Source organism: uncultured Empedobacter sp. (assembly GCF_937930195.1).
Taxonomy (GTDB): Bacteria; Bacteroidota; Bacteroidia; order Flavobacteriales; family Weeksellaceae; genus Empedobacter; species Empedobacter stercoris.
In genome coordinates, this window is the sequence record NZ_CALGVK010000033.1 from 1 (window position 1) to 43,240 (window position 43,240).

41 protein-coding genes are annotated in these 43,240 nt (G+C 31.1%); 15 read left to right on the plus strand and 26 right to left on the minus strand.

Going from position 1 to position 43,240, the window contains the following annotated elements; all coding sequences use genetic code 11:
- Positions 1 to 209: 209 nt before the first annotated feature.
- Positions 210 to 512 (minus strand): hypothetical protein, encoded by a 303-nt coding sequence (locus tag Q0616_RS01870; protein WP_260542645.1) that lies wholly within the window; start codon positions 510 to 512, stop codon positions 210 to 212.
- Positions 513 to 603: 91 nt separating this feature from the next.
- Between Q0616_RS01870 and Q0616_RS01875 the strand changes: the two genes are divergently transcribed.
- Both Q0616_RS01875 and Q0616_RS01880 read left to right on the plus strand, forming a co-directional pair.
- A complete protein-coding gene (locus Q0616_RS01875; protein ID WP_171622335.1) occupies positions 604 to 1,209 on the plus strand; it encodes a YigZ family protein in 606 nt (201 codons plus the stop codon).
- A complete protein-coding gene (locus Q0616_RS01880; protein ID WP_260542644.1) occupies positions 1,209 to 2,258 on the plus strand; it encodes an acyltransferase in 1,050 nt (349 codons plus the stop codon). The genes Q0616_RS01875 and Q0616_RS01880 overlap by 1 nt, the downstream gene beginning before the upstream one ends.
- A 236-nt stretch (positions 2,259 to 2,494) precedes the next feature.
- Here Q0616_RS01880 and Q0616_RS01885 read toward each other — a convergent pair whose 3' ends face one another.
- Together Q0616_RS01885 and Q0616_RS01890 are read right to left on the minus strand one after the other, a co-directional pair.
- Positions 2,495 to 2,992, minus strand: coding sequence for a hypothetical protein (locus Q0616_RS01885; RefSeq protein WP_260542643.1), 498 nt, complete (start codon positions 2,990 to 2,992; stop codon positions 2,495 to 2,497).
- 34 nt (positions 2,993 to 3,026) lie between these two features.
- Complete coding sequence (locus tag Q0616_RS01890) at positions 3,027 to 3,554, minus strand: hypothetical protein (protein ID WP_260542642.1); 528 nt, start codon at positions 3,552 to 3,554, stop codon at positions 3,027 to 3,029.
- Between the two features lie 175 nt (positions 3,555 to 3,729).
- Between Q0616_RS01890 and Q0616_RS01895 the strand changes: the two genes are divergently transcribed.
- The gene (locus tag Q0616_RS01895; RefSeq protein ID WP_225539432.1) at positions 3,730 to 4,935 is read left to right on the plus strand and encodes a helix-turn-helix transcriptional regulator; all 1,206 of its coding nucleotides are present in this window, start codon (positions 3,730 to 3,732) and stop codon (positions 4,933 to 4,935) included.
- Positions 4,936 to 4,995: 60 nt separating this feature from the next.
- Here Q0616_RS01895 and murB read toward each other — a convergent pair whose 3' ends face one another.
- Both murB and Q0616_RS01905 read right to left on the minus strand, forming a co-directional pair.
- Positions 4,996 to 6,015, minus strand: a complete 1,020-nt coding sequence (gene murB, locus Q0616_RS01900; RefSeq protein ID WP_171622331.1) for a UDP-N-acetylmuramate dehydrogenase — start codon at positions 6,013 to 6,015, stop codon at positions 4,996 to 4,998.
- A gap of 13 nt (positions 6,016 to 6,028) precedes the next feature.
- Positions 6,029 to 7,231: a pyridoxal phosphate-dependent aminotransferase gene (locus tag Q0616_RS01905; RefSeq protein ID WP_171622330.1), complete on the minus strand. Its 1,203-nt coding sequence runs from the start codon at positions 7,229 to 7,231 to the stop codon at positions 6,029 to 6,031.
- Between the two features lie 100 nt (positions 7,232 to 7,331).
- Between Q0616_RS01905 and Q0616_RS01910 the strand changes: the two genes are divergently transcribed.
- From Q0616_RS01910 to Q0616_RS01920, 3 genes are all read left to right on the plus strand, one after another.
- Positions 7,332 to 7,691, plus strand: a complete 360-nt coding sequence (locus tag Q0616_RS01910; protein WP_171622329.1) for a YtxH domain-containing protein — start codon at positions 7,332 to 7,334, stop codon at positions 7,689 to 7,691.
- Between the two features lie 62 nt (positions 7,692 to 7,753).
- Positions 7,754 to 8,101 (plus strand): phage holin family protein, encoded by a 348-nt coding sequence (locus tag Q0616_RS01915; protein ID WP_260542640.1) that lies wholly within the window; start codon positions 7,754 to 7,756, stop codon positions 8,099 to 8,101.
- The gene (locus Q0616_RS01920) at positions 8,076 to 8,414 is read left to right on the plus strand and encodes a hypothetical protein (RefSeq protein ID WP_298774592.1); all 339 of its coding nucleotides are present in this window, start codon (positions 8,076 to 8,078) and stop codon (positions 8,412 to 8,414) included. Before Q0616_RS01915 ends, Q0616_RS01920 begins: the two co-directional genes overlap by 26 nt.
- Before the next feature lie 71 nt (positions 8,415 to 8,485).
- Here Q0616_RS01920 and Q0616_RS01925 read toward each other — a convergent pair whose 3' ends face one another.
- The 7 genes from Q0616_RS01925 to Q0616_RS01955 all read right to left on the minus strand — a co-directional run bounded on the left by Q0616_RS01925 (position 8,486) and on the right by Q0616_RS01955 (position 20,585).
- Positions 8,486 to 10,183, minus strand: coding sequence for an AMP-binding protein (locus Q0616_RS01925; RefSeq protein WP_171622326.1), 1,698 nt, complete (start codon positions 10,181 to 10,183; stop codon positions 8,486 to 8,488).
- Between the two features lie 116 nt (positions 10,184 to 10,299).
- Entirely contained in the window at positions 10,300 to 12,189 is a 1,890-nt protein-coding gene (locus Q0616_RS01930) for a DEAD/DEAH box helicase (protein ID WP_171622325.1), read from the minus strand.
- Positions 12,190 to 12,454: 265 nt separating this feature from the next.
- Positions 12,455 to 13,870, minus strand: a complete 1,416-nt coding sequence (locus Q0616_RS01935) for an L-serine ammonia-lyase (protein ID WP_298774598.1) — start codon at positions 13,868 to 13,870, stop codon at positions 12,455 to 12,457.
- A gap of 210 nt (positions 13,871 to 14,080) precedes the next feature.
- The gene (locus Q0616_RS01940) at positions 14,081 to 14,563 is read right to left on the minus strand and encodes a hypothetical protein (protein ID WP_260542634.1); all 483 of its coding nucleotides are present in this window, start codon (positions 14,561 to 14,563) and stop codon (positions 14,081 to 14,083) included.
- Positions 14,564 to 14,572: 9 nt separating this feature from the next.
- On the minus strand, positions 14,573 to 15,274 hold the full coding sequence (locus Q0616_RS01945) for an NUDIX hydrolase (protein WP_171622322.1): 702 nt from the start codon (positions 15,272 to 15,274) through the stop codon (positions 14,573 to 14,575).
- A 32-nt stretch (positions 15,275 to 15,306) separates the two neighbouring features.
- Complete coding sequence (locus tag Q0616_RS01950) at positions 15,307 to 15,777, minus strand: winged helix-turn-helix transcriptional regulator (RefSeq protein ID WP_171622321.1); 471 nt, start codon at positions 15,775 to 15,777, stop codon at positions 15,307 to 15,309.
- A 212-nt stretch (positions 15,778 to 15,989) separates the two neighbouring features.
- A complete protein-coding gene (locus Q0616_RS01955) occupies positions 15,990 to 20,585 on the minus strand; it encodes a translocation/assembly module TamB domain-containing protein (protein WP_298774605.1) in 4,596 nt (1,531 codons plus the stop codon).
- Positions 20,586 to 20,648: 63 nt separating this feature from the next.
- Between Q0616_RS01955 and tsaD the strand changes: the two genes are divergently transcribed.
- The 3 genes from tsaD to Q0616_RS01970 all read left to right on the plus strand — a co-directional run bounded on the left by tsaD (position 20,649) and on the right by Q0616_RS01970 (position 22,825).
- Positions 20,649 to 21,668, plus strand: coding sequence for a tRNA (adenosine(37)-N6)-threonylcarbamoyltransferase complex transferase subunit TsaD (gene tsaD / locus Q0616_RS01960; RefSeq protein WP_171622319.1), 1,020 nt, complete (start codon positions 20,649 to 20,651; stop codon positions 21,666 to 21,668).
- On the plus strand, positions 21,668 to 22,378 hold the full coding sequence (locus Q0616_RS01965; protein ID WP_260542627.1) for a 16S rRNA (uracil(1498)-N(3))-methyltransferase: 711 nt from the start codon (positions 21,668 to 21,670) through the stop codon (positions 22,376 to 22,378). The genes tsaD and Q0616_RS01965 overlap by 1 nt, the downstream gene beginning before the upstream one ends.
- 93 nt (positions 22,379 to 22,471) lie before the next feature.
- Positions 22,472 to 22,825 (plus strand): hypothetical protein, encoded by a 354-nt coding sequence (locus Q0616_RS01970; RefSeq protein WP_188319882.1) that lies wholly within the window; start codon positions 22,472 to 22,474, stop codon positions 22,823 to 22,825.
- An 88-nt stretch (positions 22,826 to 22,913) separates the two neighbouring features.
- Here Q0616_RS01970 and Q0616_RS01975 read toward each other — a convergent pair whose 3' ends face one another.
- From Q0616_RS01975 to queA, 4 genes are read right to left on the minus strand one after another with little or no spacing between them, the layout of a single operon-like run.
- On the minus strand, positions 22,914 to 23,891 hold the full coding sequence (locus Q0616_RS01975; RefSeq protein WP_225541792.1) for a polyprenyl synthetase family protein: 978 nt from the start codon (positions 23,889 to 23,891) through the stop codon (positions 22,914 to 22,916).
- Between the two features lie 11 nt (positions 23,892 to 23,902).
- The gene (locus Q0616_RS01980) at positions 23,903 to 24,856 is read right to left on the minus strand and encodes a hypothetical protein (RefSeq protein WP_171622316.1); all 954 of its coding nucleotides are present in this window, start codon (positions 24,854 to 24,856) and stop codon (positions 23,903 to 23,905) included.
- Positions 24,857 to 24,867: 11 nt separating this feature from the next.
- A complete protein-coding gene (rlmN, locus tag Q0616_RS01985; RefSeq protein ID WP_298774611.1) occupies positions 24,868 to 25,917 on the minus strand; it encodes a 23S rRNA (adenine(2503)-C(2))-methyltransferase RlmN in 1,050 nt (349 codons plus the stop codon).
- A 7-nt stretch (positions 25,918 to 25,924) separates the two neighbouring features.
- Complete coding sequence (gene queA, locus Q0616_RS01990; RefSeq protein ID WP_171622360.1) at positions 25,925 to 26,974, minus strand: tRNA preQ1(34) S-adenosylmethionine ribosyltransferase-isomerase QueA; 1,050 nt, start codon at positions 26,972 to 26,974, stop codon at positions 25,925 to 25,927.
- Between the two features lie 184 nt (positions 26,975 to 27,158).
- On the opposite strand from queA, the gene Q0616_RS01995 reads away from it, so the two are divergent.
- The gene (locus Q0616_RS01995) at positions 27,159 to 27,716 is read left to right on the plus strand and encodes a TlpA disulfide reductase family protein (protein WP_171622314.1); all 558 of its coding nucleotides are present in this window, start codon (positions 27,159 to 27,161) and stop codon (positions 27,714 to 27,716) included.
- 105 nt (positions 27,717 to 27,821) lie between these two features.
- Here Q0616_RS01995 and Q0616_RS02000 read toward each other — a convergent pair whose 3' ends face one another.
- From Q0616_RS02000 to Q0616_RS02030, 7 genes are all read right to left on the minus strand, one after another.
- Complete coding sequence (locus Q0616_RS02000; protein WP_298774616.1) at positions 27,822 to 29,090, minus strand: ectonucleotide pyrophosphatase/phosphodiesterase; 1,269 nt, start codon at positions 29,088 to 29,090, stop codon at positions 27,822 to 27,824.
- 128 nt (positions 29,091 to 29,218) lie between these two features.
- Positions 29,219 to 30,388: a thioredoxin fold domain-containing protein gene (locus Q0616_RS02005; RefSeq protein WP_298774618.1), complete on the minus strand. Its 1,170-nt coding sequence runs from the start codon at positions 30,386 to 30,388 to the stop codon at positions 29,219 to 29,221.
- A 122-nt stretch (positions 30,389 to 30,510) separates the two neighbouring features.
- Positions 30,511 to 31,065: a biliverdin-producing heme oxygenase gene (locus Q0616_RS02010; RefSeq protein WP_260542618.1), complete on the minus strand. Its 555-nt coding sequence runs from the start codon at positions 31,063 to 31,065 to the stop codon at positions 30,511 to 30,513.
- The gene (locus Q0616_RS02015) at positions 31,055 to 33,244 is read right to left on the minus strand and encodes an ATP-binding protein (protein WP_298774621.1); all 2,190 of its coding nucleotides are present in this window, start codon (positions 33,242 to 33,244) and stop codon (positions 31,055 to 31,057) included. The genes Q0616_RS02010 and Q0616_RS02015 overlap by 11 nt, the downstream gene beginning before the upstream one ends.
- A gap of 5 nt (positions 33,245 to 33,249) precedes the next feature.
- Positions 33,250 to 33,951: a hypothetical protein gene (locus tag Q0616_RS02020; protein WP_188319875.1), complete on the minus strand. Its 702-nt coding sequence runs from the start codon at positions 33,949 to 33,951 to the stop codon at positions 33,250 to 33,252.
- Positions 33,952 to 34,123: 172 nt separating this feature from the next.
- Positions 34,124 to 36,010 (minus strand): S9 family peptidase, encoded by a 1,887-nt coding sequence (locus Q0616_RS02025; protein ID WP_225532427.1) that lies wholly within the window; start codon positions 36,008 to 36,010, stop codon positions 34,124 to 34,126.
- A 183-nt stretch (positions 36,011 to 36,193) separates the two neighbouring features.
- Entirely contained in the window at positions 36,194 to 37,033 is an 840-nt protein-coding gene (locus tag Q0616_RS02030) for a hypothetical protein (protein WP_225532428.1), read from the minus strand.
- A gap of 188 nt (positions 37,034 to 37,221) precedes the next feature.
- Here Q0616_RS02030 and Q0616_RS02035 point away from each other — a divergent pair, with 188 nt between their 5' ends.
- The 3 genes from Q0616_RS02035 to can all read left to right on the plus strand — a co-directional run bounded on the left by Q0616_RS02035 (position 37,222) and on the right by can (position 39,899).
- A complete protein-coding gene (locus Q0616_RS02035) occupies positions 37,222 to 37,578 on the plus strand; it encodes a hypothetical protein (RefSeq protein WP_298774624.1) in 357 nt (118 codons plus the stop codon).
- 105 nt (positions 37,579 to 37,683) lie between these two features.
- On the plus strand, positions 37,684 to 39,228 hold the full coding sequence (locus Q0616_RS02040; protein ID WP_298774627.1) for a SulP family inorganic anion transporter: 1,545 nt from the start codon (positions 37,684 to 37,686) through the stop codon (positions 39,226 to 39,228).
- Positions 39,229 to 39,254: 26 nt separating this feature from the next.
- Positions 39,255 to 39,899, plus strand: coding sequence for a carbonate dehydratase (can, locus tag Q0616_RS02045; protein ID WP_171622307.1), 645 nt, complete (start codon positions 39,255 to 39,257; stop codon positions 39,897 to 39,899).
- A gap of 56 nt (positions 39,900 to 39,955) precedes the next feature.
- Here can and Q0616_RS02050 read toward each other — a convergent pair whose 3' ends face one another.
- On the minus strand, positions 39,956 to 40,489 hold the full coding sequence (locus Q0616_RS02050; RefSeq protein ID WP_260542607.1) for a hypothetical protein: 534 nt from the start codon (positions 40,487 to 40,489) through the stop codon (positions 39,956 to 39,958).
- A 41-nt stretch (positions 40,490 to 40,530) separates the two neighbouring features.
- Positions 40,531 to 40,983 carry a type I restriction enzyme HsdR N-terminal domain-containing protein gene (locus tag Q0616_RS02055; protein ID WP_225539425.1) on the minus strand — a complete coding sequence of 151 codons (453 nt, stop codon included), beginning with the start codon at positions 40,981 to 40,983 and terminating at the stop codon, positions 40,531 to 40,533.
- 3 nt (positions 40,984 to 40,986) lie between these two features.
- Between Q0616_RS02055 and holA the strand changes: the two genes are divergently transcribed.
- Together holA and trxB are read left to right on the plus strand one after the other, a co-directional pair.
- The gene (gene holA / locus Q0616_RS02060) at positions 40,987 to 41,997 is read left to right on the plus strand and encodes a DNA polymerase III subunit delta (RefSeq protein ID WP_260542604.1); all 1,011 of its coding nucleotides are present in this window, start codon (positions 40,987 to 40,989) and stop codon (positions 41,995 to 41,997) included.
- Positions 41,998 to 42,065: 68 nt separating this feature from the next.
- Positions 42,066 to 43,010, plus strand: coding sequence for a thioredoxin-disulfide reductase (trxB, locus tag Q0616_RS02065; RefSeq protein ID WP_171622304.1), 945 nt, complete (start codon positions 42,066 to 42,068; stop codon positions 43,008 to 43,010).
- Between the two features lie 78 nt (positions 43,011 to 43,088).
- On the opposite strand, the gene Q0616_RS11875 is transcribed toward trxB, so the two are convergent.
- Positions 43,089 to 43,229, minus strand: a complete 141-nt coding sequence (locus tag Q0616_RS11875; RefSeq protein ID WP_366940226.1) for a hypothetical protein — start codon at positions 43,227 to 43,229, stop codon at positions 43,089 to 43,091.
- Between the last annotated feature and the right edge of the window lie 11 nt (positions 43,230 to 43,240).

Below are 43,240 nucleotides of genomic sequence, written 5' to 3' on the forward strand. Positions count from 1 at the left end.
TGAAGAACCTTAATTTTGAGGTTCTTTTTTTATTTGAATTTATTAAAATTTTCGGTTAATAATTATTTCTTCAAATTTATTATTCTCAAATTCAATTTTATTTTTTAACGCAATTTGAAAATTCATTTCAGAAAATTTATTTTTTAGCTTCAATATTAATTTTCCATCAGCAACATCAAGTTTATAATTGAATATATTTTGTTCTTTTGTTACATAGCAAATGTTGGTTCATTACAAGTTTGACAATCAATTAAACTTACTCTTTTCTTTTTTAAAAACCTAAATGCTATTGTATGACAAAATTGAAATTTAGCTTTTGCTAAAGAATTATTATAAATCTTTAAATTTTCACTTTTGTAAAATATACTATCTCTATTATCTGTTATAATTTCATCGTTATATGAATCATTCATAGAATTATTAATGATTTTTTTGAACTCCTTTTTTGAAATATTTTGAGAGAAAACTATATTCGAAAATATTAATATGATTAAAAATAAATATGTTTTCATTTAAAGAACGTTTTTCATCATTCATAAATATAAAACCTTTTTTTCTTTAAAGTACGATTTAAACTATCTTTGTGCTACTTTTCAATAGAACATGACAGACAATTATCGTACAATCGAAAAACCTGTAGAGGATGTAATTTTCAAGGAATTGGGTAGCAAATTCATCAACTTTGCGTATCCAGTTGAAAATGAAGATGAGATCAAAATATATTTAGATCAATTACGTGAAATTCATCCTGATGCAAATCATCATTGTTACGCTTATATTTTGGGCATAGACAAAAAAAATCATCGTGCAAATGATGATGGAGAACCAAGTGGATCTGCTGGTTTACCAATTTACAATCAAATTTTATCAAGTGAAATTACCAATATATTAATTGTTTCTGTACGTTATTTTGGTGGCACAAAATTAGGAATTCCAGGCTTAGTAAAAGCGTATAAATATGCTGCTCAAGTTGTATTGGAAGAAGCCACTATTGTTGAAAAATTTGTTTCGAAACGTATTAAAATGGTTTTTAATTATGATCAACAAGGAATTGTTGAACGCAATGTAGAGCGAATTTCGGGCGAAATAAAAGACAAACATTTTTCGGATAAATGCATGTTTACCATTTCGGTGAGAGAAAGTAAAATAGACGAATTTATTCAGATGTTTAAAGAATATTATCAAATGGAAATCAAAATTATTGACTAATGTTAAACAGTTTAACTTCTTTACGTTTTTTCTTTGCTTTTGCTGTTTTTTTGAGTCATTTAACGTTTGTTAAAACAGATTTAGCGTGGTATAACTTTCTAAAAAATAATGTCTTTTTCGAAGGGTATTTAGGGGTTGGTTTTTTCTTTATCCTAAGTGGTTTCGTTTTAGCACTTAATTACGAAAATAAAATCATCGAAAATCCTAACTTCAATAAAAAGAAATTTTACATTGCCCGAATTGCTCGAATTTATCCATTGCATGTGCTTACATTTTGCGTCATGTTACCTTTTGTTATACTAAATGTTTGGCAAGGTACTTTTCATTGGGATATTGCTGGAGCAAATCTATTTTTGTTACAATCATACATTCCGATAAAAGATTTTTACTTTTCTATCAACAATGTTTCGTGGAGTATTTCGACTGAATTATTCTTTTATTTCATGTTTCCATTTTATGTCATTTGGCTGTATAAATTCCCGAAACTGAAATACATTTTATTGTTAGCAATTCCGATTATTATCTTTGCAGAACCCTATTTTAGAACAGATATGAAAATGGAAAAAGCTATTTTCTACATCAATCCTTTGGTTCGTAGTTTAGATTTTATTTTAGGAATTATTACCTGTCAGATCTATAAAAAAATAAAAAAATCACCTATTAATTTCTCGAAAGGAACTTTAATCGAATTGGCTGCAATTATCGTTTTATCCATCTTTTTTTACTTCCATAATGATGTTGCAAGAGCGTTTCGTTACGGAATTTATTATTGGATTCCGATGGTTGGAATTGTTTTAATTTTTGCTTTACAACGCGGATTCTTTTCTAAACTATTACAACATAAAACACTGGTTTATTTGGGTGAAATTAGTTTTGCTTTTTATATGATTCACATGATTGTGATAAAATATGGAAACCAATATCTCCCTGCAATAAACGATTTTCTGAAGATTGGAATTTATTTCGCCGTTGCCTTAATTTTAAGCGCTTTGACTTTTGAATATTTCGAGAAACCTGTTGCAAAATGGATTAAAGAAAAAGTAAGGTAGTAGTGATTTTTTTTTGTTAATTTAAAAAATCTATGATAATTAAAATGGTTACAATACTAATTGCAACTACAATTAAAATATCCAAATAATTTATTTTTTTCGAACCAAATTTTGTTGTTCTTTTTCGTTTTTTTGTCAGCACTATTCTCTTCATTTTACAATAAATAAGTCGTGAAATCAATTCACGACTTATTGGTCAAAAATACATTAAGTAGTTAGTTAGTTGTTAATCCGTTTTATTGATATTTATAGCAACTTCCAGTTTTTTTAGCCGATTTACCTGCCATTTTATCAGATAATAAAAGAATAAATGGGCATCTCACCTCCGCAGCTTGTTGTTTTAAAACTTTCTCAGCACGCTCATCTTTTCCATTTCCAGATCTAAAGTTTACCCAACCTGTTTTTGATTTCAAATCATCCCCTTTTTTTAATCCAGCAACTAAAGATTTATCTTCTAAAATAATAACTTTCGGCCAATCTTTGTCATCGGTAATTTCTATCTTTTCTGAAACATCTTCGATACGAGTGCTTTTTCCGTAGAAAACCTTGTTTACAGAATATTTACTTAATGATTGTATTGCATCTTCTCCATCATAAGTAAATTCTACAGTAAATTCTCCTACACGCTTTATTTGACCTTCTATAATTTCTCCTGAATGTTTATAAATTTTATCAACTTGTCCAAAAGCCACAGAAGCCATAAAACCTAATCCTAAAATAAAAATGTTTTTCATAGTTAATTTTTTAATTTGTATATAATGTATTTATTTAGTTTACAATTAAAACACTTGCAGTGTCATCGATAGATATAGTAGTATTTAAAGTACTTGATTCTAAAAGACCATGATTCTCTTTTAGATTTGTTGTTTGTTTTTTCATTAAATCAATCAAATGACTTATAGACTCTTGATAGATTTTCTTTTTTGTAGAATTTTTAACTAAAGAAATATAAACTGTTTTATAGTTTTTCTTTGTTGGAGTTGTTTGTTCTATTTCTTGTGCGATATTTTGAAAAAAATTAGTTCTATTTTCAGAATTCACAACAACAATTCGTTTAATGTTCTTACCTTCAGTTTCCACCTCCATACTTATAGTATATGGATCTATCGTTATAGAATTGTAGTGTACTTTTTGATTACCAAAATTATCATCTATAGAACTGGACTTTATTTGATAATAATCTTCTAATTCGGTTACTCGATTACCGATAAATTGTTTTAACGTTTTGTAATCTAAATTTTGAGCAAAAATCACATTAGACAACATGACTAATAAAAGAGTTAAAATATTTTTCATATTTCTATTTAATTATCTAATTTATTACGACTTACATTTGTTATAAATCTTCACAAATTTTAAAAATCATAAAATAAATTCCTACTTTTGCAAGCATAGTTAATGGGTAGTTTATATTAAACTACCTACGGGTAGTCTATGTAGAACGCATATAATCAACTAAATGATCTAAATCTTGAAAAAATTTCTCTTATTATTATTCTTTTCTTTTTATACTCAAGTAGGGTTTGGAAACACAATTAATTCCGAAATTCTAAAGAAAGAGATTAGTAATTTCAACCAAATTGGTGCTTATAATAAATCTATTTTCAAATTAGATAGTCTTATCTACTCTAAGAGAGTTAGTAATTATGATTTATACAATTTGTATTTATTAAAATATATTACCTATAAAACTTTATTGAATTATCCAGAAGCTGAAGAAAATCTAAATATTGCTGAAAAATATGGATTAAAGGATCCTAACCATAAAAAAGAAGTTGAAACAAAAATTTTAATTGAGCGAATTTTCATTCAGTTTGATTACCTTAAATATGATAATGTAAATGAATTGCTTAAAAAAGTAGAAAAGAATAATCTTCATTTTTTAGATCCAGAAACGTATGCTTTTTATATTTCTGTTTTAGGCACAATCAATATCCTTAATAAGGATTATCAACAAGCTGAAAAAGAATATAATGAAGCTGTAGATGTATTAAAAAAAGAATCACCCAAACATTTACCAAATATATATCGAAAACTATTGCATCTTTACACCGAAACCAATGAAGATCAAAAAGCGATAAAGGCTTTTGAAAACGGACTGTATTATGCTAAAAAATTCAATACAAAATTATATATTCTGAATATGTACGAATCTCTTACTTGGCATTATGCACAAAATGAAGATTGGGAAAAAGCTTACAAAACGCGATTAATTGTAAATGATCTTGCAACCGATTACGACGCAATAAATCAAAGTGGAAAATTACAAAGTTTAGAGAAAGAAATTATCAATAAACGAAATAATTTAGAGGTTCGAAATCAAAAAAATATCAAATTTTTTTTAGGTATAATTTCTACCATTTTAGCTATTTTACTTTTAGTTCTTTTCAAATACAATAAAATTAATAAAGAAAAAAGAATATTAGTTGAAAATGAGAACGAAAGAATGCGCAAAGAACTCTCAGATTTAATTGATAATAAATCAAAAAACGAGAAAATAGTCACTTTTTCGGACTACAATCTGTCTGAAAGACAGTTAGAAATCATTGATTTTGTAAGAAAAGGATTAACCAACAAAGAGATTGCTACTCAATTATATATTTCTGAAAATACAGTTAAGTACCATTTAAAAGTAATTTACACAACATTAGGTATTGATAGTCGAAATTCTTTATAAAAAATGCCCAAAAAGTTAGATACTTTATGGGCATTGTATAAATAAAAATAGGATTTTTAATTATTGAATAATATTAACTTCTCTGACTAATGTGACACCGTACTTAGACTTCACATCTTCAATAATTTGTTCAGACAAATCATATATTTCACGTCCTGTAGCATTACCATAATTCACCAAAACCAATGCTTGTTTATCGTGAACACCAGCATCACCAAAACGCTTTCCTTTCCAACCAGCATGTTCAATTAACCAACCTGCAGCTAATTTTACACCCGAATCAGTTTTATAATGAGAAATTTCGGGATGACGTTTTTCAATCTCCACAAATTCTTCGTTCGTAATAACAGGATTTTTAAAGAAACTTCCCGAGTTTCCTATTTGCGAAGGATCTGGTAATTTACTTTGACGTATTTTGATCACGGCTGCACTAATTTCTTGAATTGAAGGCTCAAAAATTTGCTCCTTTTCCAATTCAGATTTTATTGCCCCATAATCGATATGCAATTGATGATTTCTCTTTGATAACTTAAATGTAACTGCTACCAAAACATATTGACCTCTTAATTCATTCTTAAAAATAGATTCACGGTAACCAAACTGACACTCTTCATTTGTAAAAGTACGCTCGTCGCCTGTTTCTAATTCTAATGTTTGAACTTCTTCAATATAATCTTTCACTTCAACGCCATAGGCTCCAATGTTTTGCATCGGTGCTGTTCCAACATTTCCTGGAATTAAAGAAAGATTTTCTAATCCTCCGAAATCATTTTCCAACGTCCATTGAACAAAATTGTGCCAATTTTCGCTTCCTTGCGCTTTTATGTACACAAAATCATCCTCTTCATTGATAATTTCGATTCCTTTCAAATTTAATTTTAACACAATTCCTGGAAAATCGTCTACAAAAAGCATATTACTTCCTCCTCCAATAAATAAAATGGGAAGATTTTTTTGACGACGAAAAACCAATACTTTTCGTAAATCTTGAATAGTTGCGACATCTGCAAAATATTTTGCTTTTGCTTCTATTCCGAATGTGTTATATAATTTTAATGAATAATTTTCGATGATTTCCATCTTCGTATATTTCTTATGATCTAATTGTTCCTGGATATTGTTCTAAAGCTTCTTTTAGTAATTCTACAGAACGTACTAAATCTTCTTCTTTTAGCACATATGCCAAACGAACTTCTTGTATTCCTGAATTTGGAGTTGAGTAAAATCCCGCTCCTGGTGCCAACATGACAGTTTCCCCATTTGACGAAAATGACTCTAACAACCAAATTGCAAATTTTTCCGCATTATCAACTGGTAATTGAATCATACAATAGAAAGCACCTTTTGGATTTGGACAAACCACCCCTGGAATCTGTTTTAAACCTTCTATTAATGTATTGCGACGTTTTAAATATTCTGTACGACAATCTTCGAAATAGGATCCTACATTTTTATGCGCTAATGTTGCAATGTATTGAGAAATCTCAACTGGACTCAAACGCGCTTGTGCATACAACATAGCTGCTTTTAAGAACTTTTCGTTTCGTGTAATTAACGCTCCAGAACGAGCACCACATAAAGAAAAACGTTTCGATTCAGAATCAATTACAATTGCATTATCTTTTAATTCTGGAAAACTTAAAATAGATGTAAATTCTTCTTCTGTATATAAATATTCAGCATACACTTCATCTGCAATTAAATAAATATCATGTTCTAAAACTAAATCTTTCAATTGATTTAATTCTTCTTTCGAATAAACATAACCAGTTGGATTTCCAGGATTACAAATTAAAATTGCACGCGTTTTATCTGTAATCTTTTTTGCAAACTCTTCGACAGAAGGTAAAGCAAAATTATTCTCAATTGTTGAAGGTACAGGAACAATATTTACATCATTTTCACACGTAAATCCATTGTAATTTGCGTAAAAAGGTTCTGGAATAATGATTTCATCACCCGGATTTGCGATAATCCCAAAAATAAACAATAAAGCTTCTGAACCTCCTAACGTAGCAATAAAATTCTCTGGAGTTAATTCAATTCCACGATTAGTGAAATAGTCTGCCAACGCTTGACGATATTCTAACGTTCCTTCTGAATGCGTGTAAGAAATAATGTTAGATGGAAATTTTTTCAATCCTTCTAAAACAGCTTTTGGCGATTCTATATCAGGTTGACCAATGTTCAGATGATATACTTTTGTACCTCTCTTTTTAGCTGCATCTGCGTATGGAACCAACTTTCTAATAGGAGAAGCTGGCATATTTTGTGATTTTTCAGATAATATTAACATTTATTGTAATTTTTTAAATTTGAATTGAATTCTTTGGTATTGTTTTTGTAATTTTAAAGTGTAAATATAAAAAACGTTTAATCTCAAAAAAAACTTTATTATGAGTAAATTAAATAATGCAACTAAATTATTAGCAGGTTTAGCAATTGGAACAGCAATCGGAGCAGTAGTAGGTTTATTGTACGCGCCAGAATCAGGGAAAGACACGCGCAAAAAATTAAAAAAAGAAGCTGACAAATACAAAAAAGAGTTAGATAAATACGCAAATGATTTTTCTGATAAAGCAAAGCAAACAAAAAAAGAATTAGAAGCTAAATTAGAAGAAATTAAATCTAAATTAGCAGATCAAAAAGACGAATTTGTTGCGAAAGCCAAAGAAGCTGGAAAAGATTTGAAAACTAAAACTAATCAAGCTAAAGAAGATTTAAAAGACGAATTTCAAGAAAACGTAGGAGTTTAATTCAGTTTAGTCAATAATCCTTAAAAATTATAATTAAATTTGTCTAAACTAAAACAATTTTTATGTTTAATGATCTAAAAACCTATATCAATAATAGAATCACGTTAACTAAATATGACTTGATAGATTCTGTCAGTAACATGTTAGCAAGCGGGATTTACGTACTGATTATTGCCGTTTTTGCGCTGTTCTTATTGTTGTTAGGTAGTTTAGCATTAGGATTTATTTTAGGCAGTTATTTTGATGATACAGGATTAGGTTTCTTAACTGTTACTGGAATTTATTTTGTAGTAATGGTACTATGCCTTTTGTTTAGAAAGAAATTAAAATTGTTCTTAACAAACATTGCGATTGAGAATGCTATGGAAGCTATGTCTAACCAAGATGACGACGACGAAGATGACGAATAAAGAAAAACCAGTAATTAAAAATTTAGAAGATTTACGACTTGCCAAAAGAAAGCTTCGTATTGAAATGAAGGCTTCTGAAAACAAGCACGATAATTCTATTGTGAATAAGGCTGTGGGTCTTATATCGAATATAAAAACTGATAGTCATTTTACGTCTTCTAAAGTTGAAAACGCATTAAATTGGGTTGGAGATAAAGCATCAAATAAATACCCAATGAAAGGGATTACAAAAATTGTCATTTCGGGATTAATTATGATAGCTGTACCTATAATTACAACTAAAATTCAGGAATATTTAGACGAAAAACTCTAATAAAATATTTTAAATATAAATAGCCTTACAAATTGTAAGGCTATTTTTTTATGCGATAAATTTAAGCTCTATTAATATTTCTCATGGAAATACTCGTTTAGAATTTTAATTTTATCTTGTTTATCCTTCGCTTCTTGGTTTCGTAATTCTACGCGACGTATTTTACCTGAAATTGTTTTGGGTAATGATTCAACAAATTGGACAATTCGAGGAATTTTGTAACGTGCTAAATGTTCTTCCGTATACCTGAAAATATCTTTCGCTAATTCTTCCGAAGCTTCATACCCTGGGGCTAAAATAACAAACGCTTTCACTGCATTACTTCGCAATTCGTGTGGACTTGCTACAACAGCAGCTTCCATAATCGCATCATGTTCTAATAAAGCACTTTCTACTTCAAATGGTCCAACTCTAAAATCTGATGCTTTTATCACATCGTCATCACGCCCAACAAACCATACATAGCCATCTTCGTCTTTGTACGCTTTATCTCCTGTATAATATAATCCATGCTTAAAAACTTTTGACATCTTATCTTTCTGAATAAGATATGTTTTAAAAATTCCATTAATGCTTTCTTCGTTGTACACAACACAGATATTTCCTTCTTCACAATCTTGTACTATATTTCCATTGTCATCTGCAATTACAATTTCATATAAAAAAGCAGGTTTACCCATCGAACCATATTTTATATTTTCGTTAGGTAAGTTGGCAATCATAGCTGTAGATTCCGATTGTCCATATCCATCTCGAATTGTTATGCCTGTGCCTTCTTTCCAAACATCTATAATCTCTGGATTAAGCGGTTCGCCTGCCGCAACACATTGACGAAGTTTGAAATGATAATTTTTTAAATCTTCTAAAATTAATACACGCAAAGCAGTTGGTGGTGCGCAAAATGTTGTCACACCTAAATCCTGAATTGTTTGTAATTGTTCCTTTGGAACAAATTTATCTGCATGATATCCTAAAATTGTAGCCCCCATATTCCAAGGAGCAAAGAAACTACTCCAAAAGAATTTAGCCCATCCAGGTTGTGATATATTGTAATGTAAATCACCTTGTTTCATTCCAACCCAAGAAGAGGTTGTAAAGCCTCCAAGCGGATAAGTGTAATGCGTGTGCACCACCACTTTGGGCATTCCAGTTGTACCAGAAGTAAAGAAATAAAACAAATCATCGTCTGCTTTAGTATCGGCAGCTTCGGCTTCAGGTGATTCATTCCATAAATCGTTGATATTTATCCATCCTTCTCTTTCTCCCTCCGTAATTAATTTAACTTTGATTTTCTGCTCAAATTTTGCTTCTGCTTCATCTATTTTATTAGCATTCGCCTGATCAGCCAATGCCACTTCTGGAAATGATGATTCAAAACGGAAAGTTAAATCACGTGCTTCTAACGTTGTAGCCGCTGGAATAATAACCAATCCACCTTTGATTGATGCCAGATAGCCAATCCAAGTAATTGGTAATAAAGGAACTTGAGAAAACATTTTGTCCCCTTCTACAATACCTTTGTTACGTAAATAATTTAAAAATTGATTGTACTTAATAGATAAATCTTGAAACGTATAATCTTCTCGTTGATTATTGTACTTCCAAATCAATCCTTTTTGCTCACCTAATTGAGTAACATTATACGTTTCGAAAATGTCTCGAACCCAATTAAATTTTTCTGGTTTAAAAATTTTAATTTCTTTTAACTGCGCATAATTCTCTTGTTCGATAGAAGCTCGAATAGAATTAAACAATTCTTGTACTGTCATTTATTTGTGGTTTTGAATAAATATAGAAAAATTATCAATTCAAATACAAATTTTAAGCACAAAAAAAGGATGATTTAAAAAAATCATCCTTTTTAGTTGTTATTTTTTGAGAAATATTAATCTCTACCTCTTCTTGAACTTCCCGTTCTGTTACGGTCTCCACCGCGGTAACCACCACGATCTCCTCCTTTACTGTCACGGCTATCACGATCACGGTCTCCTCCTCGGTAACCTCCTCTATCGCGATCTCCTCCACGGAAACCACCACGGTCTCCACCGCTTCTTTCACGATCAGAGTCACGACGACTGTTAAAACCACGTCCACGAGAATCTCCTCCGCCATTACGACGACGATCTCCGCCTCCACGACGCTCACCGTCACCACGTCTTGGTTCTGGTTTAGAGATTTGAACATCTAAATCAACTCCATCACGTTGTGCATCTTTGAAAGATTCTAAAACTAATGATTCGAATTGTGTATCTACTTCGAAGAAAGAGAAATTACGTAAAATTTCAATTTTTCCGATTTCGATGTTACGGTTACGTGTTTGTTCGTTGATTAATCCAATTAAGTTTGGAACACGTAAGTTGTGTTTTTGTCCAATGTTAATGAAGAATCTTGAGAAATCACGACCTCCACGACGATTAGAAGAACGATCACTTCTATCACCACGATCACCTTCTGGAGTGATGTCTTTCGTATTTTTGTAATATTCTAAGAACGAATTAAATTCTACTGTTAAGAAACGTTTCAATAAAGTATCACGATCAATATCAGCTAATTTTTCGTTTACAGTTTCCATGTAAGGCTCGATTAACTCTTCATCAACTTCGATATTTTCGATTTTGTCAATTAAAGAAATTAAACGTTTTTCACAAATTTCTGCACCAGTTGGAACGTTTTTAGGCTCGATTTTAGAAGCAATTAATTTTTCTAAATCTCTAATTTTACGTGCTTCACGTCCACCTGAAATAATAATAGATATCCCTTTGTTTCCTGCACGACCTGTACGACCTGAACGGTGAACATAAACTTCTGGATCATCTGGTAAGTTGAAGTTGATAACATGTGTCAACTCATTAACATCAATTCCACGAGCTGCAACGTCTGTTGCTACAAGAATTTGAATGTTTTGGTTACGGAATTTTTCCATCACGTGATCACGTTGTGATTGTGATAAATCTCCGTGTAATGCATCTGCATTATAACCATCTTGCATCAATTTATCTGCTACATCTTTCGCTTCGCGACGTGTTCTACAGAAAACGATACCATAAATATTTGGGTAATAATCGGCCAAACGTTTTAAAGCTAAGTAACGATCTGATGAACGTACTAAATAAACGTGGTGCTCGATATTTTTTGAGGTAGTATTTACTTTACTAACAGCAATCTCAACTGGATTGTGCATATATTCTGAAGCGATACGACGAACCTCTGAAGGCATTGTAGCTGAGAACAATAAAGTTTGTTTTTCTTCTGGAGTAGTTTCTAAAATTGAATCGATTTCGTCACGGAATCCCATGTTCAACATCTCATCAGCTTCATCTAAAACTGTCCACGTAATGTCATTAATTTTTAATGCACCACGTTTAATTAAATCCATTGTACGACCTGGTGTTCCTACAACGATTTGTGGATTATCTTTTAATCCTCTAATTTGTTTAACGATATCAGCTCCACCGTAAACTGCTTGTACACGTACTCCTCGTGTATCAGCTGCAAAAGTTTCGATTTCTTTTGCGATTTGTAAACATAACTCACGAGTTGGACATAAAATAATTGCCTGAACTGATTTTGAACTATTGTCTAATTGATTTAAAATCGGAAGCCCGAATGCTGCAGTTTTTCCTGTACCTGTTTGCGCCAATGCAATAACATCTTGGTCTGATGAAAGGATTTGAGGAATAGCTTTTTCTTGAATTGGAGAAGGGTTAACGAAGCCCATTTTCTCAATTGCAGTTAGGAGTTCTTCTTGAAGTCCTAATTCTTTGAATGTAATCATGTTAGATACGATACCGTGATATTGAAATTCATTTATATTTCATATCCGGTTTTTATTTTTAAATTATTATAACCAACAGATATGAAAGAATAAAATTAAATGGCTGAGCAGCCTAAAAAATCCCTAAATGAATATTCTTTAACATCCGTACCTTAATTCTAAAAGGCTGTGCAAATGTAAGGATTTTTTTTGAAACACACAACACACTTTCACAATCCTTACAAATTACACACTATTTTTTATTTGATTGAATATAAATACTTTATTAACAATCTGCAATATTCACAGCAACTGCTAAGCCTCCTTCAGAAGTTTCTTTGTATTTATTATTCATATCTTTTGCAGTTTCCCACATTGTATTTACAACCTTGTCTAAAGGTACTTTTGCATTTAAAGGATCTGTATCCAATGCCAATTCAGCAGCATTTATCGCTTTAATTGCTCCCATTGTATTGCGTTCAATACAAGGTATTTGTACCAACCCTCCTATTGGATCGCAAGTTAACCCCAAGTGATGTTCCATCGCAATTTCAGCTGCAATAGTCACTTGTGCAGGACTTCCTCCCATTAATTCGCACAAAGCACCTGCTGCCATTGCAGATGACACTCCAATTTCAGCTTGACAGCCTCCCATCGCGGCAGAAATGGTAGCACCCTTCTTAAAAATAGATCCAATAACACCTGCTGTTGTTAAAAATTGTTCAATTTCTTTTTGTCCCGCTTTGTGATTTTCGATCACCAAATAATACATCAATACAGCAGGAATTACTCCTGCACTTCCATTTGTTGGTGCTGTTACCACTCTACCTAACGAGGCATTAACCTCATTCACTGCAAGTGCGAAACAACTTACCCATTTCAGAATTTGACGAAAATATACTTTGGTTTTCCGAATAGATGTAATCCATTCTTGTGGATTAGAATAAGGAGTTGTTCCAATCAGATTATTGTGCATGTCATACGCACGACGTTTTACATTCAATCCGCCTGGCAATGTACCTTCTGTGTGACATCCTATGTACATACATTCTAACATTGTATTCCAAACACGCATTAATTCGTGATGAATTTCATCTTCTGTTCGAAGTGTTTTCTCATTTTCGAACATGATTTGTGAAATTGTTTTATTTTCTTTATCACAAAATGCTAAAAGCTCTGTTGATGTATTAAATAAAAATGGAAATGCACATGTTACATCTGCATTAATTGATTCTTCGTTTTCTTTTGTTATAAATCCACCTCCTATCGAATAGAATGTAGAGGTAAATTCTTCATTCTCATAAAAGGCAGTAAACATCATTCCATTTGCATGAAAATCTAAAAACTCTCTATTAAAAACAATATCTGTTTTGGGATCAAAATCAATTAAAAATCGGCTTCCAAAATTTAATTGTTTTTTACTATTAATTGTATTGATTATTGTTGAAATATCATCAACAGGAATGTATTCAGGATCTGCGCCACTCAATCCTAACATAACCGCAAAATCTGTTGCATGTCCTTTTCCTGTTAAGGATAAAGAACCGTACAAATCTACGCAAATACGGGTAATTTTATTGAAAATTGAAGCCTCATCTAACTCTTTTAGAAAAGCCTCTGCTGCTCGCCAAGGGCCTAAAGTATGAGAACTTGAAGGACCTACGCCAATTTTGAGCATATCAAATACTGAAATACAATCCATTTTATACTTTTAATTTATATTTTTTCCACACAGGACAAATATAGCCGTTAAATTAACATATTCATTTTTTTTCAGTATATTTTTTATGAACTTACTCAATTATAAAGCTTAAAATATTCATATTAATGATATTACCTCAACTAATTTTCAATCAAAAAAAATAGGTTACAATTTTTTGTAACCTATTTTTTCCATTTTATCAAATTTTTATTATTTGAATTTATACCAATAAGGATAAATAATTGCTAAACCATAACCTATAAACACAAATAAAGCGAACATTGTAAATAGTGTTCCATCTGCCATAAATTCTGGTTGTATTGCTGCAGATATAAATAATGAACCTACGACCATATATACACCTATTCGTTTGTATTTATTTACCAAGAAAATACCTGCAAGACCAATTAAACCAAAAATAATAGTTGAAATTGGATACCAACTTGGCATTTCTGGTGCATCTTGATTCAGTAAATCGCGCATTAAATAATCATTTGTCACTAACAATTGGTAACCTCGATATAGAATACTTAATAAAAGAAAAACCATTATAAAGATCATTGATTTGAATAAGAATGATTTTTTCTCTCCTTTGTGTTTTAAGTCATTTGATTTTGTATTATCAGACATTAAAACATTAGCATCAAAAAGATCTTCTCTTTCTTTATTGGTTTCATTTTTTTTATCTGTCATAGCTTTGTTTTAAAATAAGAAATCATATCCTTTCAAGCTCAATTTTTCGTATTTTTCTTCGTCAAAACGGTATAATTTCGACACTTTACGATGAAGTTTCGGGTCGGTTGTATTGCCTGTTTCGATAATTAAATTTGAGTTAAAGATTTTCTTTCTAAAGTTACGTTTATCAAGTTCTCTATTCAAAGCTTTTTCATATAAACTTTGTAATTGTGCAATTGTAAATTCATCTCCTAAAAGGTTAAAACCAACTGGGCGACGTTTTACGCGGCGTTTTACACGTTCTTTTGCGTATTTTACAATCTCATTATGATCGAAAGCTAAATCTGGTATGCGGTCATATAGATACCACTCACCTCCTTGCATTTTTACTTTCTCCTCTATTTGAGGTGTTAGTTTTACAAGTGCGTAATAAGCAACATTTACAACACGTCCTAATGGATTACGAAAAACTTTTGTAAAAGCTTTCAGTTGTTCGATATAGGTTTGATGCTCATCGTAAGCAATTTTCTCGATTAATAATTCGTGAATTGCCTGATCGTTACTTACCGTTGGTGCAATATATTTTCCTGGTAAAACCAATGCACCTTTGAAAGGATCGTTAAGTTTTTTATATATTAATATTTTTAGATCTTCTCCATCAAACCCGAAAAGCACGAGACTTGAACAGAGAGCGACCTGAAAATATTTTTCTTTTTCTTCGTCTGTCATTTTGTGGGATGATTTAAAAAATTGAACTTTTCTTAGTGAAAGATTGAATGCATTAATCTATTTTTATCATTAAAAGATTCTTCTAACGAAATCATAGATTCTGTTCTCAAAACGTCATCAATTTGATCAATTTTGTAGATAACATCTTTTGCATCTGCTGTATCTCTTGCACGAATTTTACAGAAAATATTATATTTCCCAGAAACTACGTGAACAACTGTTACGTTTGGAATTTTGTATAATTCATCGATTACTTTTTGAGTTTTGTTTGTTTTCGTAAGCAATAAACCTACATATGCAACAAACTGATAACCCATTTTATCATAATCTGTAATTAGTGTAGTTCCTTTGATGATTCCCGCTTCCTCTAATTTCTTGACACGTACATGAATAGTACCAGCAGAAACATTCATTTTTTTTGCTATTTCTGTAAATGGCATTCTTGTATTGTCAATTAAATACATCAAAATTTTCTTATCAACATCATCAATTATGTAATTCATTTTCCTAATTTTTGATTATTATTATTATTTTAATAAAAAATCGAATTAATTTTTAGCAAAATTATAAATAAAACAAACAAACATCAAAATATTTTTTAATGATTTATTTAATATTTTACTTTTGTTGTAATAATAGTTCAAAAAAGAAAGAACTAATCACTTTTGTTTGTTTGCGCGAGTTTATTGTCTAACCACAATAAACTCATTTTTTTTTATTTAATTCTGACTAAACCGCGACGTTTTTGTTGTGTCTTTGGCTGAGAAGATTTTTGATAAGTAACGTTGACTGTATCTTTACGAGCTTGATATGCAGAATCTATTTTATTTTCTTCTTTTTTAAATTGTTTTGGAAGTACAATCGAATCAAATTTTTCTTGTTTATATTCAGTATTTTTATTGTTAGATTCTTTCTTTCTTTCATCTATTCCTAAAAATCCTCTGAAGGTATCAAAACTTTTATTGTATTGAATTCCGACACCAAAACTTTGATTCAAGCTATTTTCCATACCAGGCAATAGTCCAAAAGTCGTTGGTTTTGTAAATGCTTTTAAAACCAATGAACCATTGTTTAGTTTTGAAATATCATAAGAAATATCAAAATTACCATCAAAATTCTCTTGCACATTGCGGTTATTTGTTACGGCAATTCCATAAGATCCTCTTAAACTTAAACGATTATTGATACGATAAGAAATAGATGTTCTAATTTTATCATTTGTATCAGACTGTGCACTACCACCAACATATTCCATTTGAATATCTACATTATTTGCAATAGATGACAACATACCTGCAATTGTCGATAAACCAATATCAGCAGCTGTACTTGTAACTCCTGATTGCACAGCAGAAGCGTCTCCAAATTTACCTGTCAATAAGATATAACTAAATTGGAGCATCTGTTCTTCTGTGTTGGAACGGAATTTTGATTGTAACTGTGAATTAATATCTGATCCAGCATTCGGAATTGATAAACCAAAATCAATGATTGGTTTTTTAAGCGTTTCGGAAATATCAATGGAAAGAATTGCATCGTAAATTTGAGAATATCCAACACCTAAATAATCGCCTACATTAGATACTGAACGTTGATATTCTGCTGTAATATTTAATGTTGCATCCAGTGGATTGCCCGCAAATTGAACAGATGAACCTTTCTTTATTTTAAAATCTTTTGGAATCAGAGGAAATTGTCTAAACTCATATGTTCCACTTTCTATATTGTAAACCCCTGTAATATTAAGCCCTGCTTTGTTCATCAAGAAACGTAGATTTTCTGCAGTACCGCGAGCTGTTGCTTTATCATTTGTCGCAGCATCAAAAATTAAATTCACCATAGCATTTGGATAAGCATTGATGTTAACATCTATCGACATTCCTTTTGGTGCATGTGGCTCATTGTTTTTTGCTATCTCGTCTAAATGCTGATTAGGAACAAAACGAACCAAATTATTTTCAGATTCAATTGTTGTACTACCAGTGTTTATCGTTAATTCTGAGTTTCCAACTACTGTTGCGTCTCCCGCAATCTCCAGTTCTTCTACAGCACCAAACATCGTTACATTTCCTTTGGCAAATACTTTACCATAAAATAATTCATTGTCCTTTATCGTTGTATTCATCACCAATAAATTGTCTGTATCAAAATCTAAGTTGAGACCCCATTTACTCAAATTTCTAAACAGAATTGCTCCGTCCACTTTTCCTTTAGTATTAAAAGAAGTGTCCTTAAATGCAATATCATTTAACATAATAATCCCTTGTCCTTTACCTTGTTTGGTAACAAATAATTCGTTTTCTCCTTCAAATAAATAATCCGTTCCCAAGAAATTAACTTTCAGCCCAAGATCTTTCGCGACCATATTTCCATTTAGATTTGGTAAATCAACTGGTCCTGTCATTTTTAAATCTCCTGATAAAGTACCACGCATATTAGAGAAAACTGATTTCAAAAATCCTTCTAAGAAATCAATGTGAAATTCATCAAAATTGGCATCTACATCCAACTCTGGACCTGTAGGTTTATTGATAATGTTACCATAAGCAACCAATGATTGAATTTGCTCTTTTTGTAAACTTGTTTCAAAATTAAATTGTTTATCCTCTACATTATAACCTCCTTGTAAAGTCAAATTTCCAAGTTCAAAATCATTTAATCCTAAGTTATCAATCTTAGCTTCGAGCGTTGGTTCTAACTTTTCCTTTGTTCGTACTATATTGACATTTCCATTTGCAATTCCGACAATTTTAAGGTTGTTTAAAACTGTTTTAGGAATAATTTTTTCGAGGTATAAATCTTTAAAATCTGCATTGAAATTATAATCAATATTATTGTTAAACAAACCACTAACATTCAGACTTTGTTCTTCTGATTCTAACGATAAATCTTCAACTTTCAACGAATTATTGATCCGATTAAAAATAACACGATTTGAATTTACATCATTTAAATGATTAATCGTCCATTGAGTCGAATCGATTTGAACAGTCGAAGGTGAAAACCCAAAAATCAAATCATTCTTATTTTGTACTGTATGAAAAAGATTTAAATTAAATACTACTGGATTTTTTCGTCCAATATTAAAATCTGTTTTCACAATCATTGTATCATTTTTCGGAATCGAGCTTACATTGATTTCATTCAGCGTAACACCACTCACTTTCATGCTATCAATTTTAGCGTTTAGCGTAGGCAATTCGGCTATAGTATTCAAATTTACATTCGATTGAAACAATTGAATTCCTGCATATTTTATTCCAGGTGTTTCCAAAGTTGCTTCTAATTGGTTTTTCGTTCCATCTATAAAACCTCTTACACGTGTGTCAGGCTCAATAGAAATAGAAGGGTCTATATAATTAAGTAAGTTTTCTTGCACATTGACATCAAACGAAAAAGCTTGATTTGGCGAAACTTTTTTCATGCGAAAAGACGGCACTAAATTAACCAATGAATTATTGACTACATCTGCAATTTCGGTCACATTAAATCGTCCATCAACAGTAGCTTTCATATAATTTGGAACATCTAATGTCATGATTTTATTTGAGCCGCTTATTTCAGAATTTAACATGACATGTGCCAATTCTAACGTATCTTTTTTTGAGCGGAAATACAGATTTTTAACGTCGATATTCCCTCGTAAATCATTAATATTTGTTAACTGAAAATTCCCCGTTACATCACCTCTTACAACCGCTCCTAAATTCTTTGTTAAACCGATAAAATCTAAGTTAACTTGACGGATATTTGATGTAAAATCAAAATCATAAGGTTTTCCACTAAAATTAATTTTTCCGTTCAATTGCGCATTCAGATTAGGGTCTTTGATATCAAACAATCCATTAAATTGATAATTTTTAACCAAACCATCAACCGTAATATTTTGATATCTTTTTCCGATTAAATCAATGTAACGAAGTGTACCATCCAAATTTAAATTGATATTGTTAAGATCTGTTCCTTTTCCATCAAATCTAAATTGTCCACTTACATAACCCAAATCTTTTGCATTCGTTAATTGATGAAGATTTAAGTTTTTAGCATCAATCGTTCCTTTGTATATTAACGATTTTACATCTTTATAATTTCTAATTTGAGCATTAATGTCCGCATCTCCTAATCCTGAAACAGTATATCCATTTGCATTAATTTCATTTGGATTTAATGAAATATCTCCGCGGTAATTAATCGCTCCAAAACGTGTTAATAAATCTGGAATACTCTTCGCTATTGAAGTCGGAAGCAACTTAGTTATCGATTGATATGATGTGTTAATCTTTGCATTTCTTGTTGAGAAATTTAATAAAGATCCATTTAAAACATCTTGTAATTGTAATCGGGATGCACCGACATAGTTATCTTCACCTTTCAATTCGAAATCCAAAAATGTTAAATTATTCAACGGTCCTTCTACCTTACCGTACAAATCTACAGATGAATTTTTGTCGAATATCTCGGTGAAATAGCGTATCTCCTTAAAATTAATTTTTGAACCTCTATCAAAGAAAACATCCCAACGTACCTTATTCGAAAAGTCGGACATATCCGAAGGTTCATCGTAGCTCAACAATAGATTTCCGTTTAACACAGAAGTATCTGTTCGCAGATTCAAATTACCAATTCGAATTTCTTTGTTAGAATAATGAACTTTCCCGGTAAAATTCTGAACGTTATATGTCTCTTTATTCTTTGTGGCAACAAAACAAAAATTCTCTAAATCTCCTGTAATATCAGAATCGACCAATCTAAATTTCTTCACCGTCAAATTCAGTTGTTTTGCATCCAACCAAATATTGCCAGAATTTTGATTAACAATTGACACTTTACCCTCTTCTAAAATAAAATCGCCATCAAGTTTAAAAATCTTTTTCGGGTCTTTAGGTTTATCCGAGCTAAAACCATTGACAAATTTTATAAAGTTAGAAACCGAATCGCCTTTGTATGTGATCACATTTATTTCGGGTTGAATCAATTTCACTTGACTTAAATCGATATGGTCTTTTTTTATACCTGGCAAAAGCGACCAAAGATCAATTGTTGTTTCCAACGTTTTAGACTTCATAAAATCATACTTATGATCATCTTTAATCTTAACACCATGGAAATATATCCGCCCAAAAAAATCAATATCAACCGAGTCAACATACATTTGCGTATTCAACGATTTATTTAATTTTTCTAAAGCGAAATGTGCTAATTTTGTCTGTACCGCAGGAATTTGTATGGCGATTGATACTGTCAAAACCAAGGTTAAAACAAGTATAATCAACGACAATAAAAATCTTCCTATTCGTCTGACTATTTTCAATGGTATAATTTTACGATATTTGCAGGGTAAAAATAAGTTATAAATTTTATTCTACAAGGAATTATGAGCGATAAAAACTACATTTTAGCCATAGAGTCTTCTTGTGATGATACAGGCGCAGCAATTATTGACGGAAATAAAATTATTTCTAACGTTGTGGCAAGCCAAAAAATTCACGAAATATATGGTGGCGTAGTACCAGAATTAGCTTCGAGAGCACATCAACAAAATATTGTTCCCGTCGTAGATCAAGCCCTAAAACAGGCAAATATTAACAAAGAAGAACTTAAAGCAATTGCTTATACGCGCGGTCCAGGATTAATGGGTTCGCTTTTGGTTGGCGGAAGTTTTGCAAAATCATTCAGTCAATCTTTGGATATTCCGTTGATTGAAGTCAATCATATGCAAGCGCATATTTTGGCAAATTTTATTGAAGATGCAAACGATGAAAAACCTACTTTTCCTTTTTTATGTTTAACAGTCTCTGGAGGGCATACTCAAATTGTAAAAATTAACAATTATTTTGAGATGGAGATTTTAGGTGAAACAATTGACGATGCCGCTGGTGAAGCTTTTGATAAAGCAGGTAAAATTTTAAATTTACCTTATCCTGCAGGTCCAATTATCGACAAAAAATCTAAGATTGGAGATCCTACAAAATTCAAATTCGCAAAACCAAAAATTGAAGGTTTAAACTTTAGTTTTAGTGGATTTAAAACGTCTATTTTATATTTTATTCAGAAAGAAGTCAAAGCGAATCCAAATTTTATTGAAGAAAATATTGACGATTTGTGTGCCTCAATTCAACGTTCTATCGTGAATATTTTAATGGAAAAAGTTAAAAAAGCATCTGATGAAACTGGAATTAAACAAATTGCAATTGCAGGTGGAGTTTCTGCAAATTCAGAAATTCGTCAACGACTAAAAGATGGAGAAACTGAATTTGGTTGGAAAACTTTTATTCCAAAATTTGCCTACACAACCGACAATGCTGCCATGATTGCAATGGTTGGAAGTTTAAAATTTGATCAAGAAATCTTTACAGAAAATACAGCAAAATCTGTAGCGAAATACCATATTTAATGAAATTATTTTTTGGAGAAATTCATCACGATACAGCAATTCTAAACGAAGAAGAAAGTCATCATTTTGCAAAAGTTTTACGGGGAAATGAAGGCGATTTAGTTCATGTCACAGATGGAAAAGGAAATTTGGCAGAAGTTGAGATTACATCAATTTCTAAAAAAGCAGTTGAAGGAAAAATTGTTGATTTAAAAACAAATTTCGAGCAAAAAAACTATTATTTGCATGTTGCAATAGCACCGACGAAAACAATGGAACGTTTGGAGTTTTTCTTAGAAAAAGCAACTGAAATTGGTATTGACGAAATTACTTTTTTACAAACTTTTCATTCGGAACGAAAAAATATTAAAATCGAACGCATCGAAAAAATTGTACAATCTGCCACGAAACAATCGTTAAAAGCATATTTACCAAAAGTAAATGATTTAATAAAATTCAATGAGTTTATCAAACAAGATTTTGAAAGTTTCACAAAATGTATCGCACATTGTGAATCTGATATCGAACGTACGCCTTTACGAAGAGTTTTAGAAAATAATCCGCAGAAAATTTTAATTCTGATTGGTCCTGAAGGAGATTTTTCGAGAGATGAAATTCTAACAGCAGAAGAACATAATTTTACAGGTATTAGTCTTGGACATCAACGTTTTCGAACTGAAACAGCAGCTCTACAAGCCGTTTTTGCAGTTGATTGGGGTTTAGAAAAATAAATCAAAAACAATAATTTATACCAAAACCGATTCATTCTTGAATCGGTTTTTTTGTTTTATTTGTAAATAAATATCTTTGTTAAAATTAAAACTATGAAAAAATTAGCACTTACTTTTGGATTACTTTTCGGAAGTTTGTCGTTTGCACAAACAGTAAATGATGTACCGATTAAAGATATAAATGTTGATTATATACAAATTATTGGAACTGGACGAGGTTTGAGCACAAAAATGAATATAAGATTAGATTTTGGTCAAGAAACTAAATCTATTTCTTTTAAAAACGGGCTAAAAATTAAAGATGAAAAAGGAAATACAATCAAATTTAATTCGATGATTGATGCATTAAATTTTATGTCTTCAAATGGATATGAATTTCAATTTGCTTACACTTCGAAAGAAAATGATGACGATGCACTTTATTACATCTTGAAAAAACGAAAGTAAGTTAGAGGAAACTATATCAAACAATATTAGCTCGATAAACGAGCTAATATTGTTTGATATTATTAATTCTTTTGATAAGTGAAGAATATTATTTTTCTCTTTCGATAACGTATTTCACCATAGTTTCTAATGAATTTCGGTATTCAGATTCAGGAAATTCGTGCAGAATATCCAACGCTTCTTGACTGTATTTTTTCATCATTTTTTGCGTGTATTCAATTCCGCCGTTATCTTTCACATATTGAATAATTTCACGCACACGTTTCTTATCGTTGTTGTAGCGTTTCACCGAATTAATCAACCATTTACGATCTTTTTCGTTCGCATTATTGATAGAATAAATTAAAGGCAATGTCATTTTTTGTTCTTTAATATCAATTCCAACTGGCTTTCCAATTGCATTAGAAGTGGTGTAATCAAACAAATCGTCTTTGATTTGGAAAGCAATTCCAACCAATTCACCAAAACGATGCATTTTTTTCGCAACTTCTTCCGAGCAACCAACAGAACGCGCTCCAGCTTCGCAACAAGCAGCAATAAGCGTAGCAGTTTTCATTCGAATAATTTCGAAATAAACATCTTCTGTAATATCCAATTTTCTCGCCTTTTCGATTTGTAATAACTCACCTTCAGAAATTTCTTGTATCGCTACAGAAACAACTTCAAGTAAATCAAAATCTTTGTTTTTAGTCGAAATAATCAACGTCTTAGACAAAAAATAATCACCAACTAAAACGGCTACTTTATTTTTCCAAATAGCATTTAGAGAAAAAAAACCTCGACGCAAAGTACTATCATCTACGACATCATCATGAACCAAAGTTGCGGTATGTATAAGCTCGATAAAAGAAGCCGCACGATAGGTACGTTCTTGTACTTCTCCATTTAATTTCGCCGTTAAAAAAACAAACATTGGACGCATTTGCTTTCCTTTTCTGCGAACAATATAATTGGTAATACGGTCAAGAAGCGAAACATTACTCTTCATTGATTCGAAGAATTTCTGTTCAAACAATTTCATTTCCTCCGCGATTGGAGCTTTAATCAAATCTACCGTGTTAGCCAAAATTTAGTTTTTTAATTCGTAAAATTATTGATGCAATGTATAACTTGCTTAGCGTAAAATTCTTTAAATTTAAATTCTTCACCGCTTACACAAATTTTATTTACTGTTGGTAAAACTGAAATTCCTTCCAATTGTCCCAACTGTGTCGTGAAGCCCAAAGGTAAACTTATTTTTTTAACTTGAAAAGTGAAGAATAATGGATTGTTATCTTTTGGCAAATCGAACCAGTTAATAAACGCTAAAGCTTCTTTTGTGTAACCTAATAAATAAATTCCTTTGGTTGGACTTGTTGGGTCAGAATCAATATACGCCGAAGTTACAGCGTAATTTGTTTTGAAAGTTTCTACTTTTATTGCAGCGTGTTTTTGAGAAGTGTCAATCGGAACAACATAATGTGTAGTTGCCAAATTTGACCATTCTTTTGTAAAAATATGCAATTGATTTTGGTAGACAAAAAATGCTTCTGCGTCCCAATTCGTCGTCATATTTTTGAACTGAAATATTTCTTGTTCAGGATAATAAAATTCAATCTTTTCTGCTTTTAATTCTTGATAAGTTTTAGAGAAATCTATCTTCGATTTTTCGATGAAATAAATGGCTAAATCTCTACGCTTACCCAAATTATTACCAAAATCAGCAAAATAAATTCGATTATCATCTGAAGAAACTTCTTCCCAATCTACATTGGGCGCGTTTGAGATGAAAATTGTATTGATAATCTCCCCTGTTTTAGCATTAAAACGATACAATTCTGGTTTGGAATCAGAATCATTTAAACCCCAAAAAGAAGCCACATTTTTATCTTCTTTTTCATATTCTAAAGCCGAAATTTCGTTCAAGATAGTCGGTAAGTTAAAACTTTCCATTTTATAATCATCGATTGAAATTGTATCGATATTTTCTACTATTTGAGCGTAGGTGAATTTAGTTAGAATCAAAAATAAAAATATGGCTAAATATTTCATTTGATTATTTTTTAATCATTACCAGTCTTATTGGCCAATTGTCCACAAGCTGCATCGATGTCTTTTCCGCGACTGCGACGAACATTTACCACAATATTATTTGACTCTAATGCTTTTATATAATGATCAATTGCTTGTTCTGATGCTTGTTTGTAGATTCCGTCATCAATCGAATTATATTCGATGATATTCACTTTTGAAGGAATTTTTTTACAGAATTTCACCAAGGCATCAATGTCTTCTTTTTTATCATTCACGCCTCCCCAAACAATGTATTCGAATGTAATGCGCAAACCTGTTTTATCGTACCAATATTGTAAACTTTCCATCAAATCTGTCAACGGAAATTTAACCGAAAACGGCATAATTACGTTTCGAACTTCTTCTCGAGCTGAGTGTAAAGAAACCGCAAGATTAACACGTAATTCTTCGTCTGCTAATTTCTCTATCATCTTAGGAATTCCTGAAGTTGAAACTGTGATTCGTCTTGCAGCCATTCCTAATCCTTCTGGTAAAGTTATTTTTTTGATGGCAGAAATTACTTCATTGTAATTTAACAAAGGCTCTCCCATTCCCATAAAGACAATATTACTTAATGGACGGTTAAAATAACGTTTACTTTCGTCATCGATTATCACAACTTGATCAACGATTTCGGCAGCTGTTAAGTTACGCATACGTTTTAATTGAGCTGTTGCACAGAATGTACAATCTAAACTACATCCAACTTGAGACGAAACACAAGCTGTTGTACGCGTATCGGTTGGAATTAAAACAGATTCCACAACGTTACCATCATGAAGCTTTACAGCATTCTTGATGGTTCCGTCGTTAGATTTTTGTAGAAGATCAACTTCAACTGGTTGAATCTGGAAAGACTCTCCTAATTGCTCGCGTAAAACTTTAGAAATATTTGTCATGTCATCAAATTGATGGGCATTCTTTTTCCATAACCATTCGTACACTTGTTTTGCGCGGAATGACTTTTCTCCAATCTCTTTGAAATAGTCTTCAATCTCAGCTTGTGAAAGCTTTCGTATATCTTTTTTTGTTGTATTCAAACTTGTCTTATAAGATTAACATTGCATCTCCGTAAGAGTAGAATTTATATCCTTCTTTTACTGCTTCGCTATACGCTTTCATTGTTAAGTCGTGTCCAGCAAACGCAGAAATCATCATAATTAATGTTGATTTTGGTGTGTGGAAGTTTGTAATCATACAATTTGCAATAGAGAAATCGTAAGGTGGGTGAATAAATTTATTCGTCCATCCATCAAAAGCATTTAAATGACCATCAGCAGAAACTGAAGATTCGATAGAACGCATAGAAGTTGTACCTATGGCACAAACTTTTTTCTTCTCATCTATTGCACGATTTACTAAATCTGCTGTTTCTTGAGGAATAATTACTTGCTCAGATTCCATTTTATGTTTAGATAAATCTTCAACCTCTACAGCCTGAAAAGTTCCTAAACCAATATGTAATGTTAATTCAGCAAAATCAACACCTTTGATTTCTAAACGTTTTAATAAGTGTTTAGAAAAGTGTAAACCAGCTGTAGGTGCAGCAACTGCCCCTTCGTGTTTTGCATAAATAGTTTGGTAACGTTCTGCATCTTCTGGCTCAACGTCGCGTAAAATATATTTTGGAAGAGGAGTCTCTCCTAATTCTTTCAATTTTGCACGAAATTCTTCGTAAGATCCATCAAACAAAAAACGTAAAGTACGTCCACGAGAAGTTGTGTTGTCTACTACCTCTGCAACTAATGTATCATCATTATCAAAAAACAATTTATTTCCGATACGAATTTTACGTGCTGGATCTACTAAAACATCCCATAAACGAGTTTCTGCATCTAATTCTCTTAATAAGAAAACTTCGATTTGTGCACCTGTTTTTTCTTTATTACCCATTAAACGAGCTGGAAAAACTTTGGTGTTATTACGAATCATCACATCTCCTTCATCGAAATAATCAATTAGATCTTTAAATTGTCTATGTTCAATTTCTCCGGTATCACGGTGAACAACCATTAGACGAGCTTCATCTCTGTTTTCAGAAGGACGATCTGCTAAAAGTTCTTCAGGTAAAGTAAAATCGAAATCGGAGGTTTTCATTTTCATAATTGTACAATTTTTTACAAATATACAACCTCGGGTACCCCTTTGTCAAGTGAATTGAGGTATTTTATGAAATTGATAACGTTTAAATGTTTATTTTTGGCAGTTAAACTGCTTTACCAAGTAGATTTTATAAATTAGTTGAAATCGACAAATGAAAACAAAACTGCTAATACTATCAATGATTTTTACATTTTTTAGTTGTAACAAATCAGAACAAAAAGTTGAAGAATCGACTGAAATAGAACAAATTGATTCTGTTGCAACAAATGAATCACCAGAAACTGAAATACCAAAAGAATTGGTTAAAGCGCCTGACTTTTCGTTAGCAGACATCAATGGAAAACGATTTGATTTATCTGATTTTAAAGGGAAATATGTCTACATTGATATTTGGGCAACTTGGTGTGGACCTTGTAAAGTGCAAATTCCTTTTATGAAAGAATTGGAAAAACAATTTCGAGAAGCACCTATTCATTTTGTAAGTATTTCTTTGGATAAAGAAGAGGATAAGCCTATTTGGGAGAAAATGGTAAGAGAAAATCAGATGTCTGGCGTACAATTATTTGCAGGAAGAGAAAACAATTTTGGCTACGATTATCAAATACAATACATTCCAACTTTTTTAATTTTAGATAAAGAAGGAAATATTATGATTGATAGTGCGCCAGCACCAATGGATTATCAAACAGGAGAAATAAACCAACAATTAGTTGATATTTTCAAAATGATGAACTAAAAAAAGCTTCCAAAAGGAAGCTTTTTTTAGTTCATTGAATATTTTAATATTTAATTATTTCTAATAATTTTTAACAGAAGAAAAAGTATTGAAATATTTTGCGAATTACTTTACCAAAATTTTATTGGCTAATTGATTATTTCCATCAATTTTTTCTGTAATTGGTAAACCTAATAATTTAGCAATCATTGGATATACTTGCGTATTAGGAAAAACTTTAATCTCTTTTCCAGCCTTAATATTTGGTCCCCAAGCCATAAAAGTTGATTTCATTTCTGGTGTTTCTTTTACATAAAATCCGTGCGAACCTTTTGGTGCATTTTTATTTGCAAAATAATTTGGTGCATGCGCAATCAAAATAATATCACCAATACGATTGTATCGATCATTTTTTGCATCAAACTGATATTTTTTTGGAACACTTGTAGTTTTATACACCTCGAATTTATCGTTTTGTGTTGCTTTTAATTCGTTGTAAATCGATTCAATATCATTTTTATCATTTACAAATAAACTAACATACGAACCGTTTGAAGCGACTTGCATTTTAGACTCATCGATTTTTATTGGTAATTTCAACGGATTTTCGTTATCAATTCTTGTCATTCCATGATCAGATACAAAAACAAAATTTACGTTTAACCCAGTTTTTGCAACTTCATCATTCAATTTCTTAATCGATTCATCTACAAAACGAACTGCATCCCTTGTTTCAGGAGCATCTGGACCAAAAGTATGTCCAGCATGATCAACTTCAGGAAAATAGAACGTAATCAAATGAGGTCGTTTATCCGCAGGTAACTCTAACCAATTTACAACTTGTTGTACTCGAAAATCAATCGGAGATTTTTCTGAATATTTATAAGAATAAGTGGGTAACATTCCATTAATTGGCGCTTCAGAACCTGGCCAATAGTAACAAGCTGCTAACATATTATTCTGTTCTGCAAGATTCCAAATTGGCGTTCCACCGTACCACTTCGGATTAATAACTGCATTTCTGTTTCCTAAAGAATAACGTTCTCCCGACTCTCTATCTAACATATTATTCCCCACCAAACCGTGATGAATAGGAGTTAAACCTGTTACAATTGTGTAATGATTAGGAAAAGTAACCGAAGGAAAAGATGGATACATTGCATCTGCTTTTACTCCTTTTTTTGCAAATTCTAATAAATTCGTAGCGCCATGTTTTTCTGCATAATCATAACGAAATCCATCTGCTGATATCAAAATCACATAAGGTTTTTCTTGTTGTTTGATATCATTAACACGATTTTCAAGTACAATTTGAGGTTCAATTTCTTGTGCATTTGCTGTAACAGAAAAAGCTAAAACAATTGCAGAAAATATACTAAGTATTGTTTTTTTCATGTTTCAAATTTAGAACGTTTTATGCTTAGAATGAATTAAAAAAATGTCATTTTTTTTTCGAAAAAGTATAAATAAAAAAATCGTTACAATAATGTAACGATTCTGATAGAATTATACCTCTAATTTGATTATAAACTTTCTAATAATTTTTGAGTTCCTTCAAAATCTTCTCCTTCAGCTTTTGCCAATTCGATAGATTTTGTTGCCCATTTTTTAGCATTTACTTTGTCGCCAGTTTTACTATATAAATGTGCTAAGGTATCGGTATTGTGATAACCTTGGTCCTTTTTTACTGATTCTTGTGCCCATAAAATTGCTTTTTGCAAAGCCCCTTTATCAGTTACATTTTCATAAAATCTCCACGAAACAGAATTTAATTCGTTTGCATCAACAGCAGATACGTCTTTGTATTTTTCTAACATCAATGATTCCCACATTGCATAATCTTTTTTACTATAAGCAATGTTTCCTTTAATTGAAACTAATGCCCGCTGAGCCTCTTCTTCTGTTAAAAAATCTTGAGCTTGTTTTAAGAATTGTGTTTCATCTAAGGTTTTTGAATCCTTATTATAGGTTTTTTTATAAATATTTGATAATAATAGATTATTCTCAAATTTTGTGTAAGCTGCAGGAGTAATCACTTTCTCGATAGCTGCTTTTCTTTCTTTGTAAATTTTATATGTTGGACTTTCAATTGAACTGATTCCATATTGAAGTAAAGCAACATCGTCTTTTGTCAACTCTTCTGTTTTGTTTACATTATATAAACGAATTAGTGCTTTTTCAAATAAATCTCTATCAGCATAAACCGCTTTCATCACAAAACTTTTCAAAAATTCTGGATCATTATCACCATCCTCAAAACGTTTGACAAGCGATGCCATTCTTCCTTCTGGGTTAAGTGCATCTTTACCGAATTGAATAAAATCTTCCTCTTTTACGTACCCCATTGTTCGATGTACCTCGTTTCCATCTCCATCAATAAATAAATATGTCGGATATCCTTGAACTTTAAATTTTTTAGCCAATTCAATTCCTTCCCCTTTTTCCATATCAATTTTTACATTCACAAAATTTGCATTGTAATAATCGCCAACCGTTTGCAAAGGAAATATATTTTTCACCATTAACTTACAAGGTCCACACCAAGCGGCATACGCATCTAAAAAGATTAATTTATTTTCTTTTTTTGCTTTCGCTAAAACCGTTTTAAAATCTGATTCTTCAAATTTCATCCCTGTCTGACTAAATGAAAATACACTAATTACAAGCGCTGTGAGTGTAAGAATTTTTTTCATACTTAATTGTTTATCTTATTGGTGTCTAATATAAATATTCTTACGAAGAATAAATAGAAAACTGAATAAAAAAACAAAACCTCTTTTTTTAGGTTAAAAAGAGGTTTTGTTTAGAATTATATTTATGCAAAGCTAATCAGATCTTCGTATGCTTTTTTTGCACCTTCAAAAACTTGTTGTTGCTCATTTTCTGTTGTAAATTCTTGGTCAATGTAAGCAATAAAAGTTTTCCAGATTGAACCAAGATTTTCACCATAATGTCCAAAATAATTAAAGCTTTTATGTTCTAAAAAAGGGTATTTTTTTAGTGTTTTTGCAATCACATTCCCTCCAAGCATCGATCCTTCGATTACATAAAGTGCTCCGATAGCTTCTGCTCTATTTTTTAACTCAAATTGCTTATTTACTTGTAATTCATTTATACCTAATTCTTGTAAATCTTTTTCGATTAAAGGCAATTTATTCAATTTTGTTAAAGCCAAATTTTCTATATCCTTATCATTCAATAAATGTTTAATCGAATCTTCATACGATTTCAGAAAAACGTGGTTAACCTGCAACATTTTAAAATAATTTTTATCTGTAAATGTGCCATTAAATAATTTGTGAGATTCTAATTTTTGCTCAATTTCTGCGTGATAATTTGCTGTTTTTTTCTTTAAATAATCAGATAACATCCGTACATTTTTTAAACGTTAATACAAAAGTTGTTCCTTCCCCTATTTTACTTTCAAAAGATATATCTCCATCCATTCTATTCATCATACGATGTGCAATCGCCAATCCAACTCCATTTCCCGAAATATTTCCAGTATTTGACATTCGACTAAACAATTGAAACATCTTTTCATGATCTTCATCTTTTATTCCAATTCCGTTGTCTTTTACTTGAAAAACGACATGTTCACCAGCTATTTCTGATGAAATATTAATTTTTGGATGTGATTCTAACGATGAATATTTTACCGCATTACCAATGATGTTCAAAAAAACTTCATAAAACATTGTTTTATCTGCTAATACATTATTGATATGTTCTACTACTACTTCTGCATTTGTTGATTTGTAATACAATAATACATCACGCACAATCTTCTCAATAATTGGTTTTGTCTGAATGTTAGATAATTCAATTTCGGATTTTTTAGCCTTACTCAAAGCCAATAAATCCTGCATCATTTCTGCCATTCGATCAATTTCTTTCACTACATTTTGTAATCGATCATTCTTTATTTCATCGTCTTTTAAACTTCGTTGAAGCATTTGACAATTTAATTTCATGACAGATAAAGGTGTGCGCAAATCGTGAGAAACAGTATAAGTAAATGCATCTAATTCATCATTTATTTCTTTCAACTGTTCGTATAAACTATGAATTTTGAAGGATTGTAAATGAAGTGTTTCAATAATTAATTTCACGACTTCTTTTGCAACATATTTCTCTTTTTCTAACCAAATAAACGATTTATGTTTAATTTCTTGTTGCCAAATTTTGAACGATGATTTAGAAGATGAATACACCACTTCTTTATCATCTATCACAACAATTTTGTCGGTTTGATTTGAGTTCCCTACCCAATTTAATTTTTGCAATTGTTCTTTTTTAAACCAAATCACAAAATGCTTAAATCCTTGTCCCAAAAAACCACACATTACACCGGCGGCTTTTACACTTATATTTAACTCTTTTCCATAATCAACATAAAAAGAATTTGATGAAAATAATTGAGTCGGATGATTATGAATTGCCCAATCTCTAATTCTCAAAATCTCTTCAATTTCTGGAGTTTCACCTTCGTAATACACCTTCCCAAAATTAACCAAAGCTATTCCATCGGCTTGGGTTAAATGAAGAACTTGAGTTAAATAAGTATTGATTGAATTTTCTATATTTTCCTCTGTCAAAAGATTTTCTTTAAGCTTTATAGCAATTTCATTAAATTGATTTTGAAATTTTAATCGCTCATTTGACTTAAAATTGACATACGTCAATCTACCTAAACGCGTCAACAACTCACTTTGCAAACGAATTTGATTGGGTATATATTTTGGCTCTGTATTCTGACAAATAACAATTCCCCACAATTTTTCATTCATAATTACAGAAACTGAAAAACTTGCAGAGCAATCCGAATTTCGAAGATACTTGATATGTTCGGGTGAAAGTGCTCGAACAGATGAATATTTCAAATCAATTTTTTTATTTTTTGCGCTCAATATTTTAATCTGCGGTCCATTTACATCTGAAACCATTCGACTTTTCTTCTCTAAATACAATTCTTTCATCTGATCAGAAAAATCAAACTCTGGGAAGTGTAATCCCAAATACGAACTTAAATCATCGTCCTTTTTTTCGTTAATCACAATTCCGCTTCCATCTTCAAGGAATTGGTACAACATTACACGGTCATAACCTGTCAGGTTTTTAATTGACAGAATTAAGTTGTCCCAAGTTAATTCGGTCGATTTTGCATAAAGAATCTTTTCAGAATATTTATAAAAATCTAATCTATTTTCTAAAGTTTGTAAGTTTTCTAACTCAATATAAATATAGTCGTTTGTATAAAAAGTGGTTACATCATACTTTTCTGAATTAATTTCTATATGAGAACGATAAAACTCACCTTTTTCGAGTGCTAAAACGTCATTAAAGTTGATTTCGAAATTGTATAATTCAGCGATATTTTTCCCTAAAATTTGATTAGGAGAAATTTCAAAAACTTCGGTTATATTTTGAGAAGCAAACTCAATTTCACTCGTTTTTTTATGGATACCAATTAGATAGCCAAAAGATTGAATTTCATTGAGAAATTGAGGAGCCTCTTCTTCATCGTTTTTGATAATTTGGTTGATCATAAAAATTAATCTTCTTGCTTTCTTAACTTTAAAATATAATTTTCTAACTCTAACTCATCTGTGTCAACCAATTCAAAGTCATTATAATGCGCTAATTGAGATGTAAAAAACTCAACAACTTTATTTTTTTCAAGAGATGGATGTACTTTAATTCCATTGAATTTTATGTTCTTCATGTACACATAAAAATCATAGTCGAAATCAGTTTCTCCTAAATGTGTATTGGCAATTTTTCCTTTCCATTTGATATCAAAAACACCAAATTCTTCTGTATCTAAAAATGTAATTTCGTGTTGTGCAACGGTATCATTCCCTAACATCGAAACACCAAAGGCTAATTTTTCTGGTTCATCAAGATTAATCGGAAGTGGATCAATTTCGAATACTTTATTATTGAGCTGATTAAAATCTAATTGCTCATTATTCTCTATCTTAATTCCCTTATTGTTCCAATATGTGCTCGAAATAATGGCATGATCATAATTGATCCAAAGTTGTTTTGTAACATTTTCTTGCGAGATATCGTCTATTTCATCTAAATCGTCTTTATATTCCTCTTCTTGATCGTAATTATCAGATTCTAAATGAAGATCCATCCATAGATCAAAATTTTCATCAAGGCGAGCACTCCAAACAAAATCTATTACTTTGTGTCCGTTTGTAAATGGGCTATTTGAAAAGTATATTTTGTTATTTTCCTTACTCATAAATTGGGGTTTGACTTCTGTTTTTGAATTTACAACGATTATTCTATTCTGCAAAATTTTAAAAAATAATTGGATTACTTATTGAATATTGTCATTGATTTTCAAACAAATAAAAAAGTGCAATTTCTATAGAAATTGCACTTTTAAATTATTTAATATGTTTATAATTGAATTATAACGTTTCTTTTAACCATTTGAAAAATTCTGTATGCCAAATGATTGAATTTTGTGGTTTTAACACCCAGTGATTTTCTTCAGGGAAATAAATAAAACGAGATTTAATTCCTTTCAATTGTAAAATTTGATATGCCTCTTGTCCTTGTCCCATTGGTACACGGTAATCGTGTCCTCCAACATAAATTAACATTGGTGTATTCCATTTATTGACTAATTCGGTACTGCTTGGATCAAATTTAGTATATGTTTTTTGTGCAGCTTTATTGTTCGTTTCCCACCAAGCACCACCGGCATCCCAGTTTGTAAAGAAAATTTCTTCTGTTGTTCCGTACATTGATTTCAAATCGAACACACCATTATGCGAAATAAATGATTTGAAACGACCTTCGTGAATTCCTGCTAAATAATAAACAGAATATCCTCCGTAAGATGCACCAACAGCTCCACGACGATCTTTATCAACATATGGTTCTTTCGAAATATCATCAATTGCTGCTAGATAATCATCCATTACTTGCCCACCCCAATCTTTCGAAATTTGCTCGTTCCATTCTACTCCATGTCCTGGCATTCCTCTACGATTAGGCGCAATCACGATATAACCTTGAGCAGCCATTAATTGAAAATTCCAACGAGGAGAATAGAACTGAGTTAAAGCAGATTGTGGACCTCCTTGACAATATAATAAAGTTGGGTATTTTTTGTTTGGGTCAAAATTTGGTGGATAAATTACCCAAGCATGCATATCTTTTCCGTCTGTCGTTTTGATCGTTCTTGCTTTTACATCACTCAACGCAATGTTATCAAAAATGTCTTTGTTTTCGTTTGTCAATTGTGTTAACGATCCAGATTTAAGATCAACTACATATATTTCTGCTGCATGATTGATATCTGTTTTTGTTACGACAGCCTTATTCCCTACAACTTCTTTAATATCTGCTATATCAAAATCACCTTTTGTAATTTGCTTTATGAAAGGCATCTTTTTCATTTTGAAGTTGACATCAACTTCAAATAATTGAACAGTTCCTCCAACTGGTGCATTGAAATATATTTTTGTACCATCATTACTCCATTTGTAATTTTGTACAGTTCCGTCCCAATGTTTTGTAATATTTAGTTCAAGATCACCACGACGAACAATTAAATCATTTTTATCCGCTTCGTAACCATCACGCGCCATACTCAAAAAAGCGAAATCTCCTTGAGACGAGAAGCTTGGTGTATTGTCATACCCCATTTTTCCTTCTGTGATATTGGTCGTTTTCTTTGTTGTTAAATCGTATTGAAAGATATCTGTGTTTGTGCTCAACGCATAATCAGTACCAAATTTCTTTTTAGAAACATACAACACTTTTGTCCCATCTGGTGCCCAAACAAATTCAGAAACTGAATACGGTTCATCTTTTAAAACATCAATCTTTGTTGCATTTTCTTTATTTTCTGACACAAATAAATGTTCAAAATGACCATCGTTCCAAGTATCCCAATGTCTATAATTTAACTCATTGTAAATCTGCACATTTGATTTGTCCATTTCTGGATAATAATCTGACCCAAAAACCTTTTGTAATTTAACCTTTTCTGTTTCAGCTTTGTATTGTTGAGATTTATTTAATGAAACATCAGCCAATAGTGTTTTGTAGTCTTCAATTTCTGAAGCTTTACCACCTGCTAATGAAATCATATATGTTTTTGACGTGTCTTCTTGTGTTTTAACATCTGTAGATGTTACTTTGTAAATAAGATTTTTTTGATCTTTTGTTACTCCAACTGGAGAAACTTTTTTTACTTGCCATAGCAATTCTGGCGTCATCACTTTTTGTCCCATTGCTGTCGTCGTCATTAAAATACTTGCGACTAATATAGAAAATCTATTCATGTTAATTTTATTCAATTTCCTTGTAAAAATAACAATTCTTTATTGAGAAAGGTAAATATTCCCCATAAAAAAAGACATCATTCAATACAAAATGTATACAAATGATGTCTCCGCTAATAATTTTTTCAAATCGTCTAATCGATGTTTAAAATTAAGCTATATATTTTATATTTAATCCTTTAATTAAAAGTTTAACTTATTTTTATGAGTAAAAACTGGGATAATCGCTCCAAAAACTAAGTTTTGTTGTGAGAAGAAAAAATCTTGTTTTGCTTTATCCGATTTATTGGCAGTTGTACGAATATCATTCATATTAGCATAACCTCCTTTCATTTCTGCTTGTATAAAGAAATAATCCCAGAAAGTAAAGTTAATTCCGACCATTGCTGCTGTTGCAAAACCAGCTAAATGAAACTCATCGTAACGTTCGTTACTCATTAATTTCACATTAGAACGTGGGTATAAAATACCTGCACCCAAACCAGCAGTTACGTTAACATCTATTCCTTTTCCATTTTTAGTAATTGGAAAATGCTGAATATTATCAAAACGACGAATTTCTAAGTTCGCATAATTTAATCCATCTGTGTGCTCAAATGTTAAGAAATCTTCTGTTAATTTTTGATTGACATTATTATAATTTCCATCAAATTCAGAACCAGTATTAATCGATCCATTCATGTTAACCATTTGATCTTGATCCATTACATATTTCATGTGATCAATACCAAAAGAGATGTTCCAATTATCTGTAACAAAGTATCCTAAACGGAAATTATACTGAGGAATTGTCATTGATGTTGGATTGAAATACTTAATTCCAAAAGAAGTTTGACGGTCATGTGCCACTACATTGTCTAATGTAAAATCGTATCCATTTCCTTTGAATTGAATATCTGATTTTGTGTATTGCGCATGATTCCAACCCCAATAAACATAAAATTTTCCTTTATTATGTTTTCCTTGTCCAAAAGTAGTCGCCACCAAAGCTACTAAAAACATTACACTTATATACTTTTTCAAAATTTAAATTTTTGCAAATTTACCCCTAATATGAATGATTAAAAATGATTTATGATATCAATTTTGTATCTCTATATATTTTTAATCAATAAATATAATAAAGCGATATAAAATAAAATGATAAATATTTATTAATAATTTCTTTAGATATTTTGTAATTAAAAATTAAAATATATTTTTGTTGCGTCATGAAAGACAATCTGATCAAACATATCATTGGAATTTTTTTTACGCTTATTTTGGTGTTCAGCACGAACATGCAAGGTATTGCTGGGTACTTAGATTATCAGATAAAATTAGAGCAAAATGCTTGTGAAAATATAACAAGCGAATCAACGAAAGCGCTTTTTTCACAAACTTCTACAGAAGAAGAAAATCATCATACGTCTTCGAAAGAAATTACCGAAAAAATACATTATTTTCATGAGATCAATTTGTTTACATTTTTCAAATCAAAAGAAAATTCTTTTATAGACTTTCATCATTCCAAACTTTATTCATCTTTGAACAATAGAGTTACAACACCACCTCCTGAATTAATTTAATTTTTTTTTACAGATTATTTGCTTCATTCTCTTCCAATTATTGGAAATAGAACAGCAATATTCATATCATTTTTAAAAATAATAAATTATTCATTTTATATCATTATGAACATTTTTCAAAATTGGAAAAAGGACATACCAGCGAGTATTGTTGTCTTTTTCGTTGCATTGCCATTATGTTTAGGTGTTGCTTTGGCCAGTGGTGCGCCTTTATTTTCTGGGATTATTGCTGGAATTATTGGAGGAATTGTAGTAGGCTTAATTTCAAAATCACAAATCGGAGTTTCTGGACCAGCAGCAGGTTTAGTCGTTATTGTTTTAAATGCAATTACCGATTTAGGTGCTTATGAATTATTCTTAGTTGCAGTTGTAATTGCTGGTATATTTCAGATACTTTTAGGCATTATAAAAGCTGGTGTTATTGGGTATTACTTTCCTTCTTCAGTGATCAAAGGAATGTTATGTGCCATTGGTATTTCTATTTTCTTAAAACAAATTCCGTTAGCTTTCGGGTATCAAGGGAATTTTTCGTTTAGCGAATTCAGTTTTTCGAATGCTACACCAGGAGCGATTATTATCACCATAATTTCTCTATTTATCTTGATCGTTTGGGATAATATCTTAGGCAAAAAGTCTAACTTTTTCAAATTATTACCAGGATCGTTAGTAGCGGTTTTAATTGGAATTTTATATCAAATTACGATTGGAGACACCAATCACGAAGTATTCTCTATCGATCATAATCTATTGGTAAAAGTTCCTATTCCAGAAAGTATCACAGACTTCTTTGCTCAATTTACGACACCTGATTTTGCGAATGGATTAACGAATCCGTTAGTTTGGCAAACAGCCTTTACAATTGCCATTGTGGCTTCGTTAGAGTCTTTGCTTTCTGTTGAGGCAACTGATAAATTAGATCCATTAAAACGTCAAACGCCTACTAATCACGAATTAATTTCTCAAGGAATTGGAAATTCTTTATCTGGATTAATTGGAGGTTTACCCGTCACACAAGTAATTGTTCGTTCCTCTGCCAATGCGATGAGTGGCGGTCTTACAAAATTATCGACAATTACACATGGAATTTTATTATTAGTAAGTGTAATATCTATTCCAATTTTTCTAAATTTAATTCCGAATGCTGTATTAGCTTCTATCCTATTGGTTATTGGATATAAATTAGGTAATCCAAAACAATTTTTGGACATGAAAAAATTAGGAAAAGATCAATTAATTCCATTCGCTGTTACAGTGATTGCTATTCTTGCAACAGATTTGCTGAAAGGAATTATCATCGGTTTAATTGTTGGTGTTGTCGTTTCATTGATCAAATCGTATAATAATTCGCATGTGATGTTAGTAAAAGAAGGAAACATTTTTCATATGAATTTTGCTGAAGAAGTAACTTTTGTTAACCGCGGAGCAATTGTAAAAGAATTAGATGGATTGAAACCTGGATCTAACTTAGAATTAGATGTCCGTAAAACTCGAATATTAGATTATGATATCATCGAATATTTGGATGAATTTAAGGTAAAAGCTAAAAATAATAACATTAATATCCGATTAATTTCTGAACGTGGAACTGTCGATAATCCTCCCTCTTTTAGAGAATTTTTTGGTTACGTATTAGTCGCTGGAGCACATTAAAAAAAATAAAAACAAAACAATATAAAATGACAAACGAATATTACAAACAAATATTAGATAATAACAAAGCATGGGTTGAATCAAAATTAAATTTAGACCCCGATTTTTTCACCAAATTGGCTCAAGGTCAACAACCTCCTCTTTTGTGGATTGGTTGTGCTGATAGCCGAGTTCCAGCCAACGAAATTATTGGTGCGCAACCTGGTGAAGTATTTGTGCATCGTAACATTGCCAACATGGTTGTTCACACAGATATGAATATGCTTTCTGTGTTAGATTATGCTGTAAATGTCTTAAAAATAAAAGATATTATTGTATGCGGACACTATGGATGTGGTGGTGTAAAAACAGCAATGGGAAATGCTTCCGTTGGATTAATTGACAATTGGTTACGTCACATCAAAGATACTTATCGTTTCAATAAAGCAGAATTGGATGCCATTACAGATGAGAACACAAAATGTGATCGCTTAGTCGAAATTAATGCTGCTGAACAAGTTCTTAATTTAGCAAAAACGTCAATTGTACAAAATGCATGGGCAAAAGGTCAAGATTTACATGTGCACGGTTGGGTTTATGGAGTTAGTTCTGGTTTAGTAAAAGATTTAGGTGTGTCTCTTAATTCTAATGATGATTTGGAAGCTGTTTTCCAATTAAACATCTCTCACTAATTTTTTTTAGATAAGATTTTTAGAAATGTGAAATCCACTCGTTTGAGTGGATTTTGTTATTTTGATTCAAAATTTTTCCAAATTTCGAACTTTTTATCAATCTTTTCTTTTATTAGCAAATAATTTAGCTCTGAGTCTTCAACATGGTAAACAGATTTATTATCAATAATCTTTTGAAATAGATTTGTATAATCATCCAAATATGAACCATACATCTTAGAAAATTTAGAATCATTTTCATAATAATCTTTTGTAAAATTCTTACCAATTTCATTTAAATCAGAATCTAAAAATTTTCCGTCAGAATATTTAATAAGAAAAGTAGCTCCAGTAATTCTATTGCTCTTCACATCATCAATACCATCTTTTGTATCTTCAATCAATTCAGAAGAAATTAAATTATGATGAATACACCATTTTAAATACATTCCGATATGCGTAGAAGCATTTTCCTGAGTTAAATCTTTTGGATAATCATTTCCATAATGCCAAGAAGCATCATCGTACTTAGAAACTTGTTCAGTAAGTTTATTATTTTGCTTAGAACAATTTATATTAAAAATTACAAGTAATAAAAAAATCTTTTTCAAATCATATTATTTTCACATCAACTCATTACCGAATTAGCAAATTAACATTTTTTCGGCAACTCTTTCAAAAAATTATACCGTTTATTTTCAAAATCCATCATGCAATAAAAATGATTCAACCCATTTGTAACCATCAATAATTGAGAACCTAACACAATATTGTAACGTGCTATTTGATCAAAAGTTGCTTGCGAAATTGGTATATGAGGCGCTTTACATTCCACCATAATCCAAGGTTTTTCTTGTTGATAAACTACAATATCTGCACGTTTTCGCATTCCTGTGATATCAATAGGAACTTCTAAGGCAATCGCAGAAGTTGAATAACCTAAATCGTAGATTAAATAATTCAGAACGTGTTGCCTAACCCATTCTTCGGGTGTATAGACCAACCATTTTTTTCGAATCAAACAAAAGATATACAATTTATCTTGGGCTTGTTTCAATCTTATTTGGTATTTTTCGGAAAAATTTAATTGTACTAATTCAGTCATTGTATGAGTCCTGTAGAATCTTTGATCAAAGATATAAAAAACAAACACTATAAACCGATTTACTTCTTAGCGGGCGACGAACCGTTTTTCATCGATCAGGTAACTGATTTGTTAGAAGAAACTATTTTACCTGAAGAAGAAAAAGGATTTAATCAAACAATTGTTTATGGACAAGATGTAGAAATTGGACAATTAATTGGAATGGCGCGTCAATACCCAATGGGTGCGGAAAAATCGGTTGTTATTGTAAAAGAAGCTCAACATTTGAGTCGTTCGATTGATCAATTGGAAATGTATGCAAATCAAGTTCAAGATTCAACAATTTTAATCATCAATTACAAAGGAAATACATTAGACAAACGTAAAAAAATCTACAAGATTCTGAATGAAAAAGGGTTTTATTTTGAATTTAAAAAGATTTATGAAAGCGAAATTCCTGCTTGGATAGAACAAAAAGTAACTACCAATCAATTTAAAATTGAACCAAAAGCAAAGTTTCTATTGACCGAATATGTTGGTGCCGATTTATCTCGTTTGAACAATGAATTAGAAAAATTATTTACAATAGTTGGTGCTGATAAAACGATTACACCCAAACATATCGAAGAACATATTGGGATTAGCAAGGATTATAATGTATTTGAATTACGAAATGCAATCGAAACGAAAAATATCGAGAAAGCATTTAAAATTATCAAATATTTCGAAAAAAATCCAAAAGATAATCCGTATGTGGTTTCTATCACAACAATTTTCAATTTGTTTACGAATATCATTCAAATCCATGTGACAGCGGATAAATCGAAACAAAATCTGGCAAAAGTTTTAGGTATTAACCCTTATTTTGTACAAGGAATGATGACGGCAGCAAATAATTATCCGTTAAAAAAAGCAACGAGAATTATTTCTTTTATTCGCGAATATGACTTGAAAGGTAAAGGTGTTGGCACAACAGGAAATGTAACGCCAAGCCAATTGTTGATTGAATTAGTGTATAAAATTATGCATCTATAATTTTAAGAAATAATCTTATACTAAAAGTAAAATTAGAATAACTAAATTTGTAAAAAATAAAACTCACAATGGAAAATAACGTAAGAGAAGTCATCATTATAGGATCGGGACCAGCTGGTTATACTGCAGGGATTTATGCGGCTCGTGCTAATATGAATCCGTTAATTTTAACAGGAATGGAGCCTGGTGGTCAATTAACAACAACAACCGATGTTGAAAATTTCCCGGGTTATCCTGAAGCAGTAACTGGACCAGAATTGATGGCTGATTTACAAAAACAAGCAGAGCGTTTTGGAACTGAGATTAAATATGAATATGTAACGGAAGTAACTTTTGGAGAAAAAGAAGGTGATATCCACCATGTAAAAACAAATACAGCTGAGTATCAAACACGTTCTATCATTATTTCTACTGGTGCAACTGCAAAATATTTAGGATTAGATGATGAAACAAAGTATGCTGGTAGCGGAGTTTCGGCTTGTGCTACTTGTGATGGTTTCTTCTACCGTGGAAAAGATGTTGCTGTAGTTGGTGGTGGTGATACTGCTGCTGAGGAAGCTACATACTTATCAAAACTTTGTAATAAAGTCTATTTATTGGTTCGTAAAGACGAAATGCGCGCTTCTAAAGCGATGCAAGATCGTGTAGCTAATACACAAAATTTAGAGGTTTTATACAACCACGAATTAATTGGTCTTGATGGAAATAATGTTGTTGAGAAAGCTAAAATTATCAACAATGTAACGAATGAAGAAAAAGAATTAATTGTAGATGGTGTTTTTATCGCAATTGGACATAAACCAAATACAGATTTATTTGTTGGTAAATTGGATATGGACGAAACGGGTTATTTAATTACGCAAGATCGTTCGTACAAAACAAATATACCTGGAGTTTTTGCTGCGGGTGATGTACAAGATTCTGTTTACAGACAAGCAATTACAGCAGCAGGTGCTGGTTGTGGTGCAGCTTTAGATGCAGAACGCTATGTAGCAGAATTTTTTGAAGGATAATTATTCAGAAGAAATTATAAATACTAAAATAGCGAGCTAATGCTCGCTATTTCTTTTAATAAAATAAACAACTACAAATTATTTCAGGAATTTCTGTTGATATTCTTTTCTGTATGCATAATAAAATACAACTGGAAGAATTGTAAAGGATAGGATTAAACAAATGATTAATCCTCCTACAATCATAATTGCCAAAGGCTTTTGAATTTCTGATCCCATTCCGGTAGAAA

What these genes read in the sequence shown, in the direction of transcription:
- Q0616_RS01870 (WP_260542645.1), bottom strand. Translation starts at nt 512, where the DNA reads ATGAAAACATATTTATTTTTAATCATATTAATATTTTCGAATATAGTT.
- Q0616_RS01875 (WP_171622335.1), top strand. Translation starts at nt 604, where the DNA reads ATGACAGACAATTATCGTACAATCGAAAAACCTGTAGAGGATGTAATT.
- Q0616_RS01880 (WP_260542644.1), top strand. Translation starts at nt 1,209, where the DNA reads ATGTTAAACAGTTTAACTTCTTTACGTTTTTTCTTTGCTTTTGCTGTT.
- Q0616_RS01885 (WP_260542643.1), bottom strand. Translation starts at nt 2,992, where the DNA reads ATGAAAAACATTTTTATTTTAGGATTAGGTTTTATGGCTTCTGTGGCT.
- Q0616_RS01890 (WP_260542642.1), bottom strand. Translation starts at nt 3,554, where the DNA reads ATGAAAAATATTTTAACTCTTTTATTAGTCATGTTGTCTAATGTGATT.
- murB (WP_171622331.1), bottom strand. Translation starts at nt 6,015, where the DNA reads ATGGAAATCATCGAAAATTATTCATTAAAATTATATAACACATTCGGA.
- Q0616_RS01905 (WP_171622330.1), bottom strand. Translation starts at nt 7,231, where the DNA reads ATGTTAATATTATCTGAAAAATCACAAAATATGCCAGCTTCTCCTATT.
- Q0616_RS01910 (WP_171622329.1), top strand. Translation starts at nt 7,332, where the DNA reads ATGAGTAAATTAAATAATGCAACTAAATTATTAGCAGGTTTAGCAATT.
- Q0616_RS01915 (WP_260542640.1), top strand. Translation starts at nt 7,754, where the DNA reads ATGTTTAATGATCTAAAAACCTATATCAATAATAGAATCACGTTAACT.
- Q0616_RS01920 (WP_298774592.1), top strand. Translation starts at nt 8,076, where the DNA reads ATGACGACGACGAAGATGACGAATAAAGAAAAACCAGTAATTAAAAAT.
- Q0616_RS01925 (WP_171622326.1), bottom strand. Translation starts at nt 10,183, where the DNA reads ATGACAGTACAAGAATTGTTTAATTCTATTCGAGCTTCTATCGAACAA.
- Q0616_RS01930 (WP_171622325.1), bottom strand. Translation starts at nt 12,189, where the DNA reads ATGATTACATTCAAAGAATTAGGACTTCAAGAAGAACTCCTAACTGCA.
- Q0616_RS01935 (WP_298774598.1), bottom strand. Translation starts at nt 13,870, where the DNA reads ATGGATTGTATTTCAGTATTTGATATGCTCAAAATTGGCGTAGGTCCT.
- Q0616_RS01940 (WP_260542634.1), bottom strand. Translation starts at nt 14,563, where the DNA reads ATGACAGATAAAAAAAATGAAACCAATAAAGAAAGAGAAGATCTTTTT.
- Q0616_RS01945 (WP_171622322.1), bottom strand. Translation starts at nt 15,274, where the DNA reads ATGACAGACGAAGAAAAAGAAAAATATTTTCAGGTCGCTCTCTGTTCA.
- Q0616_RS01950 (WP_171622321.1), bottom strand. Translation starts at nt 15,777, where the DNA reads ATGAATTACATAATTGATGATGTTGATAAGAAAATTTTGATGTATTTA.
- tsaD (WP_171622319.1), top strand. Translation starts at nt 20,649, where the DNA reads ATGAGCGATAAAAACTACATTTTAGCCATAGAGTCTTCTTGTGATGAT.
- Q0616_RS01965 (WP_260542627.1), top strand. Translation starts at nt 21,668, where the DNA reads ATGAAATTATTTTTTGGAGAAATTCATCACGATACAGCAATTCTAAAC.
- Q0616_RS01970 (WP_188319882.1), top strand. Translation starts at nt 22,472, where the DNA reads ATGAAAAAATTAGCACTTACTTTTGGATTACTTTTCGGAAGTTTGTCG.
- Q0616_RS01980 (WP_171622316.1), bottom strand. Translation starts at nt 24,856, where the DNA reads ATGAAATATTTAGCCATATTTTTATTTTTGATTCTAACTAAATTCACC.
- queA (WP_171622360.1), bottom strand. Translation starts at nt 26,974, where the DNA reads ATGAAAACCTCCGATTTCGATTTTACTTTACCTGAAGAACTTTTAGCA.
- Q0616_RS01995 (WP_171622314.1), top strand. Translation starts at nt 27,159, where the DNA reads ATGATTTTTACATTTTTTAGTTGTAACAAATCAGAACAAAAAGTTGAA.
- Q0616_RS02000 (WP_298774616.1), bottom strand. Translation starts at nt 29,090, where the DNA reads ATGAAAAAAACAATACTTAGTATATTTTCTGCAATTGTTTTAGCTTTT.
- Q0616_RS02005 (WP_298774618.1), bottom strand. Translation starts at nt 30,388, where the DNA reads ATGAAAAAAATTCTTACACTCACAGCGCTTGTAATTAGTGTATTTTCA.
- Q0616_RS02010 (WP_260542618.1), bottom strand. Translation starts at nt 31,065, where the DNA reads ATGTTATCTGATTATTTAAAGAAAAAAACAGCAAATTATCACGCAGAA.
- Q0616_RS02015 (WP_298774621.1), bottom strand. Translation starts at nt 33,244, where the DNA reads ATGATCAACCAAATTATCAAAAACGATGAAGAAGAGGCTCCTCAATTT.
- Q0616_RS02020 (WP_188319875.1), bottom strand. Translation starts at nt 33,951, where the DNA reads ATGAGTAAGGAAAATAACAAAATATACTTTTCAAATAGCCCATTTACA.
- Q0616_RS02025 (WP_225532427.1), bottom strand. Translation starts at nt 36,010, where the DNA reads ATGAATAGATTTTCTATATTAGTCGCAAGTATTTTAATGACGACGACA.
- Q0616_RS02035 (WP_298774624.1), top strand. Translation starts at nt 37,222, where the DNA reads ATGAAAGACAATCTGATCAAACATATCATTGGAATTTTTTTTACGCTT.
- Q0616_RS02040 (WP_298774627.1), top strand. Translation starts at nt 37,684, where the DNA reads ATGAACATTTTTCAAAATTGGAAAAAGGACATACCAGCGAGTATTGTT.
- can (WP_171622307.1), top strand. Translation starts at nt 39,255, where the DNA reads ATGACAAACGAATATTACAAACAAATATTAGATAATAACAAAGCATGG.
- Q0616_RS02055 (WP_225539425.1), bottom strand. Translation starts at nt 40,983, where the DNA reads ATGACTGAATTAGTACAATTAAATTTTTCCGAAAAATACCAAATAAGA.
- holA (WP_260542604.1), top strand. Translation starts at nt 40,987, where the DNA reads ATGAGTCCTGTAGAATCTTTGATCAAAGATATAAAAAACAAACACTAT.
- trxB (WP_171622304.1), top strand. Translation starts at nt 42,066, where the DNA reads ATGGAAAATAACGTAAGAGAAGTCATCATTATAGGATCGGGACCAGCT.
- Q0616_RS11875 (WP_366940226.1), bottom strand. Translation starts at nt 43,229, where the DNA reads ATGGGATCAGAAATTCAAAAGCCTTTGGCAATTATGATTGTAGGAGGA.